The sequence below is a fragment of the Streptomyces decoyicus genome (assembly GCF_019880305.1).
Taxonomy (GTDB): domain Bacteria; phylum Actinomycetota; class Actinomycetes; order Streptomycetales; family Streptomycetaceae; genus Streptomyces; species Streptomyces decoyicus.
Genome location: NZ_CP082301.1, coordinates 1,483,243 through 1,538,708, shown reverse-complemented (window position 1 = coordinate 1,538,708; position 55,466 = coordinate 1,483,243). Strand labels below are relative to the sequence as shown.

The following is a 55,466-nucleotide window of genomic DNA, read 5'->3' as shown; positions in this document are numbered from 1 at the left end:
CGCGCTCGGCGGCCTTGCCGAGAGAGTTGGTCAAACGGGTGCGACCCAGCTCCAGAGCTTCGCCGGTGGTCTCGGCGACCATGACGTCCAGTCCGGCGCGGGCGCACACCTCGGCGATGCCTGCGCCCATCTGGCCGCAACCGACCACTCCGACGCGTTCGATGTCGGTCACATCGTGCCTTTCGCTGATCTTCAGGACCGGCGGTATGCCGTAAGGGTCCGGCGCCCGCCTCGGCCCCGACGTTACTCCGCGGGGTGCTGTGCTACGGGCGGCGGGGCGGGCATTCTGAGCCCTCAGGACGGGACGAACCGGACAACCTGGGGACTTTTGATGAGGCGTATCACACGCAGAGGTTTTGCCGTCGCCGCGCTGGGGGCGGCGTCTTCGCTGCTCACCGCGGGGGTGGCGCCCGCGGACGGCGTGGCGCGGCGCGAGATGCGGGGCATGTGGCTGGCGACCGTCGCCAACCTGGACTGGCCCTCCAGCGCGAAGCTCGCGCCCGCCGAGCAACAGCGCGAACTGCGCGCCCACTTCGACCGGGCCGTCGCCCGCAAGCTCAATGCGGTGTTCTTCCAGGTGCGGCCCACCGCCGATGCCCTGTGGCCCTCCCCGTTCGAGCCGTGGGCGCAGTACCTGACCGGGCAGCAGGGCCGCGACCCGGGCTGGGATCCGCTCGACTTCGCGGTCCGCGAGGCCCACCGGCGCAATCTCGAACTGCACGCCTGGTTCAATCCGTACCGGGTCGCCAACCACACCGACCCCGGACGGCTCACGCCGGACCACCCCGCCCGCCGGCACCCGGGCTGGGTCCTCCCGTACGGCGGCAAGCTCTACTACAACCCCGGACTGCCGGAGGTCCGGAGCTTCGTCCAGGACGCGATGCTCGACGCGGTGCAGCGCTACCCCGTCGACGGCGTGCACTTCGACGACTACTTCTATCCGTATCCGGTCTCGGGGCGGCGCTTCGACGACGACGAGGCGTTCGAGCGGTACGGCAGCGGCTTCGAGAGCCGGGCCGCCTGGCGCCGGGACAACATCGACCGGCTGGTGTACGAGATGGCGCGCAAGCTCGAGGACGGGGGCCGGAGGGCCGGACGCCGGGTGCGGTTCGGTGTCAGCCCCTTCGCGGTCTGGCGCAATCGCAGTACCGACCAGCAGGGCTCCCGTACCCAGGCCGGGGTCCAGACCTACGACGATCTGTACGCCGACACCCGCCGCTGGGTGCGCGAGGGGTGGATCGACTACATCGTGCCGCAGGTCTACTGGCCCCTCGGCTTCGCGGCCGCCGACTACGCCGAACTCGTGCCCTGGTGGGCGCGGACCGTCGACGGCACCGGAGTGGACCTCTACATCGGCGAGGCCCTCTACAAGGCGGGCGGCACGGAGCCCGCCGCCTGGAAGGACCCGGCCGAACTCTCCCGCCATCTCACCTTCGCCCGCGGCTATCCGCAGGTGGGCGGCCATGTCTACTTCTCGGCGAAGGACGTGGCCAAGGACCGGGCGGGCGCCATGGCACGGGTCGTGCGCGACCACTACACGGGCGCGGCACGCACGTAGGAGCGGTCCGCGCAGGTGCCGCGACGATCCGCGCGGGCCGCGGCGGCGACCCGCCGAGGGAGTCCGTCACCGGCCGGGGTCGGTGTGTGCCGGCCGGTGGCGGTGTCTAGCGGCCGGGGTCGGCGTCGGTGGCCTTGCCGTGCCGGACGACGCAGTCGGGGCCCGGCGACACGATGGCCTCATGCCCGTCCTCGGCGCGGACGCGGTAGGGCGGGTCGCCGTCCGTTCCCATGACTTCGACTATTTCGACGACCCGGTCGTGATGCCCGACGGTCCTGCCGTGCACCACCAGCCGGTCGCCCCTGCTCGCATGCATCAGGGTCCTCCCCGCCTCGGGGCGGCCGTACGACCGGCAGGCCGACCAGTGCGACGGCCGGCGGTTGAACGGCCAAGGGTTTCCACGGTTCACGGTCCTGGCGTGACCCGCGACGGCGGTACCTGCCGTCGCGGCAATTTTACGTCCGCGGGCCACGACCGCACCCGGTAAGTGTCATTTCGTCCCGCTTCGGCAGCCGGGCCGTCATCCACGGGTCCGCTGGGTGACGGCGATGCACGCCAGGACCGCCAGTGCCGCCGCGGGAGCGGCCGGCGGCAGCTGTTCGCCGAGCAGCAGCACGGACCACACCAAGGTCAGCAGCGGCTGGGCGAGCTGCAACTGGCTCGCCTTGGAGATGCCGATCGCGGCCATTCCGCGGTACCAGGCGACCATCCCGAGGAACTGCGAGCCGAACGCCAGCCACAGCAGCCCGCTCACCGAATGCGCCGTGAGCCGCAGCGGCTCCGTGGACAGCGCGAGAGCCGCGCCCGCCACCGTCACCGGAAGCGCCAGTACCAGCGCCCAGCCGATCACCTGCCAGCCCGGCATATGGCGGGCGAGGCGGCCGCCCTCGGTGTAGCCGGCCGCGCACACCAGCAGGGCCGCGAACAGCAGCAGGTCCCCGCGGCCCGGCGCCCCGCCGCTCTGCTGCACCGCAAAACCGATGACGACGACGGCGCCGACCAGCGAGGCGATCCAGAACGTACGGGAGGGCCGGGCGCCGGTCCGTACGGCCGAGAAGGCGGCGGTGGTCAGCGGCAGCAGACCGACGACGACGGCCGCATGCGAGGTGGTGGAGGTCTCCAGCGCGAGGGTCGTCAGCAGTGGGAAGCCGAGGACCACGCCGCCCGCGACCACTGCGATGCCCGCCCGGTGGCGCCGCTCCGGAGGACGTACCCGGAACACGGCCAGCGCGCCGCCGGCCAGCGCGGTGGCCAGCACGCTGCGCAGCATCACCACCGTCCACGGTCCCATGCCCTCCAGCGCCCAGGCGGTCGCGGGGAAGGTGAGCGAGAAGGCGGCGACGCCGAGTGCGGCGAGCAGGGCGCCACGGCTGACGAGCGCGCTGCGGGCGGGAGCGGCGGGCTCCGGGGCGCCCTCGGCGGGGGTGCCCGGGGTGCCCTCGACGGGGGCGGCCGGGGCGCCCGGGGTGCTGACCGCTATCGCGACGGTGGCAGTAGCGCTATCGTTGTCTCTCATGCAAGAGCGTAGCAGTGGGTCGGAACTGGCCGCAGTCCTCCGTGCGGAGCTGAACCGCTACTCTCCAGGAGAGAAGCTGCCGTCGAGTCGTGTTCTCGTGGAGCGCCATCGCGTCAGTCCGGTGACCGTCTCCCGGGCGCTCGCGGAGCTGGCGGCGGAGGGCCTGGTCGTGACCCGGCCGGGCGCGGGGGCCTTCCGGGCCGAGCCGCGCAGCGAGGCGCCCCGGCCGCTCGACACCTCCTGGCAGGAGATCGCGCTGAGCGCCGAGCCGGCCGGTGACCAGGTGCCGCGCAGCGTCGACGCCTCGGGCGTCCTCGCCACGCTCGCCACCCCCGCCCCCGGCGTCATCGAACTCATCGGCGGCTATCTGCACCCCGATCTCCAGCCCGAACGCGCCCTCGCCGCCGCACTGGCACGGGCCGGTCGGCGGCCGGGGGCCTGGGCGCGGCCCATGGTCGGGGGCGTGCCGGAACTGCGGGCCTGGTTCGCACGGGAGATCGCCGGCCCCGGTGGCCCGCTCGCGGCCAGCGACGTCCTGATCACCGGGGGCGGCCAGAGCGCGCTGACCGCTGCGCTGCGCGCCCTCGCCGCCCCCGGCGCCCCGGTACTCGTCGAGTCCCCGACCTACCCGGGCATGCTGGCCGTTGCCCGCGCCTCCGGGCTGCGGCCGGTGCCCGTACCGGTGGATGCGGACGGGGTCCGTACGGATCTGCTCGCCGATGCCTTCCGTGCCAGCGGCGCGCGGCTGTTCGTCTGCCAGCCGCTGTTCCAGAACCCGACCGGCGCGGTGCTGGCCGACGGGCGGCGGCGCGAGGTACTGCGGGTGGCCCGCGCGGCCGGCGCCTTCGTGATCGAGGACGACTTCGCGCGGCTGCTGGTCCACGACGACGCCCCCGCGCTGCCGCCGACCCTGAGCGCGGACGACCGGGACGGCACGGTCGTCCATGTCCGCTCGCTCACCAAGGCCACCTCGCCCAACCTCAGAGTGGGTGCCCTGGCCGCCCACGGCCCGGTTCTCGACCGGCTGCGCGCCATCCAGGTCGTGGACAGCTTCTTCGTGCCGGGCCCGCTCCAGGAAGCCGCCCTGGAACTCGTCGGATCGCCCGCCTGGGCCCGCCATCTACGGCTGATCGCCGGTGAGCTGACCACCCGCCGGAAAGCCCTGACCACAGCCCTGCACCAGCACCTGCCCGCCCTCGCCGAGCAGGACGGGGGGCACGGGGCGGCGTACGGCCACGCCCCCGCGCCGGGCGGCCTCTACGTCCCGCCGGGCGGCTATCACCTCTGGCTGCGGCTGCCGGACGGCACCGACGAGGCGGCGCTGACCGGTGCGGCGCTGCGGGCGGGCGTCGCGGTCGCGGCCGGCCGCCCTTACTTCTCCGCCGAGCCGCCGGCCGCGCACCTGCGGCTGAGCTTCGCGGCCGCCTCCGGCACGGCCGAGATCGCGGAAGGTGTCCGCAGGCTTCGTACGGCGTGCGAGGAGGTGGGGGTCGCGGTGGGCTGAGGGGCCGGAGACGCACGTGCGCGGGCCGGTCCCCGCGAGGGCGGCGGGGCGCCGGCACCGTCCACCCCGGCAACCGGTTCGACGCCGCCCCGGCCCTTCTGCGAACCTCCCGGCATGAACGATCACGCCCTCGACGGCTACGAGATCTCCACCGACCCGGCGCGCCTGGACGCCGACCGGGTCCACCACTGGCTGTCCACCGACTCCTACTGGGCCGTGGACCGGCCCAGGGAGCTCCAGGACCGCGCCGTCGCGGGCTCGCTCAACTTCGGCCTGTACGAGACCGGTTCCGGCCGTCAGGCCGGGTACGCCCGGGTGGTCACCGACCACGCCACCTTCGCCTGGCTCTGCGACGTCTACATCTGCCGCGACGACCGCGGCAAGGGCCTGGGCACCGCCCTGGTCGAGGCCATAGCCGACCACATGACGCCCTGCGGTCTGAGCCGGCTCACGCTCGCCACCAAGGACGCCCACGGCGTGTACGAGAAGGTCGGCTTCCGCGCCCTGGTGTCCCCGGAACAGTGGATGACCCTCGGGCTGATCGACCCGGGGCCTGTCGAGATCTGATCAACCGGGTCCGCGGGGGCGGCGCGGCTCTTACCATCAGCGGATGAGCGTCCGACTCAAGCTGCTCGCCGCGGGCCGCTCCTCGCTGCTCGGAACGCGGTTCGGTGACGACCGGCCGCTCGACGCCGCAGGATGGCGCGAGGCCGAGCGGGCCGCGCCCGTCCTGTGCCGGCTCGCCGCCGCCGAACTGCGCTACTGCTCGCCGTCCGCCCGCTGCCGGGACACCGGCGAGGTCCTCGGGCTGCGCCCGCTCGCCCAACCGGCGCTGCGCGACTGCGACATGGGGCGCTGGACCGGCCGCACGCTGGGCGAGGTGGCCGCCGACGAACCGCGCGCGGTGGACGCCTGGCTGGCCGACCCGCGGTCCGCACCGCACGGCGGGGAGTCGCTGCTGGCGTTCATCACCCGGGTCGGCGGCTGGCTGGACACCCGGCCGGTCGAGGACGCCGACGGACTGCTCGCGGTCGCCGAGCCCGGTGTCGTCCGCGCCGCCCTCGTCTACGCGCTCCAGGCGCCGCCGCACTCGTACTGGCGGATAGACGTCCAGCCGCTGTCGGTGACCACCCTCACCGGCCGGTCGGGCAAGTGGGACCTCCAGCTGGCGGGGTGACGCGGCGCCCGGGTGGTGCCAGGGCCTGATCCGAACGACAGGCCCTGGGCGCGGGCGGTCGGCCCGCTCGCCCCGGCGGGGGCCGGGGCCTTCCGGGCGACCGCGGTCATGAGGCCGTGATGCCGCCTTTGCGGGGTGCCGTTCATGTGCCGGGACCGCCGGGTGCACCACCCGGAAAGCCCATCCCGCCCGTTCCGCCGCCCGGGGTGTACGCACCCTTGTGACCTGCGGAAAGAGGCGGAGGTCGGGGCCTTCTGCGGCAGTTGGCCCCGGGCGCGGCGCACCATCGAGGTGCGCACCGCAGGGCCGGGCGCTTCTCTCGGGTTATGCACATACGCCACATTGCTCTGTACGCGCTGGCGGCCGGCGTCCTGGTGGTGCCCGCCCTGCTGTTCGGCGAGGGCGAGGGTGCTGACGCCGCCACCGGGACGGGGGCCGGGCCCGCTGCGGACACCGCGCAGGCCGTGGTCGTTCAGCCCGACCCGGTGGCACCGGGCGCCGGGTTCTCCGTCTCCGACGGCGGCAGCTGCCCGGGGGACACCGCGGAGGCCACCTTCGACGGCGCGGACATCCCCGCGATGCAGCTGTCCGCCCAGAGCGGCGAGATCAGTGGCACCGCGATCATGCCGGAGGGGACCGCGCCCGGTTCCTACCGGGTCACCCTCACCTGCGGCGGCACCTCCGGAGCCCGGCAGAGCGCCCTGGAACCAGGCCGGGCGGGCGACGAGGAGCACGGCGGGGCACGCGGCAAGGCGGACGGTGACGACCACGGCCGCGGACGCGCCGAAGAGCACGGTCAGGAATCCGGCGACGGCCGGAAGACCCTCACCGGCACCATGATCGTCTCCAGCGGCGCCGACGAGGTCGTGCCCCAGGGCGGTGCGGACACCGGCGCCGGCGGGGCCGCCGGTACCGGCCGGACGGCGACGACCCTGACCGGCGTGCTGCTGCTGGCCGCGGCCGGCTGGGGAGCTCTGCGCCGCCGGCGCCCCCGCGCCCCCCGGAGCTGACGGCGGTGACCGTGCATCCGCCACTGCGCGCCCTGGTCATCGGCCTCGTCACGGCCCTCGCCACGGCGGGCGTGCTCGCGCTCGCCGCCGTCCATCTCCGCGCCCGCGAGGCCACCAGCGAGGTCGACGGCGGCACCCACACCGTGCCGCGCACGGAGATCGCCAGAACGCTCAGCGGCCAGCTGACCCTGCCCTTCCGCAGCGGGCCGGAGGCGGTGCACTGCTCCGGCGACCTCCGGCCCGAGCCGTACGCGGAAGTGCGCTGCACCGCGCACTTCCCCCTCGGCCCGGACCGCCATCTGGCCGTCGAGGTCACCCGCGTCCGCCACAACCGGGTCACCTACCGGCGCCACGCCCTGCCCCGCTGAGCTGCGGACCGCTCCGGCGGGCCACGTACGCCCCGGCGTGCTACGGCTTCAGGTCCAGGGCGGCCCGCCCCGACCCGTCCATCAGGAACGGCACCGAGCTGTGCGTATGCGTGATCGTCCAGGCTCCGTCGATCTTGCGGAGGCCGACGGTGGCCCGGCTCCACAGCTCCACCTCGAAGCCGTCGCTCTTCGTTCCGTGCATCCGGTTGATGCTGTGGCTGAAGGCGACATCGTCGCCGACCGTGATCTCTACCTGGGTCAGCGACACCTCGATCGGTCCGTTCCAGGTCGCGTACCAGGCCTCGACGGCCTGCTGGTCCAGCGCCTCCGGCCCCTTGTACTGGAGCGGGGGAGCGAGGCTGAAGTCCACCAGGTCCGGCGCGCAGGAGGAGAGGAACCGTCGTGCGTCCCGCTCCGTCGTCGCGGCCGCCCGGTCCTCCAGCAGCTCCCGGATCTGTTTCTCGTCCGCTGTGCGTGCGATATCGGTGGTCATGAGGGGTCCTCCCGTCGGACGGCGCCGCGGCGCCCGGAATCTCTGTGCAAGGGGTGGACGCCGGCGGGCACGGAAACTCATCGGCCCGGGCCGCGGTCGGGACAACTCCCCGCGGCCCTCCGTTCCCCCCCCGGCCCTGCGCTCCCCGCGGCCCTCCGTTACCCGCATCCCTCCGCTCCCCGCGGCCTCCGTTACCCGCATCCCTCCCTCAGCGCCGTGCGCAACGCGCCCAGCCAGTGCGAGGTGGTCCGCCGCGCCAGTGCGCTGTGCGGGGCGTACGCCTCGAAGAAGTGCCAGGCGCCGGGGACGTCCCTGACCTCGACGGCCACCTGCGCCTCCATCAGGCGGCGGGCGTAGTCGAGCCCTTCGTCCCGCAGGGGGTCGAGGCCGCAGGTGAGGAGGTAGGCGGGCGGGAGGCCCGAGAGGTCGGTGGCGCGGGCGGGCGCCGCGTACGCGGGGACCTCGGCGCCCCGGCCGGGGCCCAGGTAGGTGTCCCAGGTGTGCCGGATGCCGTCGCCGTTGACGATGCGCCGGTCCGTGACGCGCCGCAGGGAGGCGCTGCCGCCCCGGTCGTCGAGACAGGGGACGAGCAGGCTCTGGAAGGCGATCCGCGGGCCCCGGCGGTCGCGGGCCAGCAGGCACAGGGCGGCGCTCAGACCGCCGCCCGCGGACGCTCCGGTGACGGCGATCCGCCCGGCGTCGAGGCCGAGTTCACCGGCGGCAGCGGCCATCCACTCCAGGACGGCGTAGCAGTCCTCGACGCCCGCGGGGTACCGGTGCTCGGGCGCCAGCCGGTAGTGCACATTGACCACGACCGCACCTGCGTCGGCACAGACGTCCCGTGCCATCGGGCTGGGCCCGTCCAGCTCCCCGTACGCGAAGCCGCCCCCGTGGAGGTAGAGCACCCCCGGCAGGAGGCCCTCGGCCCCGGCGGGGCGCAGTACCTGCACGTCGATGCTGTTGCCGTCCGGCCCGGGGACGGACAGGTGCCGGATGCCGACCCGGGGGTCGTGTACGGGCATCCGCGGTGTCATCAGCGCCCGGAAGGAGGCGCGGGTCGCCTCGATGTCGGTGTACGGATTCTCCGGCCGCTCCGGCAGCGCGGCCAGGACACCGGCCAGTTCCGGATGGACGTACGGGGGCACACCCTCGACGCCCGCCGCAGACCTCGCCCCTGCCGCCTCGCCCGCCTCTCCCGTCGCCCAAAGATCTCCTGCAGTGCTTCCGTCTTTCACAACCACTTCGCCTCCCCGTCCGGTCGACGGTCCGCAGTTCGTCGAACCATCTCATTGATATCGTCTCAACGGGAGGGAAGCTATGGTCTCATTGAGAGGGTGTCAAGGGGAGTGAGGGGCGGCGATGGCGGAGTACAGCCCGGCGAGATACGTCGTGCTCGGTCTGGTCGCCCGGCACGGGCCGATGACGCCGTACGAGCTCAAGGCACGGGTCGAGGACGACATCCAGCCCTTCTGGCCGATCCTCCATGCGCAGCTGTACCGGATCCCGCCGGAGCTGGCACGGGCCGGGCTGCTGCGGGAAGAGACCGAGACGGCGGGCCGCCGCCGGCGGATCTTCCACCTCACCGACGCCGGCCGCGCCGCACTGGAGCGCTGGCTGGCCGACCCGGACACGGTCGAGGCGGAAACCCGCGACCCGGCGCAGCTGAAGCTCTTCTTCGCCGACCTCGGCGACCCCTCCGACATCGTCGCCCTCGCCACACAACAGGCGGAGCGGCACCGCACCTTGCTCGCCCACTATGCGTCGCTGCGCGCCGCGCTCGATCCGTCGGAGGACTCCCGGCAGCGCTCGCGCGCACGGGTGCTGCGGCTGGGTGTGCTGCACGAGCGGGCCCATGCCGAGTTCTGGGAGTCGATGGCCGCCGACCCGGAGAGGCTCGACGACTGAGCCGCGGTGAACGAGGCGCGCCGGAAGGGGCCCTACGGCGCGCTCCCTGCCGTCCTCACAGCGCGCTCCGTACCGCCGTCCGACCACGGGTCAGCCACGCGTTCGCCGCCTCGACCCGGCCGCCCACCCGCAGCTTCGCGTAGGCGTGCTCCAGATGCTTGTCGACGGTGCGCGGGCTGATCGCCAGCCGGTGCGCGATCTGCTGGTTCGTCAGGCCGCGGGCGAGCAGGGTGAGTACGGCGGATTCGCGGCGGGTGACGGGGGAGGGCGGAGACGTCGTCGGCGGGGCGAGCCGGTTGAGGACGCGGCTGAGCCGGGTGCGCAGCAGGGCGGCGGCCGCCACATCGTCGTCGGAGAAGTCGCTGCCGCTGCGGCTGATCGCCACACACACCTTCCGCGGTACACCGCCGGCGTAGCCCGCGGGGAACGACATCGCGAGCTGCTGCTCGGCCTCCAACGGGTGGTAGACGTCGCGGTAGGCGGCGAGGGCATGGAATTCGCTGCAGGTCTGGAGGGTCGAGCGGCGCATCGGGGTGCCGGGCCCGAGGGTGGTGTGGGTGACCAGGGAGTCCGCCGCCGACTCGCGCGCGAACGCGTCCCGTACGTCCGGGGTCAGCAGACCGGCGGGCAGGGTGAGCGGCCGCTCGGCGGAGCCGGCGCGGGGGGACCAGATGATGCTGTCGCCGGGAACGGCGCCGAGCAGCAGCGGGAGCAGTGCCGGAACCAGGGTCTCCTCGTCGACGGCATCGATCAGAAGGTCCACGACGGCGAGAATGCGCCGCAGGCCGGCCTCCGCGGCCGTGCTCATGTTTCCAGCGTGCCGAGGGGGCAGGGGCCCGTCAAGCGAGGGCCACCCGGCCGGCCGGGGGAAGACCGGCCGGGCGCGTCAGGCGCCTCAGCGCCCGACGGCATAGACGCGGTTGACGGGGCTCTCCGCGGCCAGTCGCCAGTGGTGGAGTCCGGCTTCGTCGGCGATCTGCCGCATCGCCTCCTCACCCGCGTGGTTTCCCAGTGCCTGCGGTCCGTGCTGGGCGAGCGCGGACGGCAGGCAGACGGCGCCCGAGGCGGCGGTCAGCGCCCGGCCGATGGGGTTGGCGTTCTCCTGCGCGTTGGCCGAGGTGTTCGGCTCGACGACCATGCAGGTTCCGCCGTCGGCCAGTGCGTGCTCGGCGTGGTGCAGCGCGCCGCCCGGATCTCCGATGTCGTGCAGGCAGTCGAAGAACGTGATCAGGTCGAAGTCCTCGCCGGGGAAGTCCTGGGCGGTGGCGACCTCGAAGCTGACCCGGTCGTCCAGTCCCTGCTCGGCCACGAGGCCGCGGGCCGCTTCGATGGACGGGCCGTGGAAGTCGAAGCCGTCGAAGTGTGACCGCGGGAAGGCCTGCGCCATCAGCGTCGTGGAGTAGCCGTAGCCGCATCCCACGTCCGCGACACGGGCACCGCGCTCCAGCTTCTCCACCACGCCGTCCAGCGAGGTCAGCCACTCCGGTACCAGTGAGGCCGCGTAGCCGGGGCGGAAGAACTTCGCGGTGCCGGCGAACAGCGCAGGGCCGTGTTCCTCCCAGCCGACGCCCTCGCCGGTGCGGAAGGCCTCCAGGAGGGTGTCCTCGGTGGCGTAGATCGCCTGGAGCAGCGTGGAGAAGCCCGCCGCGTACGTCGGCAGATCCGGGTCGGCCAGGACGGCGGCGTGCTCGTCGGGCAGGCGGTAGGTGTCGGTGCCGGGCGCGTAGCTGATGTACTCCCCGGCGACCTGGGCGGCCAGCCATTCGCGCACATAGCGCTCGACCAGTCCCGTACGGGCGGCGAGCTGTGCGGAGGTGAGCGGACCGGCGCCGGCCATGGCCGTGTACAGACCGAGGCGATCGCCGAGCGAGGTGCACAGACCGGCGACCGCGGCGCCGGTGTCGGTGATCACTTTCTCCAGGAACCGCTGCACCCGTTCCTCGTCCACCGAGGCGCCGGGTGTCACACCGGCGGAGGTCGTCATGGCTGTCACCTCCTCGTCCTCTCTCACTCCAGCAGGCCGTCCACCCCGCGCGCCATACGGGATTCGCCGTATACGGCGGCCGGCGGCACCGGGCGAGACTGGGAGTGGAGGAGGTGCCCCATGCGCAAGAAGATCGACTGCCGGGATCACCCGAGCGAGATGAACTGCACCCTCGTCATCTCCGGCGAGGAGGAGGAAGTGGTCCGCGCCGCCAGCGAGCACGCGGTATCCGTGCACGGGCACGCGGACAGCCCGGAGCTGCGCGAACAGATCAGGTCGTCGATGAAGGACGAGGTTCCGCAGCACGCCTGACGAGCGACAGCGACACGCCGCCCTCGACCCGGGGCGGCGCTGCCGTGCCCGGGTGCGACGGGCGCGCGGGCAGCGGCGCCGGGTGCCGGGTGTCGCAAACGGCGGCGGGGGAGCTGCGAACAGCGGTGCGGGCGGGGAGCCACGAACAACAGGGGCGGAGCTACGAACGGCGGCGAGGCTTGCCCCGCTTGCCGCCCCTGGCGCCGCCGCCGGAACCGCTCCGGCCGCCGGAACCGCTCCGTGAGCCGGTGCCGGACGGCTTGCCGGCCGCGGTCTTCCGCCGGGCGCTGCCCGTCTCGGGACGCTTGGCCTTCGGCTGGGCCGGGGCCGGGGACGGGCGGCGCCCCCGTGAGCTGTTGACGGTCCGCCCGCGGACGATCCCGATGAAGTCCTCGACCAGGTCGGTGGTCTCGTCCTGCGGCCACGACAGCGCGACGCGTGACGCGGGGGCGTCCGCGACCGGCCGGTACGTGAGGTCCTTGCGGTGGTGCAGACGGGCGAGGGACTGCGGGACGACGAGGAGACCCACGCCGGCCGCGACCAGTTCGACGGCGTCCAGGGTGGTGGCGGGGCGCTCGATCGCGGGCCGCCCCCAAGGACGCTCCCAGTCGAGGGTGTCGTCGAGGGGGTGCAGCACGAGCTCGTCGGCCAGATCCTCCGCGGACACCTCGTCGACCGCCGTCATGAGGTGGTCCTTGGGGATCACGACCACCGTCGTCTCGGTGTAGAGCGGGATCGCGCTGAGATCCTCCCGGTCGACCGGCAACCGCACGAAACCCGCGTCGGCGCCGCCGTCCCGCAGCAGGCCGAAGGCGTCGGCGGCGGCCACCGGCACAAGGGTCAGCGGGACGTCGGGCAGCCGCTCGTTCCAGATCCGCACCCACTTCGTGGGCGTCACCCCCGGGACGTACGCGAGCCGGAACGCAGGGGATTCTTCCGAGCCAGTCACTCCGCCAGGTTACCGGTCGTGGTCGGCAGTAGCGCACATGCTCGATACCCTTGACACATGACGTCGCACCAGACCACCCAGACGATGAAGCCCGCAACCGCGGCGAAGAAGCTGGGTGTGTACCTCGAGGCCACCCCCGCCGAGTTCCAGGAGGGTGTCGTCTCGCGCACCGAGTTGAACGCGCTCCAGGCCGATCCGCCCCAGTGGCTCCAGGAGCTGCGACGCAACGGCCCGCACCCCCGGCCGGTGGTCGCGGCGAAGCTGGGCATCTCCATCTCGGGCCTCGCACGCGGCGGGGTCACCGCGCCCCTCACCACGGAGCAGATCGACGCGCTGAAGCAGGAAAGTCCCGAGTGGCTCCAGCAGGAACGCGCCACCCAGGCCGAGGTCCGCAAGGAAGCCGCGCGCATCAAGGAGAAGAAGGCGGCCCGGGACGAGCAGACCGGCTGACCGCGCTCCTGACCTGCCGCCCCCGGCGGCTTTGCACCACGGACCGCTGAGCGGCGCCCGCACACAGCTGCCCGCTCCCTGGATGCTGTGGCCGGTCTTCGCCCGATGAGGCGAGGGCCGGCCGCAGCATCTTTTGCGTGCCGGCCCCACATCCTTTTCGTGCCGGCCTTGCCCGTATTGGTGCCGGCCTTGCCCGTACCGGACTCGGTACCGGGCTCAGGAGGCGATGCCGGCCGTCGCCCCGCCGCCGGTGGCGACGCCGCCCTGTGGCCTGGTGGCGGCGAAGGGGGGCGTGTCCTGTTGGCATGTCGTTTAGGCGTGGTTCGTCCAGGCCTGCGGGTCGACGTTGCTGTCGAGGACCATGGCGCGGACCTTGCCGGGGAGGAGGTTGGCGTAGGTGGAGCCCAGGAACGAGCCGTAGGAGACGCCGAGACAGGTGAGTTGCGGGTCGCCCACGGCCCGGCGGAGCTGGTCGAGGTCGAGTGCGGTGTCGGCGGTCGACACATGGCGCAGAAGCTCGGGGTCATGCCGGTGGCAGCGCCGGGCCAGATCTCGGTAGGCAGCGATCCACGTCATCCGTTGCTGTTCGCCCACCGGGAAGCCGGCCGGTCTGCCGGCGGTCCAGGCGTCGGCCTCCTCGGGGCTGTCGAAGCAGTTCACCGCGGTGCTGTTGCCGATTCCCCGAGGGTCCCAGCTGACGACGTCGAACCGCTCCCGTACCTGCTGCGGGATGTGCTCGTACACCTGCGGCATCTGCACCGTCCCGGGCCCGCCGGGGCCGCCGGGGCTGAAGAACAGGGTGCCGATGCGGTGTCCGGTGCCGGTCGCCTTCCGTTTGACGACTGCCAGCTCGATGGTGCGACCACCAGGGCTGCGGTAGTCCAGCGGGACCTTCGCGGTGCAGTCGAACTCTCTGTCCTGGCCGCAGGGACTCCAGCCCAGCTGCGGGGCGGGCACCGACGGCGACCGGGTGGCGGCCGGAGCGAGATCCGGCACGCTGAACACCGTCGAGCTGATCAGCGACGCGGCGAGGGCCGCGGCAAAACGCTGACGGCCCGCTGGGAATCCAGATATGAGCATGCCCGGTCCATTTCCTGGCTGAGCGCCTGATGCCGCCATGCCCTGAGCACCGGCACGCACCCGGTGTCAACGACACTGCGGTCCGGCACGGCGCGCGAGCCCACCGCCGCCGAATGAGGCGAGCTCCTCCGGGCGGGCCCCGCACGGCGTGCACAGCGTCGGCCGAGGCCGGCCGCGGGGGAGGCCTCGCGCGGATGCGGCCCTTCGCTTCTCGCGAAGCCCGGCCGACCGGCCGGCGGAGCCGCCCGCCGCCGTGCCGCCATGCCGGCACCCTCCAGCACGCAGCCCGGCCCCGGCCGTCAGGCGCCGGCAGCCCACCACGGGACCGTCGGCAGCACCTTCTCGGCGACGCGGAGCAGCACCGCGTCGTCCGGCACCCCGCCGTCCGTGCGCCACAGGGACACCTCGAAGGAGCCGCCGCTGTCATTCGCGTCCCGGGCCACGGTGAGGGTGCGGGCCGGCACGCCGGGACCGCTGTCGCTGTCCTTCCCGTCGAGGCGGAAGCTGATGCTGATGGTGCGGTCCGCGTAGAAGACCGCCGGGCGGCCCAGCACCTTCCGCTGCTGCGCGCCCTCCCCCAGAAGTCCGGCGGACCCGGCCACCGGATGACGGTCGTAGGTGGCCGCCAGGCTCACGGTGTAGGTCCCGAACTCGACCTGTGCCGAGGGAGTGGCGATCTCCTTGCCGTTGCCGAGCCTGGTGGAGCTGCCGCTGCCGCCCGCGGTCTTCGCGGTCTCTCCCGGCGTGCCGAGCAGTTCAGCGAGGTCGGGACGGTTCAACGCCTTGCACAGCTGCGCCCCGGATACCTGCCGGGGCGCTTTTCCGGGCTCACCCGCCGCCTTCTCGGGCTCCCCGCCCGAGCACGTGGCAGGCGACGGGGCGCTGTCCGGGGGCGACGACGACTCCCCGACCGTCCACAGACCGACACCGAGTGCCGCCACCAGCGCCACAGCCGCAATCGCCTGCCCGACGGCGCCCGCGCCCGTCACAGCCGCGTCGATATCGTCTGCCATATCCCCCACCTGCCATGATCCCCGATACGTGCCCGGGGACCATAACCCGTGATCACCAGGCGGACAAGAGGTCCGGTCGACACCGAGTGCCAACCTCGGCCGGGTCCCGGTCCGCCCGCCTGTCCGGCGGGCCGCTAGCGCCACCCGGGTCGACGAATTCGCTCATGGGCCGGCTGAAGCGCCGAGGCCCCCTGTGCGTCATTGCATAAAACTGCCGCTATCCGTATAGTCATGCCATCGAGGAGGAGAGGTCCATGACGGTACGAGCAGCAGTGGCCGGTGCGAGCGGGTATGCGGGTGGTGAGGTGCTGCGCCTGCTTCTGGAGCACCCGGAGGTGGAGATCGGCGCGCTGACCGGGCACTCCAACGCCGGGCAGCGCCTGGGTGCGCTGCAACCGCATCTGGCGCCGCTGGCCGACCGGGAGCTCCAGCCGACCTCCGCGGAGGTGCTGGCCGGGCACGACGTCGTCTTTCTCGCGCTGCCGCACGGCCAGTCCGCCGCGGTCGCCGAGGAGCTAGGGCCCGACGTGCTCGTCGTGGACTGCGGCGCCGACTTCCGGCTCGGCGACGCCGCCGACTGGGAGACGTTCTACGGCTCGGCGCACGCGGGCACCTGGCCGTACGGCCTCCCGGAGCTGCCCGGGGGCCGCGGCGCACTCCAGGGGACCCGGCGCATCGCGGTCCCGGGCTGCTACCCCACGGCCGTCTCGCTCGCCCTGTTCCCCGCGTACGCGGACCGGCTCGCCGAGCCCGAGGCGGTGATCGTCGCGGCCACCGGCACCTCCGGCGCCGGCAAGGCGCTCAAGCCGCATCTGCTGGGCTCCGAGGTCATGGGCTCGATGAGCCCGTACGGCGTCGGCGGCGGGCACCGGCACACCCCCGAGATGATCCAGAACCTGAGCGCGGTGGCCGGCGAGCGGATCAGCGTGTCCTTCACCCCGACCCTGGCCCCCATGTCGCGCGGCATCCTCGCCACCTGCTCGGCGAAGGCGAAGCCCGGCGTGGACGCCGCCGCCGTACGGGCCGCGTACGAGAAGGCGCTGGCCGACGAGCCGTTCGTCCAGCTGCTGCCCGAGGGCCAGTGGCCGTCGACCGCCGCCGTGTACGGCTCCAACACCGCACAGATCCAGGTGACCTTCGACGCGGCGGCCGGCCGGATCATCGCGATCAGCGCCCTCGACAACCTCACCAAGGGGACCGCGGGCGGCGCGGTGCAGAGCATGAACATCGCCCTGGGCCTCCCCGAGGAGACCGGGCTTCCGAAGGTCGGGGTCGCTCCGTGACACGGACGGACCCGGGGCAGCACAGCGTGACCGGCGGGGCCGGCGAAGCGATGGAGGAGAAGAAGCAGTGAGCGTCACGGCAGCACAAGGGTTCACGGCCGCGGGCATCGCCGCCGGGATCAAGGAGAACGGCAACCCGGACCTCGCCCTCGTGGTGAACAACGGTCCCCGACTGGCCGCCGCCGGTGTCTTCACCTCCAACCGCGTCAAGGCCGCACCGGTCGTCTGGTCCGAGCAGGTCCTCAAGGGCGGCACGGTCTCCGCCGTCGTCCTCAACTCCGGTGGCGCCAACGCCTGTACGGGCCCGCTCGGCTTCCAGGACACCCACGCCACCGCCGAGAAGGCCGCCGAGGCGCTGGGCCACAACGCCGGTGAGGTGGCGGTGGCCTCCACCGGGCTGATCGGTCTGCGGCTCCCGATGGACAAGCTGCTGCCCGGCATCGACCGCGCCGCTGCCGAACTGACCGGGCACGGCGGCGAGAAGGCCGCCATCGCCATCAAGACCACCGACAGCGTGCACAAGACCGCGGTCGTCACGCGGGACAACTGGACCGTCGGCGGGATGGCCAAGGGCGCCGGCATGCTCGCTCCGGGCCTGGCCACGATGCTCGTCGTGCTGACCACCGACGCCGATGTACCGGCCGCCGACCTCGATACGGCGCTGCGGGCCGCGACCCGCACCACCTTCGACCGGGTCGACTCCGACGGCTGTATGTCGACCAACGACACGGTGCTGCTGCTCGCCTCCGGCGCCTCCGGCGTCGTACCGGACACCGCCGCGTTCGCCGAGGCGGTGCGCACGGTCTGCGACGACCTGGCACGGCAGCTGATCGGGGACGCCGAGGGCGCCAGCAAGGACATCAGGATCGAGGTCGTGGGCGCGGCCAGCGAGGACGACGCGGTCGAGGTCGGCCGCTCCATCGCCCGCAACAACCTCCTCAAGTGCGCCATCCACGGCGAGGACCCCAACTGGGGCCGGGTGCTCTCCGCCATCGGCACCACCTCCGCCGTCTTCGAGCCCGACCAGCTGAACGTCGCCATCAACGACATCTGGGTCTGCAAGAACGGCTCGGTGGGGGAGGACCGCGAACTGGTCGACATGCGCTACCGGGAGGTACGCATCACCGCCGACCTCGCCGCCGGCACCGAGTCCGCGGTCATCTGGGCCAACGACCTGACCGCCGACTACGTCCACGAGAACAGCGCGTACTCCTCATGAACCAGCGCAGCGAGCAAGTCATTCAGAGGCGCGTGCTGTGCTCACAGCCCGCCCGGGGGTACCTCCCGCGCGAAGCGTGGGGAGAAGTGAGGCCGACGCATGAATGCCCGTAAGCACACCGCGCTCCCCAAGGCCCGCATCCTGATCGAGGCGCTGCCCTGGCTGACCCGGCACCACGGCAAGACCGTCGTCATCAAGTTCGGCGGCAACGCCATGGTCGACGAGGAGCTCAAGCGGGCCTTCGCCCAGGACGTGGTCTTCCTGCGGCACGCCGGACTGCGCCCCGTCGTCGTGCACGGCGGCGGCCCGCAGATCAGCGCCCAGCTGGACCTGCTCGGCCTGGAGTCGGAGTTCAAGGGCGGCCTGCGGGTCACCACCCCCGAGGCGATGAACGTCGTGCGGATGGTGCTGGCCGGCCAGGTACAGCGTGAGCTGGTCGGGCTGCTCAACGAGCACGGCCCGCTGGCCGTCGGCATGACCGGCGAGGACGCCCATCTGATGGCCGCGACCAAGCACTACGCCGATATCGACGGCGAGCGGGTGGACATCGGCCGGGTCGGCGAGATCACCGCCATCGACCCCGGCGCGGTCCAGGCGCTCCTGGACGACGGCCGGATCCCGGTCATCTCCTCGATCGCCCGCAGCAGCGACGAGGATGACGCCTCCGGTGTCTTCAACGTCAACGCCGACACGGCAGCGGCCGCGCTGGCCGCGGCCCTCGGCGCCGAGACGCTGATGGTGCTCACCGACGTCGAGGGCCTCTACGAGGACTGGCCGCAGAGCGACGAGGTGATCTCCCGCCTCACCGCCACCCAACTGGAGAAGCTGCTGCCCGACCTGGCCAGCGGCATGGTCCCCAAGATGCAGGGCTGTCTGCACGCCGTCCGCAACGGCGTCCACACGGCCCGGGTCATCGACGGGCGGGTCCAGCACTCGATCCTGCTGGAGATCTTCACCGACGAAGGAATCGGCACGATGGTCGTGCCGGACGCGAACACGATCGAGGGGGCGACATGAGCGACGCGGCACACGGCCACGGTCCGGTGACCAACAAGGACCTCACCGGGCGCTGGCAGGGCGCCATGATGGACAACTTCGGCACCCCCCGTATCCCGCTCGTCCGCGGTGAGGGCGCCAAGGTGTGGGACGCCGACGGCAACGAGTACCTCGACTTCCTCGGCGGCATCGCGGTCAACGCCCTCGGCCATGCCCACCCCGCCGTGGTCCGCGCCGTCTCCGACCAGGTCGCCACCCTCGGCCATGTCTCGAACTTCTTCGTCAGCGAGCCCACCGTCGCCCTGGCCGAGCGCCTGCTTGCGCTGGCCGGGCGCCCCGGCCGGGTCTACTTCTCCAATTCCGGCGCCGAGGCCAATGAGGCCGCCTTCAAGATCGGCCGGCTGACCGGGCGCCGCCACATGGTCTCCACGGCCGGCGGCTTCCACGGCCGCACCATGGGCGCCCTCGCCCTCACCGGCCAGCCCGCCAAGCAGGCGCCGTTCGCACCACTGCCCGGCAACGTCGACCACGTCCCGTACGGGGACGTCGAGGCCCTCCGCGCCGCGGTCACCACCGACACCGCCTTCGTCATCCTGGAGCCCGTCCAGGGCGAGAACGGCGTCATCGTCCCGCCGCCCGGCTACCTCCGGGCCGCCCGCGAGATCACCGCCGCCACCGGCACCCTGCTGGTCCTCGACGAGATCCAGACCGGCATCGGCCGGACCGGACACTGGCTGGAGTCGCAGGCGCAGGGCGTCGAGGCCGACATCGTCACCCTCGCCAAGGGCCTGGGCGGCGGTCTGCCGATCGGTGCGACGCTGGCCTTCGGCCGGGCCGCCGAGCTGCTCACGCCCGGTTCGCACGGCTCGACGTTCAGCGGCAACCCGGTCGTCTGCGCCGGCGCCCTCGCCGTCCTGGACACCATCGAGGCGGACGGCGTCCTGGAGAACGTCGAGCGGGTCGGCGAGCGGCTGAGGAAGGGAACCGAGGCCCTGGGCCACCCGTTGATCAGCCAGGTCCGCGGTGCGGGCCTCCTCCTGGGTATCGTCTTGACGGAGCCGCTCGCGCCGCAGGTGCAGCAGGCGGCTCAGGACGCGGGCCTCCTGGTGAACGCGGTCGCGCCGGATGTCATCCGGCTCGCCCCGCCGCTGATCGTCTCCGACGACGAAGCGGAAGTGTTCCTCCACAAGCTCCCCGGCGTCCTGAACACGGTCCGCCAAGGGGCCGACGGGGAACAACGAGCCGGAGACTGACGACAACGATGAGCGAGCCGCAGGACAACGAGCCGCAGGACAACGAGGCGCAGAACGGCGGCCAGGCCGTACCGCAGACCCGCACCGCCCGCCACCGCCGGATCGTGGACATCCTCAACCGGCTGCCGGTCCGCTCCCAGAGCCAGCTCGCCAAGCTGCTCGCCGACGACGGCTTGTCCGTCACCCAGGCGACGCTCTCCCGCGATCTGGACGAGCTGGGAGCGGTCAAGATCCGCAACACCGGTGGTGAGCTGATCTACGCGGTGCCCAGCGAGGGCGGCGACCGCAAGCCACGGGCACCGCTGGGCGAGTCGGCCAAGGAGGAGCGGATGCGCCGCCTCTCCGGCGAACTCCTCATCTCCGCCGAGGCCTCCGCCAACCTCGTTGTCCTGCGCACCCCGCCGGGCGCCGCCCAGTTCCTGGCCTCGGCCATCGACCAGGCCGAGCTCCACGACATCCTCGGCACCATCGCGGGCGACGACACCCTGATGCTCATCAGCCGCGACCCGGCGGGCGGCCAGGCGCTCGCCGACCATCTGCTGCGATTGGCGCAGAAGGCGCACTGAGGCGTACCGAGGCGCGCGCAAGGCCCGCCTTCGCGCTGCTCACCTGTCACACCAGCACTCCCTGAAACGGCCGTCTCCCCCGGGAGGCGGCCGTGCGGACATCCCCCTCCGAGCCCCCCGCCGCATGCCGAACCGCATGCGGCAGGATGGCAGTTCGCGTCGGGGAGTCCACGGATGTCCCGGCGCATTCGCAGCCTTAGAGACAAGCAGGTGACTTGGTGACGACACATCACATCCGGCTCATAGCGCAGCCGTTCCCCCGGACCCCGGGAGCCGGCCGGTGAACCGGGCTTTCACGCTGCACGACATGATCGTCGCCGGGGTCGCGCTGGCCGCCGGTCTCGCGGCCGGCCTGGTGCTGCGGGTGGCCCTGCGGTGGCTGGGCAAGCACGCGCTGAGGACGCGGTGGAGCGGGGACGACATCGTCGTCGACGCCTTGCGGACCGTGGTGCCGTGGGCGGCGATCACTGCCGGTCTGGCGGCGGCGGCCGCGGCGTTGCCGCTGACGGAGACGGTCGGACACACCGTCAACCGGACGCTGACCGTACTGCTCATCCTGGTCGTCACGCTCACCGCGGCCCGGGTGATCACCCGTCTGGTGAAGACCCTGGCGCAGTCCAGGTCCGGCGTGGCCGGATCGGCCACCATCTTCGCCAACATCACGCGCATCGTGGTGCTGGCGATGGGCTTTCTCGTCGTGCTCCAGACCCTGGGCATCTCCATCGCCCCGCTGCTGACCGCGCTGGGCGTGGGTGGTCTCGCGGTCGCGCTGGCGTTGCAGGACACCCTCGCCAACCTCTTCGCCGGCGTGCACATCCTCGCCTCGAAGACCGTGCAGCCCGGTGACTACATCCGGCTCAGCAGCGGTGAGGAGGGCTATGTCGTCGACGTCAACTGGCGTAACACCGTGGTGCGTCAGCTCTCCAACAACCTGGTGATCATCTCCAACCGCCAGCTGGCCGACACCAACATGACCAACTTCAGCCGGCCGGAACAGAAGCTGACGATCCTGGTGCAGGTGGGGGTCGGCTACGACAGCGACCTGGAGCATGTCGAGCGGGTCACCACCGAGGTGGTCGAGAGCGTGATGACCGACGTCAACGGCGGTGACCCCGACCATGAACCGGCCGTGCGCTTCCACACCTTCGGTGACTCCCGGATCAGCTTCACGGTGATTCTCGGGGTCGGCGAGTTCAGCGACCAGTACCGGATCAAGCACGAGTTCATCAAGCGCCTGCACCAGCGCTACCGGGCCGAGGGCATCAGGATTCCCTCCCCGGCGCGCACCGTGGCACTCCAGAAGCCGGAGGAGATAGCGATACCGCACCCGCGCCAAGTGGCGGACCCGGTGTCGTAGGGGGCAGCCGCCCACGCCGCGCGGGCCGCTCCATGGCCCCGCTCACGCCTCGCTCCGCGTCCGCCCACCGGCAGGCCGGGGCGAGGCCCCCGAACGGGAGCGGCCAAGGCGCGGCAAAGGCCGCTTCCGAGATCTCGGAAGCGGCCTCTGACCTGCAAAAACACCGTCGGGACGACAGGATTTGAACCTGCGACCCCTTGACCCCCAGTCAAGTGCGCTACCAAGCTGCGCCACGTCCCGGTGCTCATACCGGCCGGAGAAGTCCCGGCCGGGGCGTGCAGAAGAAAAATACCCTGTCTCGGCCCATGAATCCAAAGCGGGTCCCCCGCAGCGCCCTTTCCGGACTCCCGGCAGGGGATGAGCTCTCATGGTTCGATAGGAATATGGGTGATATGTCCGCAGGTGATGCCCTCCGTGCGCGCCGGGTGTACGAGCCGCCGGAGCCGGCGGACGGGGCGCGGGTCCTGGTCGACCGGCTCTGGCCGCGCGGGCTGTCCAAGGCGGACGCGCAGCTGACCGAGTGGTGCAAGGACGTGGCGCCCTCGTCCGAGCTGCGGCGCTGGTACGGGCACGAGGGGGAGCGCTTCGAGGGGTTCGCCGAGCGCTATCGCGAGGAGCTGGCGGAGGGGACGGCCCGGCGGGCGCTGGAGCGGCTGCGGGAGCTCGCCGAGGAGGGGCCGCTGACGCTCCTGACGGCGACGAAGGAGCTGTCGGCGAGCCATGTGACCGTCCTGACGGAGGTGCTGCGGGAGGGGCTGTGAGCCCGTGCCGCGCCGTCGGCCCGCCCCGGGGCCGCATATTCCTCACCGCATTGACGAAACATACGGTGGAGTGCATACTTATACCTATCAGCGCATGGATCGTAAGGAGAAAGCCGTGACCGAGCGCGTCGTACTCGCCTACTCGGGGGGCCTGGACACCTCTGTCTGCATCGGCTGGATCGCCGAGGAGACGGGCGCCGAGGTCATCGCCGTTGCCGTGGACGTCGGCCAGGGCGGCGAGGACCTGGAGGTCATCCGCAAGCGCGCGCTCGCCTGTGGCGCGGTCGAGGCCGAGGTCGCGGACGCCAAGGACGAATTCGCCGACGAGTACTGCCTCCCGGCGATCAAGGCCAATGCCCTGTACATGGACCGCTACCCGCTGGTCTCCGCGCTCTCCAGGCCGGCCATCGTCAAGCACCTGGTCGCCGCCGCCCACAAGCACGGCGCCACCACCGTCGCCCACGGCTGCACCGGCAAGGGCAACGACCAGGTCCGCTTCGAGGCCGGTATCTCCTCGCTCGCCCCCGACCTGAAGTGCATCGCCCCGGTCCGCGACTACGCGATGACCCGGGACAAGGCGATCGCGTTCTGCGAGGACAAGAAGCTGCCGATCGCGACCACCAAGAAGTCGCCGTACTCCATCGACCAGAACGTCTTCGGGCGGGCCGTGGAGACCGGCTTCCTGGAGGACATCTGGAACGCCCCGATCGAGGACGTGTACGAGTACACGGAGAACCCGGCCACCCAGCGGGAGGCCGACGAGGTCATCATCTCCTTCGAGGAGGGCGTCCCGGTCGCCGTCGACGGCAGGCCCGTCACCGTCCTCCAGGCGATCCAGCAGCTCAACGAGCGGGCCGGTGCCCAGGGCGTCGGCCGGATCGACATGGTCGAGGACCGGCTGGTCGGCATCAAGTCCCGTGAGGTGTACGAGGCGCCCGGCGCCCTCGCGCTGATCACCGCACACCAGGAGCTGGAGAACGTCACCGTCGAGCGCGAACTGGCCCGCTACAAGCGGCAGGTCGAGCAGCGCTGGGGCGAGCTGGTCTACGACGGCCTGTGGTTCTCCCCGCTCAAGCGCGCCCTGGACGGCTTCATCGACGAGGCCAACCAGCAGGTCAGCGGCGACATCCGGATGACCCTGCACGGCGGCCGCGCGGTGGTCACCGGCCGGAAGTCCGACCAGTCGCTGTACGACTTCAACCTCGCGACCTACGACTCCGGCGACACCTTCGACCAGTCGCTCTCGAAGGGCTTCATCGAGCTCTTCGGCATGTCGAGCAAGATTGCGGCCAAGCGCGACCTGGCCTGAGCCCGTCTCGTTACTCCCGTACGAACACCGCCTCCCCGCCCTCGCGGCGGGCGGGGACACCTCCTGGCCCTCAAGGCCTTGGGGGAGCGGCACATCCGAAGCAGCCTTGAGGAGCAGCAGTGAGCAGCAACAGCGGTGACGTCCGGCTCTGGGGTGGCCGGTTCGCCGACGGCCCGGCCCAGGCGCTGGCCCAGCTGTCGGCGTCCGTCCACTTCGACTGGCGGCTGGCCCCCTACGACATCGCCGGCTCCCGTGCGCACGCCCGGGTGCTCCACCAGGCCGGACTGCTGACCGCCGACGAGCTGGAGCGGATGACCGCCGGTCTCGACCAGCTCGAACGGGACGTCGCCGACGGTTCGTTCACCGGCACCATCGCCGACGAGGACGTCCACACCGCCCTGGAGCGCGGGCTGCTGGAGCGGCTCGGCCCGGACCTGGGCGGCAAGCTGCGGGCCGGCCGGTCCCGTAACGACCAGGTCGCCACGCTCTTCCGGATGTATCTGCGCGACCACGCCCGGATCATCGGCGGGCTGATCGCCGACCTCCAGGAGGCGCTGGTCGGCCTCGCCGAGGCCCACCCGGACGTCGCGATGCCGGGCCGCACCCACCTCCAGCACGCCCAGCCGGTGCTCTTCGCCCACCATGTGCTGGCGCATGTGCAGTCGCTGTCCCGGGACGCGGAGCGGCTGCGGCAGTGGGACGAGCGCACCGCCGTCTCCCCGTACGGCTCGGGCGCGCTGGCCGGTTCCTCGCTCGGCCTCGACCCGGAGGCGGTCGCCGCGGACCTCGGCTTCGAGCACGGCTCGGCCGGCAACTCCATCGACGGCACGGCCTCCCGTGACTTCGTCGCGGAGTTCGCCTTCATCACCGCGATGATCGGGGTGAACCTCTCCCGGATCGCCGAGGAAATCATCATCTGGAACACGAAGGAGTTCTCCTTCGTCACGCTCCACGACGCCTTCTCCACCGGCTCGTCGATCATGCCGCAGAAGAAGAACCCGGACATCGCCGAGCTGGCGCGGGGCAAGTCGGGCCGCCTCATCGGCAATCTGACCGGTCTGATGGCGACGCTCAAGGCGCTGCCGCTCGCCTACAACCGTGACCTCCAGGAGGACAAGGAGCCGGTCTTCGACTCCTGCGACCAACTGGAGGTGCTGCTCCCGGCGTTCACCGGCATGATGGCCACGCTGACCGTCAACCGCGAGCGCATGGAAGAGCTGGCTCCGGCCGGCTTCTCGCTGGCCACCGACATCGCGGAGTGGCTGGTCAAGCAGGGTGTGCCGTTCCGGGTGGCGCATGAGGTCGCTGGTGAGTGCGTCAAGGAGTGCGAGGGGCTCGGCATCGAGCTGGACCAGCTCACCGACGAGCAGTTCGCCAAGATCTCGCCGCATCTGACCCCCGAGGTCCGCGGCGTCCTGAACGTCCACGGCGCCCTCGCCTCGCGCAGCGGCCGGGGCGGTACCGCGCCCTCGGCGGTGGCGGTCCAGCTCGCCGAGGTCCGCACCGATCTGGTGAAGCAGCAGGAGTGGGCGGCGGCCAAGAAGGTCACCGAGCTGCCCTAGCCGGGCAGAAATGCATGACGGCGGCCCGCCCCCGGGAGAGACCGGGGGCGGGCCGCCGTCGTATGCATGGGTTCGATGAGACATTGGTGTCTCATTCGGCTAATGTATGTCTCATGGCCCTGGATCGCGCACGCGTACTCAAGGAAGCCGCCGCGTTGCTCACGCGGCGGGCGTCGACGCCGATGGACGAGATCGCCCGCGCCGCGGGCATCAGCCGCGCGACCCTGCACCGGCACTTCGCCGGTCGGGACGCCCTGATCAGGGCGCTGGAGGAGTACGGGATCGCGCAGTTCGTGCAGGCGATGGACGCGGCGCGGCTGGAGGAGGGGGACGCCGCCGACGCGCTGCGCCGGCTGATCGCCGAAGCCGAACCGGTCGCCGCCGTACTCGCCTTCCTCTTCACCGAGAACCAGCTCTTCGAGGACGGCGAGATCAACGCCGGCTGGGCGGAGCTGGACGCCCGCATCGCCGCCCTCTTCCGCCGCGGCCAGGAGGAGGGCGACTTCCGGATCGATCTGAGCGCCGCCTGGCTCACCGAGGCCTTCTACGGCCTGATCGGCGCCGGCGCCTGGGCCGTGTACGAAGGGCGCGTCGCCCGCAACGACCTCAACCACTCGATCGCCGAGCTGCTGCTCGGCGGCATCCGACGGAGCATGGAGAAATGACCGAGACCATAGCGTCAGGACCGGCCGGTTCGGCCCATGTGGACGACCAGCCCCGCCCGGGCCGCTGGCTCGCGCTCGCCGTCCTCGTCCTCGCCGTGCTGCTGGTCGGCGTCGACGCCACGGTCCTCGGCCTCGCCACCCCCTTCCTCAGCGAAGACCTCCAACCCTCCGGGACGCAGCTGCTGTGGATCGGTGACATCTACTCCTTCGTCATCGCCGGCCTGCTGGTCTCCATGGGCAGCCTCGGCGACCGCATCGGCCGGAAGAAGCTGCTGCTGATCGGCTCCGTCGGCTTCGGCGCGATGTCGGTGCTCGCCGCGTACGCCTCCACGCCCGAGATGATGATCCTCGCCCGTGCGCTTCAGGGCGTGGCCGGTGCGACGCTGATGCCGTCCACCCTGGCGCTGATCCGCAACCTCTTCCACGATCCCAGGGAACGCAGCCTGGCCGTCGGCATCTGGGGCGCGATGGCCTCGGCGGGTATGGCCGTGGGGCCGGTCCTGGGCGGCTTTCTGCTGGGGCACTTCTGGTGGGGATCGGTCTTCCTGATCAACCTGCCGGTGATGGCGCTGCTGGTGGCCGTCGGCGCCAAGGTCATCCCGGAGTCGCGCAACCCGGACCCCGGCCCCTGGGACATCCCCAGTGTCCTGCTGGCCCTGGTGGGCATCGTCTGTGTCGTCTACGCCATCAAGGAAGCGGCGGTGCACGGCTACCGCTGGGACATCGCGCTGACGGCCGTCATCGGTGTGCTCGCCCTCTTCGTGTTCGTCCGGCGGCAGCTCACCCTCCCCTCGCCGCTGCTGAACATGAAGCTCTTTCATCACCGCGGGTTCTCCGGAGCGGTGCTGGCCGACCTGCTGACCATCCTCGGACTGTCCGGGCTGGTCTTCTTCCTCTCCCAGTTCCTCCAGATGGTGCAGCTGCGCTCGCCGCTGAACGCGGGGCTCGTCGAACTCCCGGCCGCGGTCGGCGCGGTGGGCGCCGGTCTGGCAGCCGGCTGGGTCGCCCGGCGGCTGTCGGTCAGGATCGTGGTGGCCGGCGGCCTCGCGGTGGTCGGGCTCTCGCTCGTCGGCTGCACCACCCTGCACGGCGACACCGGCACCGCGGCGCTGTGCGTGATCCTCTTCGTCGTCGGCGTCGGCGCGGGCTTCTCGTTCACGGTCACCGCCGATGTGATCCTCTCCAGCGTCCCCAAGGAGGAGGCGGGCGCCGCCTCCGCCGTCTCCGAGACCGCCTACGAACTGGGCGCCGCCCTCGGCATCGCCCTGCTCGGCTCCATCGTCACCAGCATCTACCGGGGCTTCGCCACGCCCCCCGGGGTGGCCGAACCCACCGCGGACGCCGCCCGTGAATCGCTCGGCGGCGCCTTCGAGACGGCCGGCCAACTCCCCGCCGACCAGGGCGCCGCGCTGATGAAGGCCGCTCAGGACTCCTTCGTCCAGGGCGTGGACGTCGCGGCCGGGGTGGGCGCCGTGGTCCTGCTGTCAGCCGCGGTGGCGGCGTGGTTCCTGCTCCGCGGCCAGGAGCTGGCGAACAGCCCGGCCCCGGCGGCCACCGCGGCTCTCTCCGCGGCCGGCCCGAAGCCGGGCCATGGGTCCGGACCGGCGTCCGGCGGCCCGGCGGACCGCCCGTAGCGCCGTACCGCCGGACGGCGGGCACGCACCGCGCCTCAGGGCGTGTCCTGTGGATCAAGGCACCCGGCAACCGCCATGATCCACAGGACACGCCCTGGGGGCGACTGTCCCCCGCCCGTTCACGCCCGGTACGCATCGTGGTGACCGGCCGTCCCGAGCGGCTTGCTTGACTCTCCCGTCGTCCCCTCACGGACGGCCCGCTCAGGAGAGTGACGCAGTGCGCGACATCGGACGACGCTCCTTCTTCACCGCCGCGGGGGCACTCGCCACCGCGAGCGCCATCGGCAGCAACGCCTACGCCACCGGCCACGCCCGCGACGCGGCCACCGCCGACGAATACGTCGACGTCCAGCTCCTCAACATCACCGATCTGCACGGCTATCTTCAGGGCGCCCCGGGTGCCAACTCCCTCATCACCGGCGCCGGCGGGAAGACGTACACCGTTGGCGGCGTGGCCTATATGGCCGCCCACCTGGAGCGGCTGAGAGACGGCCGCCGCAACTCGCTCTTCTTCGCCCCCGGTGACCTCTTCTCCGGCTGGGAGTTCGACGCCTCCTCCTTCGCCGACGAGCCCACCATCGAAGCCCTCAACGCCATGGGACTGGACTTCGCCTCGGCCGGAAACCACGAGTTCGACAAGTCGGCGACCTTCCTGACCTCGCACATGGAGGACGGCGACGCCTTCCCGGTCGTGGAACGGGACGACGACTTCAAGGACTCCGCCGGACGCCGCTTCGAGGGCGCGAAGTTCCCCTACTACAGCGCGAACCTGGTGTGGAACGCGAACGGCGAAACCGTACTGCCGCCGTACAACATCGAGTACGTGGACGCCGGCCGCGGCCGCCGGCTGGCGATCGGCTTCATCCATCTGACCGCCATCGGCACCGAGTCCTTCCCCGGCTCCTACCAGCCCGGACTGCGCACCCTGGACGAGCTGGAGACCGCCAACCGCTGCGCCGCGGAGCTCAAGTCACGCGGCGTCCACGCGATCGTGCTCAGCATGCACGACGGCGCGGTGGCCGGCAGCGACTTCTCCAGCGGCAAGAACCCCTCCGGGCCCGCGTACGAACTGGCGCTGCGCGCCTCGCCCGACATCGATGCCATCGTCACCGGCCACTGGCACTGCGCCTTCACGATGATGCTGCCCGACCCCAACGGCGACCCCCGCCCCTTCGTCGAGGCGGGCTGCTACGGCCAGATCATCAACGAGATCAATCTGCGCCTCGACCCGGACACCGGATCGGTGGTCCGGGAGCTGACCACCTCGGTCAACCACCCCAACACCCGCGAGGTGACGCCGGACCCGGAGCTGCGCTCGATCGCCGGCTACTGGGCGGGCTACGCCACCCGGCGCGCCCGCAGCAAGATCGGCACCCAGACCGCCTCCTTCACCCGGCGGCGCAACGCGGTGGGGGAGTCCACCATGGGCAACCTCGTCGCGGACTGGGCCCTGTGGGCGGGCCGGCAGCCGCGCGGCCCGATGGACGACCCCGCCCAACACCCCAACACCCCCGCGGATCTCGCCGTCATCGCGGTGGCGCCGCGCGTCGGCCAGGCGGTGATCGCCGGCGACCTGATCCGTGACGCGGAGACGAACGGCACCGTCACCTTCGCGCAGGCCTGGAACTCCGTGGGCTTCGGCGACCCGATCCTGACCGTCACCGTCACCGGCCGGCAGATCCATGACGCGCTGGAGGAACAGTGGGCGCCGACCGCGGGCGGCGGTCTCGGCTTCTCCCCGCTGGCCGTCTCCGGCAATGTCCGCTACACCTTCGACGCCGCGGGCCCGGTCGGCCGGCGGATCGACCCCGCCGAGGTGTTCATCGACGGCACCGCACTCGACCTCAACCGCAGCTACCGGCTCGCCGCCCCCTCGTACACCCTCATCAACCAGGACGGCTTCAGCGCCTTCACCGGGTTCACCGCACCGGTACGGCACGCCCGCGACTTCGAGAGCTTCATCGCCTTCGTCCGCGCCAAGAAGCAGCTGAAGCCCGCCTCGCTGAACCGCGTGGCGGTCAAGAACGCGCAGGTGCCCGGCGCCCGCACCGGCACCGTCACCCAGCGCCAGCAGCTGCTCCAGGCCGACGGCAGCGTGGTGCCGCGGCCCGAGGCGGCGCTGCGTACGGCGCTGACCGGCGGCGCCGAGGGCCAGCGCGCCCCCGGCGGCTTCCGGGTGCCCTGCTGACCCGGTGCGCGGGCGCAGCACGCACAACGGGCCCCATCCGAGGAACGGATGGGGCCCGGCGCAGGCGGACCGGGTCAGGCGGCCCTGGCCTTGGTGGCGTACATGTCGACGTACTCCTGGCCGGACAGCTCCATGACGTCGCTCATCACCTCGTCGGTGACGGCCCGCAGCACATAGCGGTCGCGGTCCATGCCGTCGTAGCGGGAGAAGTCCAGCGGCTCACCGAAGCGCACCGTCACCGGGGCGATGTGCGGGAGGCCCTTGCCGCCGGGCTGCACCTTGTCGGTGCCGATCATCGCGAACGGGACGACGGGCGCGCCGGTCATCAGGGTGAGCCGGGCGATGCCCGTACGGCCGCGGTAGAGACGGCCGTCGGGGGAGCGGGTGCCCTCGGGGTAGATACCGAAGACGCTGCCCTCCTCCAGGATCCGGCGGCCGGTCATCAGCGCGGCGACCCCGCCGTGCCCGCCGTCCCGGTCCACCGGGATCATGCCGGAGCTGGTGAAGAACCAGGCCATCAGCCGGCCCTTGAAGCCCTTGCCGGTGACGTACTCGTCCTTGCCGATGAAGTACACCGGGCGCTTGACCACCAGGCTCAGGAACAGTGAGTCGATGAAGGTGACGTGATTGCCGGCCAGGATCACCGGCCCGGTCGCCGGAATGCGCTCCATGCCCTCTACCTTCGGGCGGTACAGGACACGCATGACGAATCCGAGAATCGCCTTCAGCACAATGCGGGACAACGGGCCCTCCGGGTCGAGACTGGTCAACGGCAAGCGGGCGCAGAACTCTGCAGCCCAGGACAATACTCGCGGGTCACTCCCGCTCGCACATCGGGTTCACGAGGTCGATACGCACAGTTGACGTGTGTTACCCCCATCTTCCCCCCGATGTTGGCGTGCGTCTCCCGGGCGTGACCCGTCCGTGCTTACGATCAGCCCGGTGGTGCGGACCGGTGTGCAACACGCCTCATCGGTCACCGGAATACACCCGGAAGCACCTGGAACACCACAGAACACCTAGAGCAAGGAGCGTGCGCATGCACAATCGGCAGCCGGGACGACGGATGGTGCTGGGCGCCGCGGCCCTCGGCGCGGGAGCGGCGGTATTCGGCACGGCCGGCCAGGCGAGCGCAGGTCAGCGAGCCGGTGTGCCCCAGGAGCTGCCCGTGCCGCTGATCGTCGGCCACCGCGGTGCCAGCGGCTACCGCCCCGAGCACACCTTCGGCTCGTACCAACTCGCCCTGGACATGGGCGCGGACGTCATCGAGCAGGACCTCGTCCCGACCAAGGACGGGCATCTGGTCTGCCGTCACGAGAACGACATCACCGCCACCACCGATGTCTCCGCGCACCCCGAGTTCGCGGACCGCAAGACCACCAAGTCCGTCGACGGGGTCAAGCTGACCGGCTGGTTCACCGAGGACTTCACGCTCGCCGAGCTCAAGACGCTGCGCGCCAAGGAGCGCATACCGGGCACCCGCCAGCACAACACCCTCTACGACGGGGTGTGGGAGGTGCCGACCTTCGAGGAGGTCCTCCAGTGGGCCGAGCGCGAGGGCCGCAAGCGGGGCCGCCGCGTCTGGCTGCACATCGAGACCAAGCACCCCACCTACTTCCGGGGGCTCGGCCTCGGCCTGGAGGAGCGGCTGGCGAAGGCCCTGCGTGCGCACGGCCGGCACCGGAAGAACTCCCCGAACTTCCTCCAGTCCTTCGAGCCCAGCAGCATCCAGCGCCTGGACAAGCTCGTCGACTGCCCCAAGGTCGTCCTGCTGGGCACGCTCAAGGACCGCCCCTGGGACTTCACGGCGTCCGGTGACCCGCGCACCGTCGCCGACCTGGTCAAGCCCGAGGGCCTGAAGTGGCTCGCCCGCTTCGCCCAGGGCATCGGCCCGGACCTGACCGTGATCATCCCGCGGGACAAGGACGGCAAGCTCGGCGAGCCCAGCTCCGTCGTCAAGGACGCCCACGCCGCCGGACTGGTGCTCCACCCGTATACGGTCCGCAACGAGAACACCTTCCTGCCGACCGACTACCGCCGTGGCAGCGACCCGAACGCCTACGGCGACTCGCTCGGTTTCTTCAAGGCCCTTCTCGGCACCGGTATCGACGGTCTGTTCTCCGACAACCCCGACACCGCGCTGCTGGCGGCCGCGCAGTTCCGCAAGCACTGACCGCTCGCGGCCGGCCGCTGCCGCGGCGGAGCCCGGACCGGCACACCTCGCCTGCCCTCTCATCTGAGTTGGGAATGTCACAGGAGAGCTCGGTGCCGGTCCGTTCCGCTTGCCCCAAATGCCTGCGCAGAATGCTCGCGGCGGAGATTGCCGCTGCCACATCCAGGGGAACCCGGAAGAAGCAGTGTCAGCCACGCCATGGCGGCGCCGGGTACCCCACGGCGCCGTCTGTCAGGGCACATCGTTCCGGGCGTACCCCGGGGGGCCGGAGCGTCCCCCGGAAAGCACACCACCCTCAGCGCGCCCGGACCAGCGAAACCGAATAGGGGAGGCATACGCGCATGGGCACGAGCGTGACCATCTCTGCGGCGACCGACCAGGACGCCGAGCAGATCCTCAAACTCCAGTACCTCTGCTACCAGCAGGAAGCCGCGCTGTACGACGACTACGCCATCGAGCCGCTCACCCAGACCCTCCAGGCGCTGCGCGCCGAACTGGGCGGGGCCTGCGTCGTGGTGGCCAGGCTCGGCGAGGAGGTGGTCGGGTCCGTGCGCGGCACGGTCGACGAGGACGGCACCGCGCGGATAGCCAAGCTCATCGTGCACCCGCGGATGCAGCGGCACGGCCTGGGCGGACGGCTGCTCGACGCGGTCGAGCAACGGCTGGCGGCCGAGCGGTCCGCCACGGGCTTCCGCCTGTTCACCGGGCACCGCAGCGAGGGCAATCTGCGTCTGTACCGCAGCCACGGCTATCTGCCCGTGGGCACCGAGCAGCTCACCTCCCGCCTGAGCGTGGTGACGCTGGAGAAGGAGCTGCGCCAGGAGACCACCGCCGTGGGAACGCCTCCCGGGCGGAGCCAGGGAGAGTTCGCCGCCCAGGCATGAGACAGGGGGAGGGCGGGCCCGCGCGGTGGCCGGGCCCGCCCTCCCGGTGTCCGTCAGGGATGACGGGAGGGCTCAGGCGGGCTGCTCCGTACGGGCCCGGCGCAGCCACATCAGCCCGGTGACGGGCAGGATGACCGGAATGAAGAGATAGCCCATGCCGTAGTCCGACCAGACCGTGGCGTCCGGGAACGCGGACCGGTCGAGCAGGGTCCAGGTGCCGATGCCGAGCACCCCGAGCAGCTCCAGCGCGCAGCAGGCGAACGCGGCCCGGCGGGCGCCCTCGCCGCCGCGCACCAGCGAGAACGTGATGAACCCGTAGACGACCGCGGAGAGGGCCGAGAGGCTGTACGCCAGCGGGGCCCGGTCGAACTGGGCGATGAGCTGGTAGAGCGAGCGGGAGGCGGCAGCGACGGTGAAGATGCCGTAGAGCGCGACCAGCAGGCGCCCGGGGCCGGTGCCCAGGGAACGCTTCGCCGGGGCGGCGGCCGTGGTGCCGTCCGCCGCGGAGGTCGTCGTGGAATCAGGCACTGCCGCCTCCCCAGATGTCGAACAGCCGCACTTCCAGTACGGCCAGCACCACGGCGCCCGCCGCGACGGTGGCCGAACCCCAGCGGGTGCGCTCCGAGAGCGACATGAACCCGGTCGCGGGGACACAGGCGGCCGCCCCGAGCAGATACGAGACAAAGAGGGCGGTGCCCTGGTCCGGCGACTGGCCGCGGGCCAACTGCACGACGGCGATGACCAGTTGGGCGAGGCCGAGCAGCGACACCAGAGCCATGCCGATGAGGTGCCAGTCCTTGGTGGGCTGGTCGCGGAACGCGGCGAAGCCGCACCAGGCGGCGAGGGCGAGAGCGGTCACCGCGACCGTGATCGTCAGCGCGTCGATCACCGGGACCTCCGGGCCACGTGGCTGCGCGCCGTGGGGTTGTGGGGCATGGGGGCGATGCTAATCGGCGGCGGGCGGGCGGCCGCGTCCGGCCCCGCCGTGGCACGTACGCTCGTGAAGTATGAAGATCACCGCTGATGCGCTCCTTTTCGACAACGACGGCACCCTGATTTCCTCCCTGGAGTCCGTCTCCCGCTGCTGGACCCGGTGGGCGAAGGAGTACGGCGTCACCGGGCAGGAGTTCGGCCGGATCCAGCTGCACGGGCGCCCGGCGGCGGAGATCGTCGCCGATCTGCTGCCCGCGGACCGGGTGCCCGAGGCGGTGGCCCGGATCGAGCACCTGGAGGTCGAGGACGTCGCCGGGGGAGTCGTGGCGCTGCCCGGCACCCTCGCCCTGCTGGAGAGCCTGCCCGCCGAGCGGTGGGCCGTGGTCACCTCCGCGACCGCCCGGCTGGCCGAGGCCCGTCTCGACGCGGCCGGGATCCGGACCAAGACGCTGATAGCCGCCGACGACATCAGCCGCGGCAAGCCGGACCCGGAGCCTTTCCTGCTCGCCGCCGAGCGGCTGGGGGTGGACCCGGCCCGCTGTGTGGTCTTCGAGGACGCGCCGGCGGGACTCGCGGCCGGACGGGCGGCCGGGATGCTGACCGTGGCGTTGACCACAACCCACCGGGCGGAGGAACTGTCGGCGGATGTCGTCGTCAGCACGCTCTCGGAGGTATCCGCGCAGGCCACGGACGGATCGGTGGAGATCACCATCGCGAAGTGAGGCGCTGTCCACGGGTCGGTCAGGCATGTCCGCTATCCGGACTGGCTTGATCGGCCCGTCCTGCTGTCTGGTTTACTTGCCGCCATGACCACGACGAGCAGCCGCACCCCTGCGACCGAGGCGTACCTGACGTCCGGTGCTCGTTGCATGTGTCGAATGTGTGACTGCTGAGGGCCCCCGTCTGAGCCTCGCGCCCCGAAGCGAGACCCTTCCCCCGAGCTCTCGAAGAGCAGGGGGACCCCCATGAGCCGTGCGTCGCCCCCCGACGACGTCGGCCGCCCCGCGTCACCGGAACCCGGAGCCGGGCCCCCGCGCCCGCCGCCGCCCCGCGTTCCCCTCTGCCGCACTCGCAAGAATGCCCCGTGCCCGGCGGGCGAGCCGCCGAGCACTCGACAGTGACGGAATTCCCTAGTGATCACCACAACGGGCCTGACCAAGGTCTACCGTTCCGGAGACCGCGAAGTCACCGCCCTGGACGGCGTCGATCTGCACGTCCGCGAGGGCGAGGTGTACGGCGTCATCGGCCAGAGCGGCGCCGGCAAGTCCACCCTCATCCGCTGCCTCAACCTCCTGGAGCGTCCCACCTCCGGCACGGTCACCGTCGCCGGCCAGGAACTGACGTCCATCGCCGGACGCGGCAAGCGGGCCAGTGCCCAGCTCCGGGCCGCGCGCAGCCACATCGGCATGGTCTTCCAGCACTTCAACCTGCTGTCCTCGCGCACCGTCCAGGACAACGTCGAACTGCCGCTGGAGATCCTCAAGGTCGACCGCCGCGAGCGCTCCCGCAAGGCGCTGGAGCTGCTGGACCTGGTAGGCCTCGCCGACAAGGCCAAGGCCTACCCCGCCCAGCTCTCCGGCGGCCAGAAGCAGCGCGTCGGCATCGCCCGCGCGCTGGCCGGCGACCCCAAGGTGCTGCTCTCCGACGAGGCCACCAGCGCCCTGGACCCGGAGACCACCCGCTCCATCCTCCAGCTGCTGCGCGACCTCAACCGCAAGCTGGGCCTGACCGTCGTGCTCATCACGCACGAGATGGACGTCGTCAAGACGATCTGCGACTCGGCCGCGCTGATGAAGAACGGCCGGGTCATCGAGCAGGGCACCGTCGCCGAACTCCTGGCCACCCCCGGCTCCGAGCTGGCCCGGGAGCTGTTCCCGGTCGGCGGCGAGCCGTCCGCCGACGACCGCACCGTCGTCGACATCACCTTCCACGGCTCGGCCGCCACCCGCCCGGTGATCTCCGAGCTGTCGCGCACCTACAACGTCGACATCTCGATCCTCGGCGCCGCCATGGACACCGTCGGCGGCAAGCAGATCGGCCGGATGCGCATCGAGCTCCCCGGCCGCTTCGAGGAGAACGTCGTGCCGATCGGTTTCCTGCGCGAGCAGGGCCTCCAGGTGGACGTGGCGGACGTCGACGGCAGCGTCGCCGTGCCCGCCGCCGCCGACCAGCCGGCGATCCCGGCGCCCGCCGCCACGCTCCAGAAGGAAGGTGCCAAGTGACCTGGAACGAGATGCAGCCGCTGCTGTACGACAACACGCTCGACACCCTGTTCATGGTGTGGTGGTCGACGTTCTACGCGGTGCTCATCGGCATCCCGGTCGGTGTGCTGCTGCATCTGACCGACCGCGGGGCCCTCCTTCAGAACATCGTGGTGAGCAAGGTCCTCGGTGCGATCGTGAACATCGGACGGTCCTTCCCGTTCCTGATCCTGATCGTCGTGCTGATCCCCTTCACCCGGCTCGTCGTCGGCGTCTCCATCGGCCCGACCGGCGCGGTCGTCCCGCTCGCGATCGCCGCCATCCCGTTCTTCGCCCGGCTGGTGGAGGCCGCACTGCGCGAGGTCGACCACGGCCTGGTCGAAGCCGCCCAGGCCATGGGCGGCGGCACCTGGACCATCGTCTTCAAGGTGCTGCTCCCGCAGGCGCTGCCCGCACTGATCGCGGCCGTCACCACCACCGTCATCCAGCTGATCGGCTACTCCGCGATCGCCGGTGCGGTCGGCGGCGGCGGTCTGGGCAACCTGGCCTATACCTACGGCTACCAGCAGTACGAGACCTCGCTGATGATCACCACCGTCGTCGAGCTGGTCCTCCTCGTCACGGTCGTCCAGCTGCTCGGCGACCTCGTCGTCCGCCGGCTCGCCGGCCGCGGCACCCGGGCCTCCTCCCTGGGCGTCGGCCTGCGCCGTGCCCGTACCGAGGAGCCGGCCGCCGTCACCGAAGCCGCCTGACCGCAACACCCCCGTACGACCCGCACCACCCCGGAGCCCGGACCCTTTGCCGGGCGGACACCACGCGTGAACGCGCGCGTGTGAACAAGAAAGAGGCACTCTTCGTGCGCAACACCCTGAAGATCTCCGTCGCCATAGCCGCCGCCTCCGCCGTCGCCCTCGGCGCGAGCGCGTGCAGCGCTCCCTCCGACACCACCGCCAGCAGCGACAAGGGCGACAAGAACGCCCCGCTCGTCGTCGCCGCGAGCCCCACTCCGCACGGCACCATCCTGGACTTCGTCAAGAACGAGCTGGCGGAGAAGGAAGGCCTCAAGCTCGTCGTCAAGCCGTTCAACGACTACAAGATCCCGAACAAGGTCACCGACGACGGCCAGGTCGACGCCAACTTCTTCCAGCACAAGCCGTTCCTCGACACCTTCAACAAGGAGAACGGCACGCACATCGTGCCCGTCCAGAACGTGCTCATCGAGCCGCTCGGCGTCTACTCCAAGAAGATCGACAAGCTGTCGCAGCTCAAGTCCGGCAGCACCGTCTCGGTCCCCAACGACCCCTCCAACGAGGGCCGGGCGCTCAAGCTGCTCGCCGACAACGGCGTGATCACCCTCAAGCCCGGTGTCGGCTCCGACGCCAAGCTGACCGACGTCAAGGACGACAAGGGCATCAAGATCACCGAGCTGGAGGCCGCCCAGACCGCGCCGCGCATCGACGACGTCGACGCCGCGATCATCAACGGCAACTTCGCCATCGGCGCCCACCTCAAGCCCTCCAAGGACGCGCTGGCCCTGGAGAAGGCGAAGGGCAACCCCTACGCCAACTTCCTCGCCGTCAAGAAGGGCAACGAGAGCGACCCGCGGATCAAGAAGCTCGCCAAGCTCCTGAACTCCCCCGAGGTCAAGAAGTTCATCGAGGACAAGTACAAGGACGGCTCGGTCATCCCGGCCTTCGGCCCCGCCAAGAGCTGACGCCTCCCCCTGTCCTGAGGTTTTCCCCGCCGCCCACCCCCCTTCGGGGGGTGGGCGGGTGTGGATGTGCCCTCGCTCGTGCGCAGGTCACCGGAAGGTGGCCGTCCGCGCGGGCGGCCACCGGGCCCCGGACCCGCGCGGTGCGCGGCCGGGGCCCACGCGCATGGCACACCCGCGGGCCCATGCTGCATGCTGGTGCATTCAAGACGGTCAAGACGGCCCGTGACCTCGCGGTCTCACAGCCCGCGACGTTCCGGAACACCACAGTCAACGGCGTGGGAGCAGCGGCATGACATCCACCTTTCCGGACATCTCCATCAGCACGGACCGGTTGGTGCTGCGCCCGTTCGACGAGTCCGATGTGCCCGCGCTCGCCGACATGATGGCCGACGAACTCGTCACCGCCTGGACCACGGTCCCGCACCCCTACACCACCGCCGAGGCCCGCGCCTGGGCCACCGGCAAGGCCGCCGCCGTACGCACCGAAGGCCGCGGCATCGCCCTGGCCGTCACCGAATTCCTCACCCAGCGCCTGGTCGGCACCATCCACGTCGACCACACCGACTGGCGGGTGCTCAGCACCGAGGTCGGCTATGTCACCGCCCCCTGGGCACGCGGCGAGGGCTACGCCTCCGAGTCCGTCCTCGCGGTCGCGCAATGGCTCTTCCATGACCAGAAGTTCGAACGCATCGAGCTGCGCACGGCGGCCGACAACACCGCGTCCCAGCAGGTCGCCCAGAAGATCGGCTGCATCAGCGAGGGCGTGCTGCGCAACGCCTGGATAGCCCGCAGCCGCACCGAGGACGGCGGCTGGACGGACATCCGCACCGATCTGATCGTGTGGAGTCTGCTGCCCGAGGACCTCGACGGGGTCCCCGGCCGGCTGGCGGACGCGAACGGATTTGCCTACCCCGAGTGGAACTGACCCACGCCCCCGCTCCGGTCCGTACCTCTCGGGGTACCCTCGGCCTGCCGCGCACCTGCGCGACCCGCGCGGACCAGCGCACCACAGCGGCACTTCCGCCGGCCGACGGCCGCCCCGCGGCCGGCCCGCCCGCTGACCCCGCCCGCGTACCCACAGCAGCCCCAGGAGACTGACGAGCATGGCCGACCGGGTCACGGTGATCGGATGGGACGGCTCCGCGCTGACCGCCGCCGCCCGCTCCGCCCTCGGCGCCGCCACCCTCGTGGCCGGCGCCGCCCACCACCTCGCACTGCCCGAAGTCCCGCGGAACGCCGAGCGGATCCGGCTCGGCAGCGTGACCCTGGCCGCCCGCCGCATCGCCCAGCACCGCGGTACCGCCGTCGTGCTCGCCGACGGCGACCCCGGCTTCTTCGGCGTCGTGCGCACCCTCCGGGCACCCGAGCACGGCCTGGAAGTGGAAGTGGTACCGGCCGTCTCCTCCGTCGCGGCCGCCTTCGCACGGGCCGGTATGCCCTGGGACGACGCCCAGATCGTCGTCGCCCACAGCCGCGATCTGCGCCGCGCGGTGAATGTCTGCCGCGCCCACACCAAGGTCGCGGTGCTCACCTCGCCCGGCGCGGGGCCCGCCGAACTCGCCCTGCTGCTCGACCGCGTCCACCGCACCTTCGTCATCTGCGAGGACCTGGGCACCGACCGCGAGCGGGTGACAGTCCTCACATCCGACAAAGTTCCCGACCATGTCTGGCGTGACCCCAATGTCGTTATTGTCGTCGGCGGTTCACCCGCCGGTGCCGCGGCCCAGGGGACCGGCTGGATCGCCGGCCGCGAGGTGGGCCACCCGACGGGCCCGCGCGGCTGGGGACTTCCGGACAGTGCTTACGGCGGCGCCCTGGGCGAGGGCGAGTCCGTCCAGCTGCGCACCGCACAACTCGCCCGTCTCGGGCCGCAGGTGGGCGACCTGGTCTGGGACATCGGTGCGGGCAGCGGGGCCGCCGCGGTGGAGGCCGCGCGCTTTGGTGCCGCCGTCATCGCGGTGGACGCCGACGCGGACGCCTGCGGGCGCGCCGCCGCCCTCGCCCGCCGCCACGGCGTGCAACTCCAGGTCGCGCACGGGCGTGCGCCGCAGGTCCTGGAGGACCTGCCCGAGCCCGATGTGATCCGTGTCGGCGGCGGGGGAGCGGAGGTCGTCACCGCCTGTGCGGCCCGCCGCCCCGAACGGATCGTCACCCACGCCGCCACCCGTGACGAGGCCGAAGCGCTGGGCCGGGCGCTGGCCGACGGCGGCTACGAAGTCGAGTGCGCGCTGCTCCAGTCCGTGGACCTGGACACCTCCGTCTGGGTCGAACGCGAGCGGTCCGTGGTGTTTTTGCTCAGCGGCTATCGCGTTCCTCACCCATGACCAGCACGGCAACCCGCGCGAGGTAGGCTGGCGGATCGTTGCGCCGCCGTTCCGCATTCGGCTTCGTACGCCAATATCCGGAAAATGCCGTGGTTTTGGCCGAATATGAAGCTCTGGAGAGCGGACGTGCCGCGAGGCGTGCTCGCTCGTTCTAGCTATCGGGCGTCGGCGCGCCCCGGTCGAGCGCGTCGCACGAGCGGTTGGAAGGAGCACTACCAATGGGCGAGGGGTACGCATGACCGACACCGGCCAGGTCCCGGGCGAGGGGCAGCCGGAGAACGCAGGCGGACATCCCGGGCAGCCGCAACCGGCGGCCGCTTCCTCCCCTGCCGACGCCGGACCGACAGAACTGCCGGGCATGGTGTCCCCTCCCGGCGAATACCCCTACCTCGACCAGGCCGAAGGTGTTGTCGAGGACGACGATCTGCTGCTGATGCCGGGCGCCCAGGGCGCCTGGAGCGAACAGCCGGCGCCCCAGCCGCTCCCGCAGCCGCAGGAGACCCACCACGTTCCGGAGCAGCAGCCCCAGCAGGGCGTGCCGTTCGACGCGGCCGCCCAGGGGGCCACCGGCTTCGAGCCGATGCCGGCCCAGGCCGGTGACCATGAGAGCGGCGGCCGGGATTCCGGTTCCGTCGACCTCAGCGCCGTCCGTATCCCGCAGCCCGCGGCTCCGCAGCAGCAGGACCGCGCCCGCGCCGCCGCGCCCGCCACCCCCCAGCGCCGTCCGCTGCACATGGGCCCGCCCGTCCCCGACGCGACCGGCGGAGTGGTCCGTTCGCTCGCCGACCGCGGACCGGCCGACGCGCCCTCGCAGTCCGCCGGACGGCACGCGGGACCGCCCACCGGCGGGCCCGAATACTTCGACGCCCCGGCCCCGGCCCCCGAGACCGCGCCGGGTGAACAGCCGGTGGCCGACGCGCAGCCCGGTGCGGGCCTCCCGTACACCGAGCAGACCCCCGGGGATCCGGCGGCGCAGGCTTTCGCGGCACCGTCGTACGCCGAGCAGCCCTACGGTGGTCAGTTGTCCGCAGAGCAGACCTACGGGGCCGCGGGGCAGGGGCCGTTGCCCGGCCCGCAGCTCGGCGAGATCCCGTCGCAGGTGCCGTCGTGGAACGAGGCCTCCGCCCAGGCCGCCCACCTCCCGCAGACGGCGCCGGCCCCGGCTGCAGAAACGGTCGCCCCCGAGGTGCCCGCCGCACCCGCAGCCGATGCCGCGCCGCCCGTACCTCAGGACGCCGCGCAGCCTGCCGAACAGCCGCAGCCGATGCCGGCCGAGGACGCCGCGGCGGCCGCCGACGGCGCGGCCGTCGTCGCGGACGCCGCCGGTGCCGTGCAGGACGCGCAGGCGGCGGCCCCGGTACCGCCGCAGGAGGTGTCTCCGGCCGCCCTGCCGGATGCGGTCGTGCCCGGTCAGGACGGAACGCCCGGGGCGGAGGCCGCCGTGCCGGACGACGCCGCGGCGAGCGCTCCCGTGGCGGCGGCCGCCGCGCAGGAGGTGCCCGCGGCGGACGACGCTGCCGTGGCCGCCCAGCAGCCCGAGGCGGTTGCCGCCGAGGTGCCCCAGCAGCCCGTGGACCAGGACCCGTCCGCCGAGGCCGAGCCCGCGGAGCAGGAACCGGCCGCTGAGGCCGAGGCCCCGGTCCCTGCCATGGCGGATGGGGGCGACGAGCCCGTGGAACCCGTGACCGAGCAGTCCGCCGCCGTCACGCCCGACGCCACCGCCGAGCCGGCCCAGGCCCCGCAGGACGAGCAGCCCGCCGGCCAGGAACCGCCCGCCGAACCGGCCGACGCCCTCGACCAGCCGCAGTCCGCCGCACCGGCCCCCGTCGCCGACGAGCCCCAGCCACAGCCCGAGGCCGCCGAGCCCGAGGCCGCTGAGCCCGTCCTGACCGAGCCCGAGGCCGTCCCGGCCGGGACCGGTGCCGACGACGTCTCCGCTGCCGAGCCCGCCGCCGCCCCCATGCCCGTCACCGCTCCCCAGGGCCCCGTCGCGCAGCCCGTCTCCGACAGCGGCGCTCCCCTGGAGCAGACGGCCATAGAGCCGCCCGAGGCGCAGGAAGCGGCCGCCGGACAGCCGCAGTCCGACGCCCCCGCGGACGCCGCAGGGCAGCAGACCGACGAGGTGCCCGCACAGGACGCCGCGCCGCAGGGCGCGGACGCCGCGGAGCAGCAGCCCGTAGCGGCCGCCCCCGACGCCCCCGGCCACCTCGGCGAGCCGAACGACCCGACGGCCGAGCCGGCCCCGGGCACCGGTCCCGCCGTGGACGCGACACCCGACGCGCCCGCAGAGGCTGCCGGGGCCGAGGAGCCCGTAGTGACTGCCGGGACCGACGAGCCCACCGGGGCCGACGCCCCCGCAGAGACCGCCGGGACCGACGAGCCCGCCGAGGCCGACGCCCCCGCAGAGACCGCCGGGACCGACGAGCCCGCCGAGGCCGACGCCCCCGCGGACCTCCCTGCCGACGCCCCACCCGTCGCCGTCCACATCCCGGCCCAGGCCTCCGGCGAGCCGTCCACCACGGACGGCACGACCCCGCAGGCCGCGGCCGCCGGTGAAGAGCCCACGACGGCCGGGCCCACGCCCGGCAGCGCCCCCGCTGCCGACATGCCCGCCGATGAGTCGCCAGAGGAGCAGGACATCGCCGAACTCGTCGAGCTGGGCGAGGGCCAGGACGACGACCAGCCGCAGCCGGCCGGTCAGCGGCCCGCCGCAGCGCCCGAGGGCTCCGAAGCGCCCGACGGCTCCGACCCCGCGGTGGTGCCCGACCCGGCCGAGGACCCGTCCCCGGCCGCCGGGTACGACGACTCCGAGCGCGCCGCCGTACACCGCGTGATGCGCGAACGCCGCGACATCCGCAACGGCTTCCGCAGCGACGCGATCCCCAACGACGTGCTGCTGCGCGTCCTGGAGGCGGCCCACACCGCCCCCAGCGTCGGCCACTCCCAGCCCTGGGACTTCGTCGTCATCCGCTCGGACGAGACCCGCGAGAAGATGCACCAGCTCGCGACGGCGCAGCGCGAGGCCTACGCCAAGTCGCTGCCCAAGGCGCGCGCCAAGCAGTTCCGCGAGCTGAAGATCGAAGCGATCCTCGAAACGCCGGTGAACATCGTCGTCACCGCCGACTCCACCCGCGGTGGCCGGCACACCCTCGGCCGGCACACCCAGCCGCAGATGGCGCCGTACTCCTCCGCGCTCGCCGTCGAGAACCTCTGGCTCGCCGCCCGCGCCGAGGGCCTGGGCGTCGGCTGGGTCAGCTTCTTCGACGAGCGGGAGATGGTCCGCGAACTGGGCCTGCCCGAGCACCTCGAAGTCGTCGCCTACCTGTGCATCGGTTACGTCGACGAGTTCCCGGAGGAGCCCGAGCTGCTCCAGGCCGGCTGGTCCAAGCGCCGCCCGCTGTCCTGGGTCGTCCACGAGGAGACCTACGGCCGGCGCGCGCTGCCCGGCGAGAGCCCGCACGACCTCCTCCAGGAGACCCTCCAGGGCATCCGCCCGCTGGACGCCAAGGCGCTCGGCGAGGCCTGGGAGCGGCAGAAGCGGATGACCAAGCCCGCCGGGGCGCTGGGCATGCTGGAGATCATCTCCGCCCAGCTGTCCGGACTGTCCCGCAAGTGCCCGCCGCCGATCCCGGAGCCGGCCGCCGTCGCGATCTTCGCCGGTGACCACGGGGTGCACGCCCAGGGCGTGACCCCCTGGCCCCAGGAGGTCACCGGCCAGATGGTCGCCAACTTCCTGGGCGGCGGCGCGGTCTGCAACGCCTTCGCCAACCAGGTCGGCGCCGAGGTCTGTGTCGTGGACGTCGGTGTGGCGGGCGAACTCCCCGCCACTCCCGGTCTGCTGCCGCGCAAGGTCCGCCCGGGCACCGCCGACTTCACGGCGGGCCCGGCGATGACCCAGGAGGACGTGCTCAAGGCCATCGAGGTCGGTATCGACACCGCCCGTGACCTCGTCGCGGCCGGCAACAAGGCGCTGCTCACGGGCGAGATGGGCATCGCCAACACCACCACCTCCGCCGCGCTGATCTCCGTCTACACCGGCGTCGACCCGGTCGAGGTCACCGGCCGCGGCACCGGCATCAACGACGAGACGCACGCCCGCAAGGTCGAGGTGATCCGCCGCGCCCTGGAGCTGCACCAGCCCGACCCCGCCGACCCCATCGGCGTCCTCGCCGCGATCGGCGGCCTGGAGCACGCCGCCCTCGTCGGTCTGATCCTCGGCGGCGCCTCGCTGCGTACGCCGGTGATCCTCGACGGGGTGAGCGCCGGCGCCGCCGCCCTGGTGGCCCGTGCCATCGCCCCCGAGGCGCTGGCGGCCTGCATCGCGGGCCACCGCAGCGCCGAGCCGGGCCATGTCGCGGCCCTGAACAAGCTCGGCCTGCGCCCGCTGGTCGACCTCGATCTGCGGCTCGGCGAGGGCACCGGTGCCCTGCTCGCGCTGCCCGTGGTGCAGAGCGCCGCCCGCGCCATGCACGAGGTCGCCACCTTCGACTCCGCCGGAGTCACCGAGAAGAGCTGAGCGGGGCAGCCACCGCCCCCGCATGACCCCCGGCCCGCAGCCCCATAGGCTGTGGGCCGGGGCCGTACCGTCCCAGGGCCGTACCCCCTTCACCAGCCGCTCCGGCGCCGCAGCGGCTGAGCCGGCCGTCGCCTTCGCACCATCCGCACAAGGAGCCGTACCGTCATGGCTGAGCACGCCGCCGAACACGCCGCCTACCCCGTCGGACTGCGGCTGTCCGGCCGCCGGGTGGTCGTCCTGGGCGCCGGGCAGGTCGCCCAGCGCCGGCTCCCGTCCCTCGTCGCCGCGGGCGCCGATGTCCTGCTGATCTCTCCGTCCGCCACCCCGTCCGTCGAGGCGATGGCCGACGCCGGGGAGGTCCGCTGGGAGCGCCGCCGCTACCAGGACGGCGACCTCGCCGACGCCTGGTACGCGCTGATCTCCACCGACGACCCCGAGGCCAATGCCGCGGCCTCCCAGGAGGCCGAGGACCGCCGGGTGTGGTGCGTACGCTCCGACGACGCCGAGGCGGCCACCGCCTGGACCCCGGCCACCGGCCGCAGCGAGGGCGTCACCGTCGCCGTGCTCACCGGCCGTGACCCGCGCCGCTCCGCCGCCGTGCGCGACGCGATCGTCGAGGGCCTCCGCGACGGCAGCATCGCCGCCCCGCACCACCGCCGCCCGCACGCCCCGGGCGTGGCCCTGGTCGGCGGCGGCCCCGGCGACCCCGACCTGATCACCGTCCGCGGCCGCCGGCTGCTCGCCGAGGCCGACGTCGTCATCGCCGACCGTCTCGGCCCCCGCGACCTCCTCGCCGAACTGCCGCCGCATGTCGAGGTCATCGACGCCGCCAAGATCCCCTACGGCCGGTTCATGGCCCAGGAGGCCATCAACAACGCGCTGATCGAGCATGCCAAGGCCGGCAAGGCCGTGGTCCGGCTCAAGGGCGGCGACCCGTTCGTCTTCGGCCGCGGCATGGAAGAGGCCCAGGCGCTCGCCGAGGCCGGCATCCCCTGCACGGTCGTTCCCGGCATCTCCAGCACCATCTCGGTGCCCGGCGCCGCCGGCATCCCGGTCACCCACCGTGGCGTCGCCCACGAGTTCACCGTCGTCAGCGGCCATGTCGCCCCCGACGACGAGCGCTCGCTCGTGGACTGGCCTTCGCTCGCCAAGCTGCGCGGCACCCTCGTGGTCCTGATGGGCGTGGAGAACAGCGGCGCCATCGCCGCCAAGCTGGTCGAGCACGGCCGCGCCGCGGACACCCCGGCCGCCGTCATCCAGGAGGGGACCACCGCGGCCCAGCGCCGGGTCGACGCCACCTTGGCGACGCTCGGCGAGACCGTACGGGCCGAGGGCGTGCGTCCCCCGGCGGTCATCGTCATCGGCGACGTCGTCGCCGTCGCGACCGCCCCTACCCACCGGTAACCGATTCCGTACGCGGCATTGGAACCCCGAGACCGACAAGGCACTATCTCCCCGTGGCAGAAATCATCACCGTCGATGACCCGGACGACCCGCGGCTGGCCGACTACACCGGACTGACCGACGTCGAGCTGCGGCGCCGGCGCGAGCCCGCTGAAGGGCTCTTCATCGCCGAGGGCGAGAAGGTCATCCGGCGCGCCCGGCACGCCGGCTACGAGATGCGCTCCATGCTGCTCTCGGCCAAGTGGGTCGACGTCATGCGCGATGTCATCGACGAGGTCCCGGCTCCGGTTTACGCCGTCAGCCCGGAGCTCGCCGAGCGGGTGACCGGTTACCACGTGCACCGTGGCGCACTGGCCTCCATGCAGCGCAAGCCGCTGCCGGACGCCACCGAACTCCTCGCCGGGGCCCGGCGCATCGTCGTGATGGAAGCGGTCAACGACCACACCAACATCGGTGCGATCTTCCGCAGCGCGGCGGCCCTCGGCATGGACGCGGTGCTGCTCTCTCCGGACTGTGCCGATCCGCTCTACCGCCGCTCGGTGAAGGTCTCCATGGGCGCGGTGTTCTCCGTGCCGTACGCCCGTCTGGAGGGCTGGCCCCGGGACCTGGCCGCCGTACGGGAAGCGGGCTTCAAACTGCTCGCCCTCACCCCGGCCGAGAAGGCGACCCCCATCGACGAGGCCGCCCCGCACACCCTGGAGCGCGCCGCCCTGATGCTGGGCGCGGAGGGCGGCGGTCTGAGCACCGGCGCCCTGCGGGCGGCCGACGAATGGGTCCGCATCCCGATGGCGCACGGCGTGGACTCGCTCAACGTCGGCGCGGCCGCCGCGGTGGCCTTCTACGCGGTGTCGACGGGCCGGCCCGCTTGAGGCTGTCCGGCGGAGGAAGGCGTCATAGGCTCCAGGCATGCACAGCACCCTGACGGAGCACGCCCGGTGTCTGTACGGAGACGAGTACCGACCCGCGCCGCAGTGCGGGCTCGAACACCGGGAGCACCACTTCGTCGAGGAGCTGACCTTCGCTGACGCGGATTCGATCCTCGCCATGCTGCGCGAGCTGTGCCCGCACGTGGTGGACGGCCGCTTGCCGGTCCGGATCCGGAACCTGGCCTATCGCCTGGTGCTCTTGCAGCGGCCGGACGAGCCGGCACTGATGCGAGAGGCTGCCGAGAACCTGTGGATGCACGGCCAGGACTGGGACGACGTCGCGGCTGACCCGGTGAAGCGGGCCGAGGTGCGGGAAGCGGACTGATCAGGGCCTGAGCCAGAGGCGTATCGGGGCAACGGTGACAGTGCCGTGGAGGGCGTAGGCGCGCTCGTCGTCACGCGTCGCCACGGCCCGGGAGTGCTTGAGCCGGTCGGTCGTGCGACCCGCGGCGTTCCGCGCGGTGCCCCGGCAGCGTGCTGGTGCGCCCGGCACGGGGTGGAGTCCGCGCTCACCATGCCCATGGCGAGCTCTCGGTTCATGCGCTTGAGCAGTGGCCTTGCGGCCTTCAACCGCTCGTGGCAGCCGGGATGTTGGGGCAGGTGCGGGAACATGTCGGCCCGGGCAGCGGCGGTCTACCGAGGCATCGATACCTCCCATTTCGTCGTCGGTCTTCACATAGAGTGCGGTCAGGAGGGTGCTCAGGTCTGTCGTCACACACGGATCCCGGACGCCCTCCGCCCGCTCCGGAGGCCCCATCGCAGAGCCACGCGTCGTTGCGCTCGGCGGGCCTGCGCAGCCATTGCGGAAGCGAGGTCGGCACACCGGTGGAGGCCGCAGTGCAGTGTCCTGGCATGTCGCGCGGTGCGCGTCTGACCGCCCATGGTGCCGTCTCCACCTCCCTGGCCCTGCGCAGTGATCGCGCCCTGCGCGAGCTCGTGGACACGGCCGTGCCGATCGGATCCGGTATCGGCGGGAAGTCGGCCCTGATGGAGGTCGCCGGAACCCCGGTCTTCGTGAAGCGGGTGCCCCTCACCGACCTGGAGAGGCACCTTGAGCATCTCCGGTCCACGGCGAACCTGTTCGAGCTGCCCGTCTTCTGCCAGTACGGCATCGGCACCCTCGGCGGGCCGGGCTTCGGGGCCTGGAGAGAGCTCGCCGTGCACACCATGACGACGAACTGGGTACTCGCGCGGGAGTACGAGGGCTTCCCCCTGATGTACCACTGGCGGGTACTGCCGGACTCGACGCCGCTGCCCGAGGAACTGGCCGACGTCGAGCGGGCTGTAGCGTACTGGGGCGGCGGATCGCAGGTACGCCACCGGATCCAGGCACTCCAGCAGTCCTCGGCGAGCGTCGCGCTGTTCCTGGAGTACATCCAGCAGAACCTGCACCAGTGGCTGGGCACTCAGGTCGAAGCCGGAGACCAGAGCGCCAACGGGGCCTGCGCCATGGTGGAGAGGGAACTGGCAGCCGGCACCTCGTTCATGAACAGCCGCGGGCTCCTGCACTTCGACGCGCACTTCGAGAACATCCTGACCGACGGCCGGCGCCTCTACTTCACGGACTACGGCCTTGCCGTTTCCTCCGGGTTCGAGCTGTCGCAGGACGAGGCCGGCTTCTTCGACCGGCACCAGACCTACGACCGCTGTTACACCGCCACGTATCTGGTGAACTGGCTGGTCACCGCTCTGCACGGATACCAGAGGGAGGACCGGGAGGCCCGCTACGCGCTGGTGCGCGCCTATGCAGAGGGCAAGCGCTCCACAGGAATCCCAGCGGAGGCCGCGGCGATCCTCGCCCGGCACGCGCCGATCGCCGCGGTGATGTCCGACTTCAGCCGCAAGTTCCAGCGCCGGAGCAGGCAGACCCCCTACCCCCTGGAGGAGATCCGCCGGCTGCTTGGCGGGATGTGCACTCCTCCCTCTGCTGACGGGCGCCTGGAGGCCGGCACCGGACATGGATCAGCCACCCCACGTCGGCCTCCCGCAGTACCCCAAGGCACTGCGCTGGCCCTCCCGTCCGCCCGCCCGCGCGCGCATGCGACATCCAACCCGCGCAACACCCCGGACAACGGGACTACTCGCTAGGAGTTCTGTTCCCCCGCGCCATGGGGCCCGTCCACGCCTGCGGACGACGGGGCGACCGGCACCGGCCGCTCGACACCCAGCCCGCGGGCCGGCCCCTGGCACCCCTGAGCGGCCGCGATACCGAGCGCCACCAGCAGGGTCACCACCACGAACACAATGACGCGCTGGCGCAGCAGCCGGCGGTCGGGACCGGGACGGCGCCCGCCCGACGTCGTACGCACCGGGGTGCGGCTGCCGTTGCGTCCTGTGGGGCGTGAGGCCGGGGCACGTCGCCCGGTGCGCCCGCCGGTCTTCCGCGGGTTCTTCCCCGCCGCCGATGGCGGACCGGCCGGCCGGGAGACCGAGTCCCGGGAAGCCGGGGGGCGGGACGGGTGCGGACGCGGCGAGGAGGTGCCCGCCGTCCGCCGCTCGGTGCGCTGGCGTGCGTACTCCTCGGCCCGCTGCCCGGTCGGCCGGTCCGAGGGACGGCGCTCCGCGCGCTCCCAACCCGCCCCGGCACCCGACCCGTTCTCCAGCGGCCCGCCCGACGGGCCGTGCGCCTCCCGGGCCGCGATCTCCTTGAGCCGCAGCGACAGCGACAGGGTGCTGGGACGGTCCGCCGGATCCTTGGCCAGACACGAGGCGAGCAGCGGCGCCAGTGCGTCCGGCACCCCGGCGAGCTGCGCCTCCTCGTGGACCACGCGGTAGAGCATGACCTCCGAACTTCCCTGCCCGAAGGGGGAGTCGGCGGTGCAGGCGTACGCGAGGGTGGCGCCCAGCGCGAAGATGTCCGTCGCCGGTGTCACCGCGGCCCCGCGCACCTGCTCCGGCGCCAGAAACCCCGGTGAGCCGACGGCGGTACCCACATGGGTCAGCGTGCTGGCGCCGGTCGCCCAGGCGATACCGAAGTCGATGATCCGGGGGCCCTTGGGCGACAGCAGAATGTTGGACGGCTTCAGGTCGCGGTGCACCACGCCCGCGTCATGGACGGCCAACAGCCCCTCGGACAGTGCGGCGCCGATGGAGGCGACCTGCGCGGGGGACAGCGGACCGGCCTCGTTGACCTTGTCGTGCAGCGAGGGTCCCGGGACGTACTGCGTGGCGAACCAGGGGCGGTCCGCATCGAGATCGGCCGCGACCAGCCGGGCGGTACAGCCGCCGCGGATCCGCCGGGCGGCCGAGACCTCCCGCGCGAACCGCGAGCGGAACTCCTGATCCTCCGCCAGGTCCGGCCGGATCACCTTGAGGGCCACCCGCTGCCCGCGTTTGTCCGAGCCGAGATAGACCACGCCCATTCCGCCCGCGCCGAGCCGGCGGTGCAGCCGGAACGTCCCGACGACACGCGGGTCCTCGCGTCGGAGCCGCATCATCGCCATGTCCGTCCCCTACCTGCGGTGGGGAGCCCCCTCCGCTGCCAACCGTCTGACGTGGCACAGCTTACGGATTGACGGCTCGCTGTGCTGAGAGGCCGCGCATGCGTCGGCGGCCGGATTGCCGGTGGCGGGTGCGATTCTCGAAGGGCGGGCGGAAAACCGGCCGCCGCGCGGCCCGACTTCCCATACCCGATCCCAATGTTCCGCCACAGAAGGGAGATTGGGGTGATGAAGGGGGATCACACCGCATTGGTGGTGGATGCCGAGGGTACGGCCGGGGTGCGGCAGACGGCGGTGAGCCGGGCGGTCCGCCGGGGCGGGACCGCGGTGCGCGGGGGAGCGGCTGGAGTGAGCGAGGTCACCCTCAGGAGTGCGCGGGCCGAGGCAGCGCGACGGTACCCCTTGGGGGAGATCCCCAGGCCCCGGACCCGTCTCTCCACCCAGGGGAGTACGTGAGACGCGGTCCCGTCATCCTCCTGGATGCCGATCAATCGGTACGACGGCATGACGCCCCGCGTCGGCCAGGTGCCTACTGTTGTCCTCAAGCGGCGGGCGGAGCACTCGTCCCCCGAGGTCAGACGCCCGCCGCCCCAGTCACGACGGGAGCGGGACCATGGTGGAGACCCCAGGGCGGACGGCCCTTCGGGCGCAGGGGCGCCGAGCCGCCGCCGCGCTCGGGGGCCGGCAGTCCGCCGGCACTCGCCACCCCCTCGTCGCGGTGGCCATGGTGCTGCCGCTGGCGATCGTTCTCGCCGTGGTCTTCGGCGGCTGGGAGGCCGTCATGACACAGGCGTCGTCCGTGGTCGGAATGCTGGGGCGCTGAGCAGCGCCCCAGGCCCGGGAGAGCGGCCCGGGACGGGGACCTCCGGCTGTAAACCCCGTGGGGACGGGGGTGCGGCGGACGGCACGACGGCCGGGCATCTGGGGAGATGCCCGGCCTTCGAGCTTTCCCGGCCGCGGCCCTGCCCGGTCCACCGCCCCGCGCGTACGATCCCAAGCCGGGCCGCCCACCGCTCGTACCGCCACCCACGGCGCATCCGCCGCGCAGGACTCGGGGGAACGATGACCACCTCACTTCACGTGTGCCTGGCCGCCCTGTCCGCGTCGTCGGCCCGGGGAGGCACACCGTCCGCCGCCCCCGAAGTGCTCGCCGACCGCCCCGACGGCACGGTCCTCCGCAGCGGCGGTACGGTCGCCAAGGCACACGCCCCCGACGACGACCCGCACGACCTGGCCGCCCGGCTGCGGATCGCCGCCCACCCCCTCCTGCACGGCATCCTGCTGCCCCCGCTCCCGGTCACCGCCCCCGACGGCTTCCTGACCCGCACCGAGGACGGCCGCGCCCTCTCCCGCTGGCCGTACGGCAGCCCGGTCCCGCCCGACGACCCCGACGCCGCGCCCTGGGAGGACGCCGCCCGTCTGCTGGCCCGTCTGCACCGCGTCGACCCGCGCCAACTTCCCGGCCCCGTACCGCCGATGCGCGGCCCCGCCAAGGCCGCCCGCGCCCTGGCCCGCCTGCGCGACACCCTGGCCCCGGCCGTCGGCCCGCCGCCCGCACCCCGGCCCGGCGCCGGATCGCTGCCCGCGGCCGCCGCGGCCGTCGAGCGTGCCTGGGCCCTGCTGCCGCCGTGGGCCCGGGACGCCGCCCCGCCCCCACGCGCCGGCACCCTCTGCCACGGCGATCTGCATCTGGGCCAGCTCGTCCGCCACCCGGCCACCGACGGCCCCTGGCTCCTCATCGACATCGACGACCTCGGCACGGGCGACGGCGCCTGGGACCTGGCCCGTCCCGCCGCCTGGTTCGCCACCGGCCTGCTCGCACCGGACCTCTGGACGCGCTTCCTCGCCGCCTACCGCGCCGCCGGCGGCCCCGCCGTACGTCCGGCCGGCGACCCCTGGCCCGACCTGGAGGTTCCGGCGCGCGCCCTGACCGTGCAGACCGCCGCGCTCGCCGTCGCCAAGGCCGCGACCGCCGCCCGCCCCCTGGACGAGATCGAGACCGCGGTGGTCGATGCCTGCGCCCGGATGACTTCCCTGCCGGACCAGTTGGCGCCCGCCGGGCCGGACGTAGGGTGAACACCCCGTCGCCGGGAGGCCGTTCCGGCGGCAACGCAGTGAGCAGTGCCGGATGACAGGAGTTGAGCCGACGATGCAGTGCCCCAAGTGTCATGCGCCCATGCAGACGTACCAGCGCAACGGCGTGCAGATAGAGCAGTGCGCCGGCTGCCGGGGGATCTTCCTGGACTACGGGGAGCTGGAGGCGCTGACCCGCCTCGAGTCCCAGTGGTCCCAGCAGGCCCCGCCGCCGCCCGCCCCGCAGGCCTATCCGGCCGCCCCTGCATGGGGCGCCCCGCACCAGGGCCACCACGGCCACCACCATCGCAGCTTCGGCCACATGCTCTTCTCGTCCTGAGCAAACGACTCGTCCTGAGCCACGACCGAGTCCTGAACAACGACCGAGGGCCGGAGCGAAATGCTCCGGCCCTCGGGTTCTGGTGTGGACGATACTGGGATTGAACCAGTGACCTCTTCCGTGTCAGGGAAGCGCTCTCCCGCTGAGCTAATCGTCCTCGGGACCACGGATCGCGAAGATCCGCAGCTGCGTGCGCGATACTGGGATTGAACCAGTGACCTCTTCCGTGTCAGGGAAGCGCTCTCCCGCTGAGCTAATCGCGCGGGGACCCGGGTGAACCCGGGTCAGTGGACGATACTGGGATTGAACCAGTGACCTCTTCCGTGTCAGGGAAGCGCTCTCCCGCTGAGCTAATCGTCCTTGGAGGTGGAGACGGGATTTGAACCCGTGTAGACGGCTTTGCAGGCCGTTGCCTCGCCTCTCGGCCACTCCACCAGGAGTGAGGGGGTTCGGGAAGATCCCCCACATCGAGCGGACGACGAGACTCGAACTCGCGACATCCACCTTGGCAAGGTGGTGCTCTACCAACTGAGCTACGTCCGCAGGTGTCTCTCCCAGACTACGTCCGGGAGCTACTCGGCCTCCGGGGCGCTTGCGTGTCCCGGCGACGTGTTGAACTCTAGCGGATTCCGGGGCCAGTACAAAAACGCGTTTGTGCAGCGTGCTGCGCTGCTCGCTCGGCACAGGCAGGGTCGGGGCCGCCGCCATAGACTCGCTGACGTGCACGACTTCGCTCCGATGGCACGCTTCGGCGGCCTGATAGCCACCGACCTGCTGGATGTGACCAGCGATCCCGCGGCTCTGGACTCCACGGGCTGGTGGGCCGTGGCCGCCGATTTCGAGGGCGCGGTGGTCTGCGCCCGCTTCGGCGACGTACGGCCGGCCGCCGCTTCGGACGGCCCCGCCCCCGACGGCTGGCGCGGCCCCGTACCCGGCGCCTGGACCAGCTCCCTGGACCGCGACGCCTATACCGGCGGCGTGCGGCGTATCCGTGAACACATCGCGGCCGGCGACGTCTACCAGGTCAACCTCTGCCGGGTGCTGACCGCGCCGCTGCCGGACCCGGGCCGCGCCGACGTGGACGCGCTGTCCGCGGTGCTGGCCCGCGGCAACCCGGCGCCGTATGCCGGGACGATCCGGCTGCCGGGGCATGGCGTCGAGATCGCCAGTGCCTCCCCGGAGCTGTATCTGCGGCGCGACGACCGCACCGTCGTCTCCGGCCCCATCAAGGGCACCGGCCGGACCGCGGCGGACCTCTCGGCAAAGGACCGGGCGGAGAACGTGATGATCGTGGACCTGGTCCGCAACGATCTCGGCCGGGTCTGCGCCACCGGCTCCGTCACCGTCCCGGCACTGTGCGCCGTCGAGGAGCACCCCGGCCTGGTCCACCTCGTGTCCACGGTGCGCGGCGAACTGGACGGGGCGAATGAGAAGACCGCCTGGGCGGATCTGCTGGGCGCCACCTTCCCGCCCGGGTCGGTCACCGGCGCCCCCAAGTCCAGCGCGCTGCGGATCATCGACGAGCTGGAGACCGCGCCCCGCGGCCCGTACTGCGGAGGCATCGGCTGGGTCGACGCGGACCGCCGCACCGGCGAGCTCGCGGTCGGCATCCGTACGTTCTGGATCGACCGCACCCCGCCCGGCGGCCCGGTGCTCCGTTTCGGCGCCGGCGCCGGGATCATCTGGGACTCCGATCCGGAGCGGGAGTGGGCCGAGACCGAGTTGAAGGCGCGCAGGCTGCTCGCGGTAGCGTCGGGCCTGCACGAGGCGAGTGGAGGATAGCGATGAAGATCTGGCTCAACGGAGGGCTGGAGGACGCCGAGGGAGCCCGGGTCTCGGTCTTCGACCACGGGCTGACGGTCGGCGACGGCGTTTTCGAGACCATCAAGGCCGAGCACGGCCGCGCGTTCGCCCTCACCCGCCATCTGGAGCGGCTGACCACCTCAGCCCGCGGGCTGGGACTGCCCGATCCCGATCTCGACGAGGTCCGGCGCGGCTGTGAGGCGGTCATGGCGGCCAACCCGATGGCCCTCGGGCGGCTGCGGCTCACCTACACCGGCGGCGTCTCACCGCTCGGCTCGGACCGCGGCGACGCCGGCCCCACGCTGGTCATCGCGCTGTCCGAGACCCAGCGCCGCCCCGACACCACCGCCGCCGTCACCGTCCCGTGGACCCGTAACGAACGCGGTGCGCTCACCGGGCTGAAGACCACCTCGTACGGCGAGAACGTCGTCGCCCTGGCCCGCGCCCGTGAACAGGGCGCCTCCGAGGCGCTGTTCGCCAACACCGTCGGCGCGCTCTGCGAAGGCACCGGCTCCAATGTCTTCGTCGTCCTGGACGGCGAACTGCACACCCCGCCGCTGCACTCCGGCTGCTTGGCGGGCATCACCCGCGCCCTGACCATCAGCTGGGCCGGCGCCAAGGAG

53 protein-coding genes, 6 tRNA genes and 2 pseudogenes (2 of these 61 only partly in view) are annotated in these 55,466 nt (G+C 72.2%); 39 read left to right on the top strand and 22 right to left on the bottom strand.

Annotation, left to right across the window (positions count from 1 at the left end):
• Positions 1–172, bottom strand: partial view of a 3-hydroxybutyryl-CoA dehydrogenase gene (locus K7C20_RS06785; protein WP_030083121.1) — the start only. Its footprint begins 686 nt before the window's first position; only the first 172 of its 858 coding nucleotides appear in the window; it begins with the start codon at positions 170–172; its stop codon lies off the left edge, out of view.
• 159 nt (positions 173–331) lie between these two features.
• On the opposite strand from K7C20_RS06785, the gene K7C20_RS06780 reads away from it, so the two are divergent.
• Positions 332–1,558, top strand: coding sequence for a glycoside hydrolase family 10 protein (locus tag K7C20_RS06780; protein WP_053208467.1), 1,227 nt, complete (start codon positions 332–334; stop codon positions 1,556–1,558).
• 106 nt (positions 1,559–1,664) lie between these two features.
• Here K7C20_RS06780 and K7C20_RS06775 read toward each other — a convergent pair whose 3' ends face one another.
• Both K7C20_RS06775 and K7C20_RS06770 read right to left on the bottom strand, forming a co-directional pair.
• Positions 1,665–1,874 (bottom strand): DUF1918 domain-containing protein, encoded by a 210-nt coding sequence (locus tag K7C20_RS06775; RefSeq protein ID WP_030083117.1) that lies wholly within the window; start codon positions 1,872–1,874, stop codon positions 1,665–1,667.
• Between the two features lie 204 nt (positions 1,875–2,078).
• A complete protein-coding gene (locus K7C20_RS06770) occupies positions 2,079–3,074 on the bottom strand; it encodes a DMT family transporter (protein WP_053208466.1) in 996 nt (331 codons plus the stop codon).
• Between K7C20_RS06770 and K7C20_RS06765 the strand changes: the two genes are divergently transcribed.
• The 5 genes from K7C20_RS06765 to K7C20_RS06745 all read left to right on the top strand — a co-directional run bounded on the left by K7C20_RS06765 (position 3,073) and on the right by K7C20_RS06745 (position 7,133).
• Complete coding sequence (locus K7C20_RS06765) at positions 3,073–4,578, top strand: aminotransferase-like domain-containing protein (RefSeq protein WP_030083111.1); 1,506 nt, start codon at positions 3,073–3,075, stop codon at positions 4,576–4,578. The two genes, K7C20_RS06770 and K7C20_RS06765, sit on opposite strands and share 2 nt — an antisense overlap.
• Positions 4,579–4,692: 114 nt before the next feature.
• Entirely contained in the window at positions 4,693–5,145 is a 453-nt protein-coding gene (locus tag K7C20_RS06760) for a GNAT family N-acetyltransferase (protein ID WP_030083109.1), read from the top strand.
• 43 nt (positions 5,146–5,188) lie between these two features.
• A complete protein-coding gene (locus tag K7C20_RS06755; protein WP_053208465.1) occupies positions 5,189–5,755 on the top strand; it encodes a histidine phosphatase family protein in 567 nt (188 codons plus the stop codon).
• A 326-nt stretch (positions 5,756–6,081) separates the two neighbouring features.
• The gene (locus tag K7C20_RS06750; RefSeq protein ID WP_053208464.1) at positions 6,082–6,765 is read left to right on the top strand and encodes a hypothetical protein; all 684 of its coding nucleotides are present in this window, start codon (positions 6,082–6,084) and stop codon (positions 6,763–6,765) included.
• 5 nt (positions 6,766–6,770) lie between these two features.
• Entirely contained in the window at positions 6,771–7,133 is a 363-nt protein-coding gene (locus K7C20_RS06745; protein WP_030083105.1) for a DUF4333 domain-containing protein, read from the top strand.
• A 40-nt stretch (positions 7,134–7,173) separates the two neighbouring features.
• Here K7C20_RS06745 and K7C20_RS06740 read toward each other — a convergent pair whose 3' ends face one another.
• Positions 7,174–7,626: a YybH family protein gene (locus tag K7C20_RS06740; RefSeq protein WP_030083103.1), complete on the bottom strand. Its 453-nt coding sequence runs from the start codon at positions 7,624–7,626 to the stop codon at positions 7,174–7,176.
• Positions 7,627–7,817: 191 nt separating this feature from the next.
• Positions 7,818–8,771: an alpha/beta hydrolase gene (locus tag K7C20_RS06735; RefSeq protein ID WP_053208463.1), complete on the bottom strand. Its 954-nt coding sequence runs from the start codon at positions 8,769–8,771 to the stop codon at positions 7,818–7,820.
• Between the two features lie 214 nt (positions 8,772–8,985).
• On the opposite strand from K7C20_RS06735, the gene K7C20_RS06730 reads away from it, so the two are divergent.
• The gene (locus K7C20_RS06730) at positions 8,986–9,531 is read left to right on the top strand and encodes a PadR family transcriptional regulator (protein ID WP_053208462.1); all 546 of its coding nucleotides are present in this window, start codon (positions 8,986–8,988) and stop codon (positions 9,529–9,531) included.
• A 55-nt stretch (positions 9,532–9,586) separates the two neighbouring features.
• On the opposite strand, the gene K7C20_RS06725 is transcribed toward K7C20_RS06730, so the two are convergent.
• On the bottom strand, positions 9,587–10,339 hold the full coding sequence (locus K7C20_RS06725) for a helix-turn-helix transcriptional regulator (protein WP_053208461.1): 753 nt from the start codon (positions 10,337–10,339) through the stop codon (positions 9,587–9,589).
• An 87-nt stretch (positions 10,340–10,426) separates the two neighbouring features.
• Positions 10,427–11,515: a class I SAM-dependent methyltransferase gene (locus K7C20_RS06720; RefSeq protein ID WP_030083089.1), complete on the bottom strand. Its 1,089-nt coding sequence runs from the start codon at positions 11,513–11,515 to the stop codon at positions 10,427–10,429.
• Positions 11,516–11,635: 120 nt separating this feature from the next.
• Here K7C20_RS06720 and K7C20_RS06715 point away from each other — a divergent pair, with 120 nt between their 5' ends.
• Positions 11,636–11,827: a DUF1059 domain-containing protein gene (locus K7C20_RS06715; RefSeq protein WP_030083087.1), complete on the top strand. Its 192-nt coding sequence runs from the start codon at positions 11,636–11,638 to the stop codon at positions 11,825–11,827.
• Positions 11,828–11,987: 160 nt separating this feature from the next.
• Here K7C20_RS06715 and K7C20_RS06710 read toward each other — a convergent pair whose 3' ends face one another.
• Positions 11,988–12,776: a LysR family substrate-binding domain-containing protein gene (locus K7C20_RS06710; protein ID WP_053208460.1), complete on the bottom strand. Its 789-nt coding sequence runs from the start codon at positions 12,774–12,776 to the stop codon at positions 11,988–11,990.
• A gap of 57 nt (positions 12,777–12,833) precedes the next feature.
• On the opposite strand from K7C20_RS06710, the gene K7C20_RS06705 reads away from it, so the two are divergent.
• The gene (locus K7C20_RS06705) at positions 12,834–13,226 is read left to right on the top strand and encodes a DUF5997 family protein (RefSeq protein ID WP_030083083.1); all 393 of its coding nucleotides are present in this window, start codon (positions 12,834–12,836) and stop codon (positions 13,224–13,226) included.
• Positions 13,227–13,538: 312 nt separating this feature from the next.
• On the opposite strand, the gene K7C20_RS06700 is transcribed toward K7C20_RS06705, so the two are convergent.
• Positions 13,539–14,306 carry an alpha/beta fold hydrolase gene (locus K7C20_RS06700; protein WP_030083081.1) on the bottom strand — a complete coding sequence of 256 codons (768 nt, stop codon included), beginning with the start codon at positions 14,304–14,306 and terminating at the stop codon, positions 13,539–13,541.
• A 299-nt stretch (positions 14,307–14,605) separates the two neighbouring features.
• Complete coding sequence (locus tag K7C20_RS06695; protein WP_053208459.1) at positions 14,606–15,319, bottom strand: DUF6215 domain-containing protein; 714 nt, start codon at positions 15,317–15,319, stop codon at positions 14,606–14,608.
• Between the two features lie 254 nt (positions 15,320–15,573).
• Between K7C20_RS06695 and argC the strand changes: the two genes are divergently transcribed.
• The 6 genes from argC to K7C20_RS06665 all read left to right on the top strand — a co-directional run bounded on the left by argC (position 15,574) and on the right by K7C20_RS06665 (position 21,993).
• Positions 15,574–16,602 carry an N-acetyl-gamma-glutamyl-phosphate reductase gene (gene argC, locus K7C20_RS06690; protein WP_030083079.1) on the top strand — a complete coding sequence of 343 codons (1,029 nt, stop codon included), beginning with the start codon at positions 15,574–15,576 and terminating at the stop codon, positions 16,600–16,602.
• Positions 16,603–16,669: 67 nt separating this feature from the next.
• A complete protein-coding gene (gene argJ, locus K7C20_RS06685; protein WP_030083077.1) occupies positions 16,670–17,821 on the top strand; it encodes a bifunctional glutamate N-acetyltransferase/amino-acid acetyltransferase ArgJ in 1,152 nt (383 codons plus the stop codon).
• Between the two features lie 99 nt (positions 17,822–17,920).
• Positions 17,921–18,838 (top strand): acetylglutamate kinase, encoded by a 918-nt coding sequence (gene argB / locus K7C20_RS06680; RefSeq protein WP_030083075.1) that lies wholly within the window; start codon positions 17,921–17,923, stop codon positions 18,836–18,838.
• Positions 18,835–20,070 (top strand): acetylornithine transaminase, encoded by a 1,236-nt coding sequence (locus K7C20_RS06675; RefSeq protein ID WP_053208458.1) that lies wholly within the window; start codon positions 18,835–18,837, stop codon positions 20,068–20,070. The genes argB and K7C20_RS06675 overlap by 4 nt, the downstream gene beginning before the upstream one ends.
• Positions 20,071–20,078: 8 nt before the next feature.
• On the top strand, positions 20,079–20,636 hold the full coding sequence (locus K7C20_RS06670) for an arginine repressor (protein WP_030987163.1): 558 nt from the start codon (positions 20,079–20,081) through the stop codon (positions 20,634–20,636).
• Positions 20,637–20,916: 280 nt separating this feature from the next.
• Positions 20,917–21,993, top strand: a complete 1,077-nt coding sequence (locus K7C20_RS06665) for a mechanosensitive ion channel family protein (RefSeq protein ID WP_030083069.1) — start codon at positions 20,917–20,919, stop codon at positions 21,991–21,993.
• 166 nt (positions 21,994–22,159) lie between these two features.
• On the opposite strand, the gene K7C20_RS06660 is transcribed toward K7C20_RS06665, so the two are convergent.
• A tRNA-Pro gene (locus tag K7C20_RS06660) sits at positions 22,160–22,233 on the bottom strand.
• A 143-nt stretch (positions 22,234–22,376) separates the two neighbouring features.
• On the opposite strand from K7C20_RS06660, the gene K7C20_RS06655 reads away from it, so the two are divergent.
• The 6 genes from K7C20_RS06655 to K7C20_RS06630 all read left to right on the top strand — a co-directional run bounded on the left by K7C20_RS06655 (position 22,377) and on the right by K7C20_RS06630 (position 30,112).
• Positions 22,377–22,754, top strand: coding sequence for a DUF488 domain-containing protein (locus K7C20_RS06655; protein ID WP_053208457.1), 378 nt, complete (start codon positions 22,377–22,379; stop codon positions 22,752–22,754).
• Positions 22,755–22,869: 115 nt separating this feature from the next.
• Entirely contained in the window at positions 22,870–24,063 is a 1,194-nt protein-coding gene (locus K7C20_RS06650) for an argininosuccinate synthase (RefSeq protein ID WP_030083067.1), read from the top strand.
• 119 nt (positions 24,064–24,182) lie between these two features.
• Positions 24,183–25,625 (top strand): argininosuccinate lyase, encoded by a 1,443-nt coding sequence (argH, locus tag K7C20_RS06645; protein ID WP_030083065.1) that lies wholly within the window; start codon positions 24,183–24,185, stop codon positions 25,623–25,625.
• 113 nt (positions 25,626–25,738) lie between these two features.
• Positions 25,739–26,290, top strand: coding sequence for a TetR/AcrR family transcriptional regulator (locus K7C20_RS06640; protein ID WP_030083063.1), 552 nt, complete (start codon positions 25,739–25,741; stop codon positions 26,288–26,290).
• Positions 26,287–27,924, top strand: a complete 1,638-nt coding sequence (locus K7C20_RS06635; RefSeq protein WP_053208456.1) for an MFS transporter — start codon at positions 26,287–26,289, stop codon at positions 27,922–27,924. The genes K7C20_RS06640 and K7C20_RS06635 overlap by 4 nt, the downstream gene beginning before the upstream one ends.
• A 217-nt stretch (positions 27,925–28,141) precedes the next feature.
• Positions 28,142–30,112, top strand: a complete 1,971-nt coding sequence (locus K7C20_RS06630) for a bifunctional metallophosphatase/5'-nucleotidase (protein WP_053208455.1) — start codon at positions 28,142–28,144, stop codon at positions 30,110–30,112.
• A 74-nt stretch (positions 30,113–30,186) separates the two neighbouring features.
• Here the strand turns inward: K7C20_RS06630 and K7C20_RS06625 are convergent, their stop codons facing one another.
• The gene (locus tag K7C20_RS06625) at positions 30,187–30,855 is read right to left on the bottom strand and encodes a lysophospholipid acyltransferase family protein (protein ID WP_030083059.1); all 669 of its coding nucleotides are present in this window, start codon (positions 30,853–30,855) and stop codon (positions 30,187–30,189) included.
• A gap of 296 nt (positions 30,856–31,151) precedes the next feature.
• Here K7C20_RS06625 and K7C20_RS06620 point away from each other — a divergent pair, with 296 nt between their 5' ends.
• The gene (locus K7C20_RS06620) at positions 31,152–32,285 is read left to right on the top strand and encodes a glycerophosphodiester phosphodiesterase (RefSeq protein ID WP_053208454.1); all 1,134 of its coding nucleotides are present in this window, start codon (positions 31,152–31,154) and stop codon (positions 32,283–32,285) included.
• A 341-nt stretch (positions 32,286–32,626) separates the two neighbouring features.
• Complete coding sequence (locus K7C20_RS06615) at positions 32,627–33,169, top strand: GNAT family N-acetyltransferase (RefSeq protein ID WP_030083055.1); 543 nt, start codon at positions 32,627–32,629, stop codon at positions 33,167–33,169.
• A 72-nt stretch (positions 33,170–33,241) separates the two neighbouring features.
• On the opposite strand, the gene K7C20_RS06610 is transcribed toward K7C20_RS06615, so the two are convergent.
• Complete coding sequence (locus K7C20_RS06610; protein WP_030083053.1) at positions 33,242–33,697, bottom strand: hypothetical protein; 456 nt, start codon at positions 33,695–33,697, stop codon at positions 33,242–33,244.
• Positions 33,690–34,058: a hypothetical protein gene (locus K7C20_RS06605; RefSeq protein ID WP_030083051.1), complete on the bottom strand. Its 369-nt coding sequence runs from the start codon at positions 34,056–34,058 to the stop codon at positions 33,690–33,692. Before K7C20_RS06605 ends, K7C20_RS06610 begins: the two co-directional genes overlap by 8 nt.
• 118 nt (positions 34,059–34,176) lie before the next feature.
• On the opposite strand from K7C20_RS06605, the gene K7C20_RS06600 reads away from it, so the two are divergent.
• The 10 genes from K7C20_RS06600 (at position 34,177) to K7C20_RS06555 (ending at position 47,512) form a co-directional block, all read left to right on the top strand.
• Complete coding sequence (locus K7C20_RS06600; RefSeq protein ID WP_030083049.1) at positions 34,177–34,824, top strand: HAD-IA family hydrolase; 648 nt, start codon at positions 34,177–34,179, stop codon at positions 34,822–34,824.
• Positions 34,825–35,235: 411 nt separating this feature from the next.
• The gene (locus K7C20_RS06595; RefSeq protein ID WP_053208453.1) at positions 35,236–36,324 is read left to right on the top strand and encodes a methionine ABC transporter ATP-binding protein; all 1,089 of its coding nucleotides are present in this window, start codon (positions 35,236–35,238) and stop codon (positions 36,322–36,324) included.
• Positions 36,321–37,055, top strand: a complete 735-nt coding sequence (locus K7C20_RS06590; RefSeq protein WP_053208452.1) for a methionine ABC transporter permease — start codon at positions 36,321–36,323, stop codon at positions 37,053–37,055. The genes K7C20_RS06595 and K7C20_RS06590 overlap by 4 nt, the downstream gene beginning before the upstream one ends.
• A gap of 80 nt (positions 37,056–37,135) precedes the next feature.
• Complete coding sequence (locus tag K7C20_RS06585) at positions 37,136–38,017, top strand: MetQ/NlpA family ABC transporter substrate-binding protein (RefSeq protein ID WP_245170932.1); 882 nt, start codon at positions 37,136–37,138, stop codon at positions 38,015–38,017.
• A 289-nt stretch (positions 38,018–38,306) separates the two neighbouring features.
• Positions 38,307–38,942 carry a GNAT family N-acetyltransferase gene (locus tag K7C20_RS06580; RefSeq protein ID WP_030083041.1) on the top strand — a complete coding sequence of 212 codons (636 nt, stop codon included), beginning with the start codon at positions 38,307–38,309 and terminating at the stop codon, positions 38,940–38,942.
• Positions 38,943–39,120: 178 nt separating this feature from the next.
• A complete protein-coding gene (gene cbiE / locus K7C20_RS06575) occupies positions 39,121–40,341 on the top strand; it encodes a precorrin-6y C5,15-methyltransferase (decarboxylating) subunit CbiE (RefSeq protein WP_053208451.1) in 1,221 nt (406 codons plus the stop codon).
• Positions 40,342–40,576: 235 nt separating this feature from the next.
• Positions 40,577–44,857, top strand: a complete 4,281-nt coding sequence (gene cobT / locus K7C20_RS06570) for a nicotinate-nucleotide--dimethylbenzimidazole phosphoribosyltransferase (RefSeq protein ID WP_222892568.1) — start codon at positions 40,577–40,579, stop codon at positions 44,855–44,857.
• 165 nt (positions 44,858–45,022) lie between these two features.
• Entirely contained in the window at positions 45,023–46,261 is a 1,239-nt protein-coding gene (cobA, locus tag K7C20_RS06565; protein WP_030083020.1) for a uroporphyrinogen-III C-methyltransferase, read from the top strand.
• A gap of 53 nt (positions 46,262–46,314) precedes the next feature.
• Positions 46,315–47,130 carry a TrmH family RNA methyltransferase gene (locus tag K7C20_RS06560; RefSeq protein WP_030083018.1) on the top strand — a complete coding sequence of 272 codons (816 nt, stop codon included), beginning with the start codon at positions 46,315–46,317 and terminating at the stop codon, positions 47,128–47,130.
• A gap of 37 nt (positions 47,131–47,167) precedes the next feature.
• Positions 47,168–47,512, top strand: a complete 345-nt coding sequence (locus K7C20_RS06555; RefSeq protein WP_053208450.1) for a hypothetical protein — start codon at positions 47,168–47,170, stop codon at positions 47,510–47,512.
• Here K7C20_RS06555 and K7C20_RS06550 read toward each other — a convergent pair.
• Positions 47,513–47,644 (bottom strand): annotated as a pseudogene (locus K7C20_RS06550) (IS5/IS1182 family transposase); the annotation flags it as partial.
• Positions 47,645–47,706: 62 nt separating this feature from the next.
• Positions 47,707–47,902, bottom strand: a pseudogene (locus tag K7C20_RS39675) (IS982 family transposase); the annotation flags it as partial.
• Between the two features lie 137 nt (positions 47,903–48,039).
• Here K7C20_RS39675 and K7C20_RS06545 point away from each other — a divergent pair.
• Complete coding sequence (locus K7C20_RS06545) at positions 48,040–49,275, top strand: protein kinase family protein (RefSeq protein WP_245170931.1); 1,236 nt, start codon at positions 48,040–48,042, stop codon at positions 49,273–49,275.
• Here the strand turns inward: K7C20_RS06545 and K7C20_RS06540 are convergent.
• Complete coding sequence (locus tag K7C20_RS06540; RefSeq protein WP_053208449.1) at positions 49,272–50,630, bottom strand: serine/threonine-protein kinase; 1,359 nt, start codon at positions 50,628–50,630, stop codon at positions 49,272–49,274. The genes K7C20_RS06545 and K7C20_RS06540 overlap by 4 nt on opposite strands.
• A gap of 610 nt (positions 50,631–51,240) precedes the next feature.
• Here K7C20_RS06540 and K7C20_RS06535 point away from each other — a divergent pair.
• The 3 genes from K7C20_RS06535 (at position 51,241) to K7C20_RS06525 (ending at position 53,040) form a co-directional block, all read left to right on the top strand.
• A complete protein-coding gene (locus K7C20_RS06535; RefSeq protein WP_030083005.1) occupies positions 51,241–51,450 on the top strand; it encodes a hypothetical protein in 210 nt (69 codons plus the stop codon).
• A 239-nt stretch (positions 51,451–51,689) separates the two neighbouring features.
• Positions 51,690–52,703: a phosphotransferase family protein gene (locus K7C20_RS06530; protein WP_053208448.1), complete on the top strand. Its 1,014-nt coding sequence runs from the start codon at positions 51,690–51,692 to the stop codon at positions 52,701–52,703.
• 73 nt (positions 52,704–52,776) lie between these two features.
• Positions 52,777–53,040 carry a TFIIB-type zinc ribbon-containing protein gene (locus K7C20_RS06525; RefSeq protein ID WP_030083000.1) on the top strand — a complete coding sequence of 88 codons (264 nt, stop codon included), beginning with the start codon at positions 52,777–52,779 and terminating at the stop codon, positions 53,038–53,040.
• A gap of 85 nt (positions 53,041–53,125) precedes the next feature.
• On the opposite strand, the gene K7C20_RS06520 is transcribed toward K7C20_RS06525, so the two are convergent.
• From K7C20_RS06520 to K7C20_RS06500, 5 genes are all read right to left on the bottom strand, one after another.
• Positions 53,126–53,197 (bottom strand) — tRNA-Val (locus tag K7C20_RS06520).
• A 34-nt stretch (positions 53,198–53,231) separates the two neighbouring features.
• Positions 53,232–53,303: transfer RNA gene (locus K7C20_RS06515), tRNA-Val, on the bottom strand.
• A 25-nt stretch (positions 53,304–53,328) separates the two neighbouring features.
• Positions 53,329–53,400: transfer RNA gene (locus tag K7C20_RS06510), tRNA-Val, on the bottom strand.
• 1 nt (position 53,401) lies between these two features.
• Positions 53,402–53,475 (bottom strand) — tRNA-Cys (locus K7C20_RS06505).
• Between the two features lie 35 nt (positions 53,476–53,510).
• Positions 53,511–53,583: transfer RNA gene (locus tag K7C20_RS06500), tRNA-Gly, on the bottom strand.
• Between the two features lie 177 nt (positions 53,584–53,760).
• Here K7C20_RS06500 and K7C20_RS06495 point away from each other — a divergent pair.
• Together K7C20_RS06495 and K7C20_RS06490 are read left to right on the top strand one after the other, a co-directional pair.
• A complete protein-coding gene (locus K7C20_RS06495) occupies positions 53,761–54,822 on the top strand; it encodes a chorismate-binding protein (protein ID WP_150127151.1) in 1,062 nt (353 codons plus the stop codon).
• A gap of 2 nt (positions 54,823–54,824) precedes the next feature.
• Positions 54,825–55,466, top strand: the 5' portion of a protein-coding gene (locus K7C20_RS06490) for an aminotransferase class IV (RefSeq protein ID WP_030082996.1). 183 nt of this gene lie beyond the right edge of the window; only the first 642 of its 825 coding nucleotides appear in the window; it begins with the start codon at positions 54,825–54,827; the stop codon falls past the right edge of the window.

Excerpts from the sequence above, each read along its gene's own strand:
- K7C20_RS06530 (WP_053208448.1), top strand. The coding sequence starts at position 51,690 with ATGACCACCTCACTTCACGTGTGCCTGGCCGCCCTGTCCGCGTCGTCG.
- K7C20_RS06730 (WP_053208462.1), top strand. The coding sequence starts at position 8,986 with ATGGCGGAGTACAGCCCGGCGAGATACGTCGTGCTCGGTCTGGTCGCC.
- K7C20_RS06750 (WP_053208464.1), top strand. The coding sequence starts at position 6,082 with ATGCACATACGCCACATTGCTCTGTACGCGCTGGCGGCCGGCGTCCTG.
- K7C20_RS06760 (WP_030083109.1), top strand. The coding sequence starts at position 4,693 with ATGAACGATCACGCCCTCGACGGCTACGAGATCTCCACCGACCCGGCG.
- K7C20_RS06580 (WP_030083041.1), top strand. The coding sequence starts at position 38,307 with ATGACATCCACCTTTCCGGACATCTCCATCAGCACGGACCGGTTGGTG.
- K7C20_RS06670 (WP_030987163.1), top strand. The coding sequence starts at position 20,079 with ATGAGCGAGCCGCAGGACAACGAGCCGCAGGACAACGAGGCGCAGAAC.
- K7C20_RS06600 (WP_030083049.1), top strand. The coding sequence starts at position 34,177 with ATGAAGATCACCGCTGATGCGCTCCTTTTCGACAACGACGGCACCCTG.
- K7C20_RS06775 (WP_030083117.1), bottom strand. The coding sequence starts at position 1,874 with ATGCATGCGAGCAGGGGCGACCGGCTGGTGGTGCACGGCAGGACCGTC.
- K7C20_RS06635 (WP_053208456.1), top strand. The coding sequence starts at position 26,287 with ATGACCGAGACCATAGCGTCAGGACCGGCCGGTTCGGCCCATGTGGAC.
- K7C20_RS06695 (WP_053208459.1), bottom strand. The coding sequence starts at position 15,319 with ATGGCAGACGATATCGACGCGGCTGTGACGGGCGCGGGCGCCGTCGGG.
- K7C20_RS06640 (WP_030083063.1), top strand. The coding sequence starts at position 25,739 with ATGGCCCTGGATCGCGCACGCGTACTCAAGGAAGCCGCCGCGTTGCTC.
- K7C20_RS06715 (WP_030083087.1), top strand. The coding sequence starts at position 11,636 with ATGCGCAAGAAGATCGACTGCCGGGATCACCCGAGCGAGATGAACTGC.
- K7C20_RS06540 (WP_053208449.1), bottom strand. The coding sequence starts at position 50,630 with ATGGCGATGATGCGGCTCCGACGCGAGGACCCGCGTGTCGTCGGGACG.
- K7C20_RS06655 (WP_053208457.1), top strand. The coding sequence starts at position 22,377 with ATGGGTGATATGTCCGCAGGTGATGCCCTCCGTGCGCGCCGGGTGTAC.
- K7C20_RS06555 (WP_053208450.1), top strand. The coding sequence starts at position 47,168 with ATGCACAGCACCCTGACGGAGCACGCCCGGTGTCTGTACGGAGACGAG.
- cbiE (WP_053208451.1), top strand. The coding sequence starts at position 39,121 with ATGGCCGACCGGGTCACGGTGATCGGATGGGACGGCTCCGCGCTGACC.
- K7C20_RS06705 (WP_030083083.1), top strand. The coding sequence starts at position 12,834 with ATGACGTCGCACCAGACCACCCAGACGATGAAGCCCGCAACCGCGGCG.
- K7C20_RS06755 (WP_053208465.1), top strand. The coding sequence starts at position 5,189 with ATGAGCGTCCGACTCAAGCTGCTCGCCGCGGGCCGCTCCTCGCTGCTC.
- K7C20_RS06525 (WP_030083000.1), top strand. The coding sequence starts at position 52,777 with ATGCAGTGCCCCAAGTGTCATGCGCCCATGCAGACGTACCAGCGCAAC.
- argC (WP_030083079.1), top strand. The coding sequence starts at position 15,574 with ATGACGGTACGAGCAGCAGTGGCCGGTGCGAGCGGGTATGCGGGTGGT.
- argB (WP_030083075.1), top strand. The coding sequence starts at position 17,921 with ATGAATGCCCGTAAGCACACCGCGCTCCCCAAGGCCCGCATCCTGATC.
- K7C20_RS06740 (WP_030083103.1), bottom strand. The coding sequence starts at position 7,626 with ATGACCACCGATATCGCACGCACAGCGGACGAGAAACAGATCCGGGAG.
- K7C20_RS06700 (WP_030083081.1), bottom strand. The coding sequence starts at position 14,306 with ATGCTCATATCTGGATTCCCAGCGGGCCGTCAGCGTTTTGCCGCGGCC.
- K7C20_RS06780 (WP_053208467.1), top strand. The coding sequence starts at position 332 with ATGAGGCGTATCACACGCAGAGGTTTTGCCGTCGCCGCGCTGGGGGCG.
- cobT (WP_222892568.1), top strand. The coding sequence starts at position 40,577 with ATGACCGACACCGGCCAGGTCCCGGGCGAGGGGCAGCCGGAGAACGCA.
- cobA (WP_030083020.1), top strand. The coding sequence starts at position 45,023 with ATGGCTGAGCACGCCGCCGAACACGCCGCCTACCCCGTCGGACTGCGG.
- K7C20_RS06545 (WP_245170931.1), top strand. The coding sequence starts at position 48,040 with ATGTCGCGCGGTGCGCGTCTGACCGCCCATGGTGCCGTCTCCACCTCC.
- K7C20_RS06615 (WP_030083055.1), top strand. The coding sequence starts at position 32,627 with ATGGGCACGAGCGTGACCATCTCTGCGGCGACCGACCAGGACGCCGAG.
- K7C20_RS06770 (WP_053208466.1), bottom strand. The coding sequence starts at position 3,074 with ATGAGAGACAACGATAGCGCTACTGCCACCGTCGCGATAGCGGTCAGC.
- K7C20_RS06620 (WP_053208454.1), top strand. The coding sequence starts at position 31,152 with ATGCACAATCGGCAGCCGGGACGACGGATGGTGCTGGGCGCCGCGGCC.
- K7C20_RS06720 (WP_030083089.1), bottom strand. The coding sequence starts at position 11,515 with ATGACGACCTCCGCCGGTGTGACACCCGGCGCCTCGGTGGACGAGGAA.
- K7C20_RS06725 (WP_053208461.1), bottom strand. The coding sequence starts at position 10,339 with ATGAGCACGGCCGCGGAGGCCGGCCTGCGGCGCATTCTCGCCGTCGTG.
- K7C20_RS06675 (WP_053208458.1), top strand. The coding sequence starts at position 18,835 with ATGAGCGACGCGGCACACGGCCACGGTCCGGTGACCAACAAGGACCTC.
- K7C20_RS06535 (WP_030083005.1), top strand. The coding sequence starts at position 51,241 with ATGGTGGAGACCCCAGGGCGGACGGCCCTTCGGGCGCAGGGGCGCCGA.
- K7C20_RS06765 (WP_030083111.1), top strand. The coding sequence starts at position 3,073 with ATGCAAGAGCGTAGCAGTGGGTCGGAACTGGCCGCAGTCCTCCGTGCG.